General features: G+C 47.2%; 49 protein-coding genes, 2 rRNA genes and 3 pseudogenes (2 of these 54 only partly in view). 16 read left to right on the top strand and 38 right to left on the bottom strand.

Annotated features, from left to right (window positions below):
• The 3 genes from H7F26_RS10960 to H7F26_RS10950 form a co-directional block, all read right to left on the bottom strand.
• Window positions 1-301: ribosomal RNA gene (locus H7F26_RS10960) — 23S ribosomal RNA — on the bottom strand; it reaches 2,630 nt to the left of the window's first position.
• Window positions 302-475: 174 nt separating this feature from the next.
• Window positions 476-2,025 (bottom strand): 16S ribosomal RNA (locus H7F26_RS10955).
• The 16S and 23S rRNA genes sit together here, the layout of an rRNA operon.
• A 287-nt stretch (window positions 2,026-2,312) precedes the next feature.
• On the bottom strand, window positions 2,313-3,197 hold the full coding sequence (locus H7F26_RS10950; RefSeq protein ID WP_003179964.1) for a nucleotidyltransferase-like protein: 885 nt from the start codon (window positions 3,195-3,197) through the stop codon (window positions 2,313-2,315).
• 217 nt (window positions 3,198-3,414) lie between these two features.
• Between H7F26_RS10950 and H7F26_RS10945 the strand changes: the two genes are divergently transcribed.
• Entirely contained in the window at window positions 3,415-3,762 is a 348-nt protein-coding gene (locus H7F26_RS10945) for a YgzB family protein (RefSeq protein ID WP_003179962.1), read from the top strand.
• 48 nt (window positions 3,763-3,810) lie between these two features.
• On the opposite strand, the gene perR is transcribed toward H7F26_RS10945, so the two are convergent.
• A complete protein-coding gene (gene perR / locus H7F26_RS10940; RefSeq protein ID WP_003179961.1) occupies window positions 3,811-4,248 on the bottom strand; it encodes a peroxide-responsive transcriptional repressor PerR in 438 nt (145 codons plus the stop codon).
• A gap of 212 nt (window positions 4,249-4,460) precedes the next feature.
• Complete coding sequence (gene bcp, locus H7F26_RS10935; RefSeq protein WP_003179960.1) at window positions 4,461-4,934, bottom strand: thioredoxin-dependent thiol peroxidase; 474 nt, start codon at window positions 4,932-4,934, stop codon at window positions 4,461-4,463.
• Window positions 4,935-5,097: 163 nt separating this feature from the next.
• Here bcp and H7F26_RS10930 point away from each other — a divergent pair, with 163 nt between their 5' ends.
• Entirely contained in the window at window positions 5,098-6,396 is a 1,299-nt protein-coding gene (locus H7F26_RS10930) for a glutamate-1-semialdehyde 2,1-aminomutase (protein ID WP_017474122.1), read from the top strand.
• A gap of 252 nt (window positions 6,397-6,648) precedes the next feature.
• Window positions 6,649-7,719 carry an FUSC family protein gene (locus H7F26_RS10925; RefSeq protein WP_003179957.1) on the top strand — a complete coding sequence of 357 codons (1,071 nt, stop codon included), beginning with the start codon at window positions 6,649-6,651 and terminating at the stop codon, window positions 7,717-7,719.
• Between the two features lie 29 nt (window positions 7,720-7,748).
• Here H7F26_RS10925 and H7F26_RS10920 read toward each other — a convergent pair whose 3' ends face one another.
• From H7F26_RS10920 to fabL, 10 genes and pseudogenes are all read right to left on the bottom strand, one after another.
• Complete coding sequence (locus tag H7F26_RS10920) at window positions 7,749-8,639, bottom strand: ABC transporter permease (RefSeq protein ID WP_003179955.1); 891 nt, start codon at window positions 8,637-8,639, stop codon at window positions 7,749-7,751.
• A 12-nt stretch (window positions 8,640-8,651) separates the two neighbouring features.
• On the bottom strand, window positions 8,652-9,653 hold the full coding sequence (locus H7F26_RS10915) for an ABC transporter permease (protein WP_003179953.1): 1,002 nt from the start codon (window positions 9,651-9,653) through the stop codon (window positions 8,652-8,654).
• A gap of 13 nt (window positions 9,654-9,666) precedes the next feature.
• Window positions 9,667-11,265 carry an ABC transporter substrate-binding protein gene (locus tag H7F26_RS10910; protein ID WP_017474121.1) on the bottom strand — a complete coding sequence of 533 codons (1,599 nt, stop codon included), beginning with the start codon at window positions 11,263-11,265 and terminating at the stop codon, window positions 9,667-9,669.
• Entirely contained in the window at window positions 11,262-12,218 is a 957-nt protein-coding gene (locus tag H7F26_RS10905) for an ABC transporter ATP-binding protein (RefSeq protein WP_003179948.1), read from the bottom strand. The genes H7F26_RS10910 and H7F26_RS10905 overlap by 4 nt, the downstream gene beginning before the upstream one ends.
• Entirely contained in the window at window positions 12,215-13,195 is a 981-nt protein-coding gene (locus H7F26_RS10900; protein ID WP_003179945.1) for an ABC transporter ATP-binding protein, read from the bottom strand. The genes H7F26_RS10905 and H7F26_RS10900 overlap by 4 nt, the downstream gene beginning before the upstream one ends.
• A gap of 130 nt (window positions 13,196-13,325) precedes the next feature.
• Window positions 13,326-15,068, bottom strand: a complete 1,743-nt coding sequence (locus H7F26_RS10895; RefSeq protein WP_003179944.1) for an ABC transporter ATP-binding protein — start codon at window positions 15,066-15,068, stop codon at window positions 13,326-13,328.
• Window positions 15,069-15,143: 75 nt separating this feature from the next.
• Window positions 15,144-15,674 (bottom strand): nucleoside tri-diphosphate phosphatase, encoded by a 531-nt coding sequence (locus H7F26_RS10890; protein WP_003179942.1) that lies wholly within the window; start codon window positions 15,672-15,674, stop codon window positions 15,144-15,146.
• 163 nt (window positions 15,675-15,837) lie between these two features.
• Window positions 15,838-16,083 carry a YgaB family protein gene (locus tag H7F26_RS10885; protein ID WP_003179940.1) on the bottom strand — a complete coding sequence of 82 codons (246 nt, stop codon included), beginning with the start codon at window positions 16,081-16,083 and terminating at the stop codon, window positions 15,838-15,840.
• A gap of 167 nt (window positions 16,084-16,250) precedes the next feature.
• Window positions 16,251-16,400: pseudogene (locus H7F26_RS10880) on the bottom strand (gamma-type small acid-soluble spore protein); the annotation flags it as partial.
• A gap of 83 nt (window positions 16,401-16,483) precedes the next feature.
• Window positions 16,484-17,236 carry an enoyl-[acyl-carrier-protein] reductase FabL gene (fabL, locus tag H7F26_RS10875; RefSeq protein ID WP_003179938.1) on the bottom strand — a complete coding sequence of 251 codons (753 nt, stop codon included), beginning with the start codon at window positions 17,234-17,236 and terminating at the stop codon, window positions 16,484-16,486.
• A gap of 82 nt (window positions 17,237-17,318) precedes the next feature.
• On the opposite strand from fabL, the gene H7F26_RS10870 reads away from it, so the two are divergent.
• A complete protein-coding gene (locus H7F26_RS10870) occupies window positions 17,319-17,543 on the top strand; it encodes a hypothetical protein (protein ID WP_003179936.1) in 225 nt (74 codons plus the stop codon).
• A gap of 25 nt (window positions 17,544-17,568) precedes the next feature.
• Here the strand turns inward: H7F26_RS10870 and mutY are convergent, their stop codons facing one another.
• Window positions 17,569-18,654: an A/G-specific adenine glycosylase gene (gene mutY, locus H7F26_RS10865; protein ID WP_003179934.1), complete on the bottom strand. Its 1,086-nt coding sequence runs from the start codon at window positions 18,652-18,654 to the stop codon at window positions 17,569-17,571.
• A gap of 207 nt (window positions 18,655-18,861) precedes the next feature.
• Between mutY and H7F26_RS10860 the strand changes: the two genes are divergently transcribed.
• On the top strand, window positions 18,862-19,845 hold the full coding sequence (locus H7F26_RS10860; protein ID WP_003179931.1) for a metal-dependent hydrolase: 984 nt from the start codon (window positions 18,862-18,864) through the stop codon (window positions 19,843-19,845).
• Here H7F26_RS10860 and H7F26_RS10855 read toward each other — a convergent pair.
• The 4 genes from H7F26_RS10855 to H7F26_RS10840 all read right to left on the bottom strand — a co-directional run bounded on the left by H7F26_RS10855 (window position 19,842) and on the right by H7F26_RS10840 (window position 24,727).
• Window positions 19,842-22,427: a YfhO family protein gene (locus tag H7F26_RS10855; protein WP_009329017.1), complete on the bottom strand. Its 2,586-nt coding sequence runs from the start codon at window positions 22,425-22,427 to the stop codon at window positions 19,842-19,844. The two genes, H7F26_RS10860 and H7F26_RS10855, sit on opposite strands and share 4 nt — an antisense overlap.
• Entirely contained in the window at window positions 22,424-22,825 is a 402-nt protein-coding gene (locus H7F26_RS10850) for a GtrA family protein (protein WP_003179929.1), read from the bottom strand. The genes H7F26_RS10855 and H7F26_RS10850 overlap by 4 nt, the downstream gene beginning before the upstream one ends.
• Entirely contained in the window at window positions 22,794-23,753 is a 960-nt protein-coding gene (locus H7F26_RS10845; protein ID WP_009329019.1) for a glycosyltransferase family 2 protein, read from the bottom strand. The genes H7F26_RS10850 and H7F26_RS10845 overlap by 32 nt, the downstream gene beginning before the upstream one ends.
• A 704-nt stretch (window positions 23,754-24,457) precedes the next feature.
• Window positions 24,458-24,727, bottom strand: a complete 270-nt coding sequence (locus tag H7F26_RS10840) for a YfhJ family protein (protein ID WP_003179927.1) — start codon at window positions 24,725-24,727, stop codon at window positions 24,458-24,460.
• 131 nt (window positions 24,728-24,858) lie between these two features.
• Between H7F26_RS10840 and H7F26_RS10835 the strand changes: the two genes are divergently transcribed.
• Together H7F26_RS10835 and H7F26_RS10830 are read left to right on the top strand one after the other, a co-directional pair.
• Window positions 24,859-25,008: a small, acid-soluble spore protein K gene (locus tag H7F26_RS10835; protein ID WP_003179924.1), complete on the top strand. Its 150-nt coding sequence runs from the start codon at window positions 24,859-24,861 to the stop codon at window positions 25,006-25,008.
• Window positions 25,009-25,076: 68 nt separating this feature from the next.
• Window positions 25,077-25,205 (top strand): YpzG family protein, encoded by a 129-nt coding sequence (locus tag H7F26_RS10830; protein WP_369878957.1) that lies wholly within the window; start codon window positions 25,077-25,079, stop codon window positions 25,203-25,205.
• A 30-nt stretch (window positions 25,206-25,235) separates the two neighbouring features.
• Here H7F26_RS10830 and H7F26_RS10825 read toward each other — a convergent pair whose 3' ends face one another.
• Entirely contained in the window at window positions 25,236-25,550 is a 315-nt protein-coding gene (locus tag H7F26_RS10825; RefSeq protein WP_003179919.1) for a YfhH family protein, read from the bottom strand.
• Between the two features lie 4 nt (window positions 25,551-25,554).
• Window positions 25,555-26,346, bottom strand: coding sequence for a recombination regulator RecX (recX, locus tag H7F26_RS10820; protein ID WP_003179917.1), 792 nt, complete (start codon window positions 26,344-26,346; stop codon window positions 25,555-25,557).
• Between the two features lie 68 nt (window positions 26,347-26,414).
• On the opposite strand from recX, the gene H7F26_RS10815 reads away from it, so the two are divergent.
• From H7F26_RS10815 to H7F26_RS10800, 4 genes are all read left to right on the top strand, one after another.
• On the top strand, window positions 26,415-27,314 hold the full coding sequence (locus H7F26_RS10815) for a TIGR01777 family oxidoreductase (protein ID WP_026080788.1): 900 nt from the start codon (window positions 26,415-26,417) through the stop codon (window positions 27,312-27,314).
• Window positions 27,315-27,580: 266 nt separating this feature from the next.
• Window positions 27,581-28,111, top strand: a complete 531-nt coding sequence (locus H7F26_RS10810) for a GNAT family N-acetyltransferase (protein WP_003179913.1) — start codon at window positions 27,581-27,583, stop codon at window positions 28,109-28,111.
• A 66-nt stretch (window positions 28,112-28,177) separates the two neighbouring features.
• A complete protein-coding gene (locus tag H7F26_RS10805) occupies window positions 28,178-28,291 on the top strand; it encodes a YfhE family protein (RefSeq protein WP_017474118.1) in 114 nt (37 codons plus the stop codon).
• A gap of 68 nt (window positions 28,292-28,359) precedes the next feature.
• A complete protein-coding gene (locus H7F26_RS10800; protein ID WP_003179908.1) occupies window positions 28,360-28,554 on the top strand; it encodes a YfhD family protein in 195 nt (64 codons plus the stop codon).
• Between the two features lie 39 nt (window positions 28,555-28,593).
• Here H7F26_RS10800 and H7F26_RS10795 read toward each other — a convergent pair whose 3' ends face one another.
• The 7 genes and pseudogenes from H7F26_RS10795 to H7F26_RS10765 all read right to left on the bottom strand — a co-directional run bounded on the left by H7F26_RS10795 (window position 28,594) and on the right by H7F26_RS10765 (window position 36,370).
• Complete coding sequence (locus tag H7F26_RS10795) at window positions 28,594-29,172, bottom strand: nitroreductase family protein (protein WP_003179905.1); 579 nt, start codon at window positions 29,170-29,172, stop codon at window positions 28,594-28,596.
• Window positions 29,173-29,271: 99 nt separating this feature from the next.
• Window positions 29,272-30,168, bottom strand: coding sequence for a PhzF family phenazine biosynthesis isomerase (locus tag H7F26_RS10790; protein ID WP_003179904.1), 897 nt, complete (start codon window positions 30,166-30,168; stop codon window positions 29,272-29,274).
• A gap of 114 nt (window positions 30,169-30,282) precedes the next feature.
• Window positions 30,283-32,835 carry a bifunctional lysylphosphatidylglycerol flippase/synthetase MprF gene (gene mprF / locus H7F26_RS10785; protein ID WP_003179900.1) on the bottom strand — a complete coding sequence of 851 codons (2,553 nt, stop codon included), beginning with the start codon at window positions 32,833-32,835 and terminating at the stop codon, window positions 30,283-30,285.
• A gap of 187 nt (window positions 32,836-33,022) precedes the next feature.
• Window positions 33,023-33,554, bottom strand: a pseudogene (locus tag H7F26_RS10780) (YfiT family bacillithiol transferase).
• Window positions 33,555-33,568: 14 nt separating this feature from the next.
• Entirely contained in the window at window positions 33,569-34,180 is a 612-nt protein-coding gene (locus H7F26_RS10775; protein ID WP_016886242.1) for an NUDIX hydrolase, read from the bottom strand.
• Window positions 34,177-34,770, bottom strand: coding sequence for an NAD(P)H-dependent oxidoreductase (locus H7F26_RS10770; RefSeq protein WP_016886243.1), 594 nt, complete (start codon window positions 34,768-34,770; stop codon window positions 34,177-34,179). The genes H7F26_RS10775 and H7F26_RS10770 overlap by 4 nt, the downstream gene beginning before the upstream one ends.
• Window positions 34,771-34,898: 128 nt before the next feature.
• Window positions 34,899-36,370: pseudogene (locus H7F26_RS10765) on the bottom strand (extracellular solute-binding protein).
• Window positions 36,371-36,420: 50 nt separating this feature from the next.
• On the opposite strand from H7F26_RS10765, the gene H7F26_RS10760 reads away from it, so the two are divergent.
• Window positions 36,421-37,266: an AraC family transcriptional regulator gene (locus H7F26_RS10760; RefSeq protein WP_003179889.1), complete on the top strand. Its 846-nt coding sequence runs from the start codon at window positions 36,421-36,423 to the stop codon at window positions 37,264-37,266.
• On the opposite strand, the gene H7F26_RS10755 is transcribed toward H7F26_RS10760, so the two are convergent.
• The 4 genes from H7F26_RS10755 to H7F26_RS10740 all read right to left on the bottom strand — a co-directional run bounded on the left by H7F26_RS10755 (window position 37,263) and on the right by H7F26_RS10740 (window position 41,835).
• Entirely contained in the window at window positions 37,263-38,810 is a 1,548-nt protein-coding gene (locus tag H7F26_RS10755; RefSeq protein ID WP_017474116.1) for a glycoside hydrolase family 43 protein, read from the bottom strand. The two genes, H7F26_RS10760 and H7F26_RS10755, sit on opposite strands and share 4 nt — an antisense overlap.
• On the bottom strand, window positions 38,800-40,404 hold the full coding sequence (locus H7F26_RS10750) for a glycoside hydrolase family 43 protein (protein ID WP_003179886.1): 1,605 nt from the start codon (window positions 40,402-40,404) through the stop codon (window positions 38,800-38,802). Before H7F26_RS10750 ends, H7F26_RS10755 begins: the two co-directional genes overlap by 11 nt.
• Before the next feature lie 155 nt (window positions 40,405-40,559).
• Complete coding sequence (locus H7F26_RS10745; protein ID WP_003179883.1) at window positions 40,560-41,420, bottom strand: VOC family protein; 861 nt, start codon at window positions 41,418-41,420, stop codon at window positions 40,560-40,562.
• Window positions 41,392-41,835 carry a DoxX family protein gene (locus H7F26_RS10740; protein ID WP_003179881.1) on the bottom strand — a complete coding sequence of 148 codons (444 nt, stop codon included), beginning with the start codon at window positions 41,833-41,835 and terminating at the stop codon, window positions 41,392-41,394. The genes H7F26_RS10745 and H7F26_RS10740 overlap by 29 nt, the downstream gene beginning before the upstream one ends.
• 228 nt (window positions 41,836-42,063) lie before the next feature.
• Between H7F26_RS10740 and H7F26_RS10735 the strand changes: the two genes are divergently transcribed.
• The 3 genes from H7F26_RS10735 (at window position 42,064) to H7F26_RS10725 (ending at window position 44,233) form a co-directional block, all read left to right on the top strand.
• Window positions 42,064-42,402, top strand: a complete 339-nt coding sequence (locus H7F26_RS10735; protein ID WP_003179879.1) for a winged helix-turn-helix transcriptional regulator — start codon at window positions 42,064-42,066, stop codon at window positions 42,400-42,402.
• A gap of 169 nt (window positions 42,403-42,571) precedes the next feature.
• A complete protein-coding gene (locus H7F26_RS10730) occupies window positions 42,572-43,549 on the top strand; it encodes a glycosyltransferase family protein (protein ID WP_003179877.1) in 978 nt (325 codons plus the stop codon).
• Between the two features lie 105 nt (window positions 43,550-43,654).
• Window positions 43,655-44,233, top strand: coding sequence for a class I SAM-dependent methyltransferase (locus H7F26_RS10725; protein WP_003179875.1), 579 nt, complete (start codon window positions 43,655-43,657; stop codon window positions 44,231-44,233).
• A 142-nt stretch (window positions 44,234-44,375) separates the two neighbouring features.
• On the opposite strand, the gene H7F26_RS10720 is transcribed toward H7F26_RS10725, so the two are convergent.
• The 3 genes from H7F26_RS10720 to glvA form a co-directional block, all read right to left on the bottom strand.
• Window positions 44,376-45,968 carry an alpha-glucoside-specific PTS transporter subunit IIBC gene (locus H7F26_RS10720; protein WP_011197669.1) on the bottom strand — a complete coding sequence of 531 codons (1,593 nt, stop codon included), beginning with the start codon at window positions 45,966-45,968 and terminating at the stop codon, window positions 44,376-44,378.
• A gap of 15 nt (window positions 45,969-45,983) precedes the next feature.
• Complete coding sequence (locus tag H7F26_RS10715) at window positions 45,984-46,754, bottom strand: MurR/RpiR family transcriptional regulator (protein ID WP_003179870.1); 771 nt, start codon at window positions 46,752-46,754, stop codon at window positions 45,984-45,986.
• A gap of 108 nt (window positions 46,755-46,862) precedes the next feature.
• Window positions 46,863-48,212, bottom strand: a complete 1,350-nt coding sequence (gene glvA / locus H7F26_RS10710) for a maltose-6'-phosphate glucosidase (RefSeq protein WP_009329028.1) — start codon at window positions 48,210-48,212, stop codon at window positions 46,863-46,865.
• A gap of 183 nt (window positions 48,213-48,395) precedes the next feature.
• On the opposite strand from glvA, the gene H7F26_RS10705 reads away from it, so the two are divergent.
• On the top strand, window positions 48,396-48,725 hold the full coding sequence (locus tag H7F26_RS10705; protein WP_161621015.1) for a YnfA family protein: 330 nt from the start codon (window positions 48,396-48,398) through the stop codon (window positions 48,723-48,725).
• Here the strand turns inward: H7F26_RS10705 and H7F26_RS10700 are convergent.
• Both H7F26_RS10700 and lpdA read right to left on the bottom strand, forming a co-directional pair.
• Window positions 48,722-50,557, bottom strand: a complete 1,836-nt coding sequence (locus tag H7F26_RS10700; protein ID WP_011197668.1) for a sigma-54-dependent Fis family transcriptional regulator — start codon at window positions 50,555-50,557, stop codon at window positions 48,722-48,724. The two genes, H7F26_RS10705 and H7F26_RS10700, sit on opposite strands and share 4 nt — an antisense overlap.
• 102 nt (window positions 50,558-50,659) lie before the next feature.
• On the bottom strand, window positions 50,660-51,005 hold the final stretch of the coding sequence (gene lpdA / locus H7F26_RS10695) for a dihydrolipoyl dehydrogenase (protein ID WP_003179861.1). The gene runs 1,031 nt beyond the window's last position; only the last 346 of its 1,377 coding nucleotides appear in the window; its start codon lies off the right edge, out of view; the stop codon is at window positions 50,660-50,662.

Here is a 51,005-nt window from a genome sequence, read left to right as displayed (position 1 = left end):
ACAACCCCAAGAGGCAAGCCTCTTGGTTTGGGCTGTTCCCGTTTCGCTCGCCGCTACTCAGGGAATCGCATTTGCTTTCTCTTCCTCCGGGTACTTAGATGTTTCAGTTCCCCGGGTCTGCCTTCTCATATCCTATGAATTCAGATATGGATACTGCTCCATTACGAGCAGTGGGTTTCCCCATTCGGAAATCTCCGGATCAAAGCTTGCTTACAGCTCCCCGAAGCATATCGGTGTTCGTCCCGTCCTTCATCGGCTCCTAGTGCCAAGGCATCCACCGTGCGCCCTTTCTAACTTAACCGTTAAAAAGAATCACTACGTGATATCTTGCATTACAATTGAATGTGAATGTCTACTTTCGTTATCTAGTTTTCAAAGAACACGCTTTGAAGGAATGATCCTTCAAAACTAAACAAGATCCAAACGCACCTGTCTATAAGACCGCAAGGTCTTATATTCCGTATAATATCCTTAGAAAGGAGGTGATCCAGCCGCACCTTCCGATACGGCTACCTTGTTACGACTTCACCCCAATCATCTGTCCCACCTTCGGCGGCTGGCTCCAAAAGGTTACCTCACCGACTTCGGGTGTTACAAACTCTCGTGGTGTGACGGGCGGTGTGTACAAGGCCCGGGAACGTATTCACCGCGGCATGCTGATCCGCGATTACTAGCGATTCCAGCTTCACGCAGTCGAGTTGCAGACTGCGATCCGAACTGAGAACAGATTTGTGGGATTGGCTTAGCCTCGCGGCTTCGCTGCCCTTTGTTCTGCCCATTGTAGCACGTGTGTAGCCCAGGTCATAAGGGGCATGATGATTTGACGTCATCCCCACCTTCCTCCGGTTTGTCACCGGCAGTCACCTTAGAGTGCCCAACTGAATGCTGGCAACTAAGATCAAGGGTTGCGCTCGTTGCGGGACTTAACCCAACATCTCACGACACGAGCTGACGACAACCATGCACCACCTGTCACTCTGCCCCCGAAGGGGAAGCCCTATCTCTAGGGTTGTCAGAGGATGTCAAGACCTGGTAAGGTTCTTCGCGTTGCTTCGAATTAAACCACATGCTCCACCGCTTGTGCGGGCCCCCGTCAATTCCTTTGAGTTTCAGTCTTGCGACCGTACTCCCCAGGCGGAGTGCTTAATGCGTTTGCTGCAGCACTAAAGGGCGGAAACCCTCTAACACTTAGCACTCATCGTTTACGGCGTGGACTACCAGGGTATCTAATCCTGTTCGCTCCCCACGCTTTCGCGCCTCAGCGTCAGTTACAGACCAGAGAGTCGCCTTCGCCACTGGTGTTCCTCCACATCTCTACGCATTTCACCGCTACACGTGGAATTCCACTCTCCTCTTCTGCACTCAAGTTCCCCAGTTTCCAATGACCCTCCCCGGTTGAGCCGGGGGCTTTCACATCAGACTTAAGAAACCGCCTGCGCGCGCTTTACGCCCAATAATTCCGGACAACGCTTGCCACCTACGTATTACCGCGGCTGCTGGCACGTAGTTAGCCGTGGCTTTCTGGTTAGGTACCGTCAAGGTGCCGCCCTATTCGAACGGTACTTGTTCTTCCCTAACAACAGAGTTTTACGATCCGAAAACCTTCATCACTCACGCGGCGTTGCTCCGTCAGACTTTCGTCCATTGCGGAAGATTCCCTACTGCTGCCTCCCGTAGGAGTCTGGGCCGTGTCTCAGTCCCAGTGTGGCCGATCACCCTCTCAGGTCGGCTACGCATCGTCGCCTTGGTGAGCCGTTACCTCACCAACTAGCTAATGCGCCGCGGGTCCATCTGTAAGTGGTAGCTAAAAGCCACCTTTTATGATTGAACCATGCGGTTCAATCAAGCATCCGGTATTAGCCCCGGTTTCCCGGAGTTATCCCAGTCTTACAGGCAGGTTACCCACGTGTTACTCACCCGTCCGCCGCTGACCTAAGGGAGCAAGCTCCCGTCGGTCCGCTCGACTTGCATGTATTAGGCACGCCGCCAGCGTTCGTCCTGAGCCAGGATCAAACTCTCCATGAAGTAATGGAGAGCAGATTAAGTTCGTCACATTCTGTGACAACATCTGCATGGCCTGCATCGTGCAGGCCCCTGACTACGCACATTCGCATGTGCGATTTATTTAATGAATTAACAGGTGCGTTTTGTCTTGTTTAGTTTTCAAAGATCATTTCCGCTTCTGTCCGAAGCGACTTTATTAGTATAACATTTTCAACGAGAAGTGTCAAATGTTTTTTTGATTTTTCGTCGCTGCTGCTTTCTGTTCAAAAACCGTTCCGCTAACAGCGACGCTTAATAATATATCACCGTTATAAATTAGTGTCAACACTTTTTTTAATAAAATATCCTCGGTGAAAAATCTTTTGGCCCTTTGTCTCTATCGGCTTTACTCCGACTAAATCCTTTTCAGCCAAGAACTCCAGTATAACTCCCAGGTCTGTCGTGAAATACTTGAGATCCGGATGTTTAAGAAGTTCGGCAAATTGCCAAACCGATTTTTCATCCATGACATTGAGAATATAGGCAGCCCCTATTTCGGCTTTTGAATGAATGAGAAAATCGCTTGCGAGGAATAATAACTCCAGCCGTTTTTGCAAGCTTTCATTGCTTTCAATTAATTCCTTATACAATTTATAAACCTGAGGTTCCATGTGGCGGACTTGGTTCCATACCGTAACTTCAGGGTGAAAACCCTTATCGATCACTTCGATTCTGGCCAAATGGTGGAGGGCGTGTACGATGGAATTGTAGGCATCCAAAAATTGACCGTCCTCAAAAAACGATTTTCCTTCTATATATCTTCTGATTAATTTCCCGTATTCAAGTCCGATTTTTAGTTTTCTTTCTGAAAACGGAAATGTATTGAGCTGCTCAATCAGCTTGGCGATAAATTCGTTTCGGTCGAAAAGCACCTTTCCATTGAGAACCCAGTCTATGATTCTCCTGTTTGTTCCAAGCAGAATCCATTCCTGAAGCTGTTCAACAGAAATAATATGAAGAGAAGCCGTTTTTCCGTCGAACTCATAATGCTTCACGAATACAGGGTCTTCAGCCTTATTAACGATAATCAACAATGCCGCATCAAAATTATCTGTTGCAGATGAAGTTTGATTTCTCCTCTCAATCAGCATGACAGCGAGTGTGTCAGGGCGGCTTGCTCTTTCTTGGTAAATCGGACGGAGAAGATTTTCCATCACCATTCCTCCAATACGATGTAAATACGTTGCATAAAAGCTTCTCTCTTGTTTCTACCTATTTCTACGAGCCAATAAAAACTCCTTTATTTTGAAAACACATTGAATTATTATAATCAATTTCCCCAAAACTCTCTATAGAAATTTTCCAATTGATTCGTTTTAATTAAAGAATAACACATCTTTGATATGCTATATTAGAGACAGGGGGATGGATATGGCCAAATACTCTAGTAAAATCAACAAAATCAGAACGTTTGCGTTGAGCCTTGTATTTATAGGCTTCATTATTATGTATGTCGGGGTCTTTTTTAGGTCCTCGGTCCTCTTGATGTCGGTGTTTATGATCTTGGGGGTATTGTCTATCTTGTTGAGCACAGCGGTTTATTTTTGGATCGGCATGCTTTCAACGAAAGCGGTTCAAGTCGTCTGTCCAAACTGTGAAAAACCGACCAAGATTTTAGGCCGGGTTGATATGTGCATGCATTGCAGGGAGCCTTTGACATTGGACAAAAACCTCGAAGGAAAAGAGTTTAACGAATCGTATAATCGAAAGTCTCAGTAAATGCTGCAACAAAAATAAGCTGACCGTTAAAAAAGCGGCCAGCTCTTTTTAATGGCTTTCTTTTTTGTCGCATTCCTGACATAAACCGTATATCTCCAGTCTATGGTGACTGACTTTAAATCCTGTCACATGTGAAGCAAGCTGCTCCACTTCGTCGAGGCCGGGATAATGAAAGTCGACGATTTTCCCGCAGCGTTCGCAAATTGCGTGATAATGCTCGGAAGTCACGAAGTCAAACCGGCTGGAGGAATCTCCGTACGTTAATTCCTTAACGAGCCCTGATTCCTTAAAAACCCGCAAATTGTTGTAGACCGTTGCTACGCTCATGTTTGGAAATTTCCCTTCCAGAGCTTTATATATATCATCTGCAGTTGGATGAGACATAGAATTCACGAGAAATTCCAGAATGGCATGACGTTGAGGAGTAATTCGCACCCCGGTTTCCTTCAACGCTTCCAACGCTTCTTTCAGGTTATGTTCAGCCATCGTCATGCACCTCTCTTCTAAAAAAAATTCTTACATTATAACGTTTATAATTAGTGTAACTCCTGATCAGAATCTTTGTCAATTCCAATCCCTGTGAAAAAGCTATTTTTAAGGCGAAAAATGCCGCTATGATCAGCATGGCCGATCAGACAGGCGAATATGAGCGTAAAAAGAGACCAAACTAAAATACAGTCCGGCCTCCCCAGCGAGCTTTATGCTTCCGCGATTTCTTTTACTGCTTGAAGCGCTTCTGCGACATGGTCTTTTACCTTTACTTTCCGCCACTCTTTCACAAGGCGGCCTTCTTTATCAATCAGGAATGTCGACCGTTCGACACCCATGTATTCCTTGCCGAAATTCTTCTTCAGCTTCCATACGTCAAAGCTTTCAGCGAGCTTGTGTTCATCATCGACGAGCAGCAGAAACGGCAGATCGTGTTTTTGCTTGAATTTTTCATGCCTTGCCTGATCGTCGGGGCTGACTCCGATAATGACGGCATCAAGTTCCGCAAAGCTTTCATGACGGTCTCTGAAATCGCACGCTTCCGTTGTGCATCCCGGCGTCATATCTTTCGGGTAAAAATAGAGCACGACATACTTTCCTTCAAAATCCGACAGCTTTACTTTTTCTCCGTGATCGCCCAGCAGTTCAATATCAGGCACCTTTTGTCCAATTTCAACAGTCATTGTTTTGCCTCCTGTTATGTTTAATCGCTTGCTTTCCCCTATTATAAAAAACAGCGCCCTCTTGTTCAAATGTTCGGCGGCTTCTTTTTTGCGCTCTGTCCGCCTCGTGTTACAATATAGAAAATATAGAAATAGATAAAGGTGCAAAAATGAGGAGGATATTATGCAGCATACTCAATCTGAAAAGCTTCATGAAGAAGCTCTTCAACATATAGTCGGAGGCGTCAACAGCCCCTCAAGGTCTTACAAAGCGGTCGGCGGAGGTTCTCCCGTCGCGATGGAAAGGGGAAGCGGCGCTTATTTTTGGGATGTGGACGGCAACAAATACATAGACTACCTTGCCGCGTACGGACCGATTATTACGGGCCACGCCCACCCGCATATCACGAAAGCGATTCAAACAGCTGCTGAGAACGGGGTGCTTTACGGTACGCCGACAAAGCATGAAGTGACATTTGCCAAGATGCTTAAGGAAGCGATTCCTGCCTTGGATAAAGTGAGATTCGTCAATTCGGGAACGGAAGCTGTGATGACGACGATTCGCGTCGCCCGGGCCTATACAGGCAGAACGAAAATCATCAAGTTCGCCGGCTGCTACCACGGCCATTCCGATCTTGTGCTGGTGGCGGCCGGTTCAGGACCGTCAACGCTCGGCACGCCTGATTCCGCCGGGGTTCCAAAAAGCATCGCCAACGAGGTGATTACCGTTCCTTTCAATGATATCGACAGCTATAAAGAAGCGCTCGATAAATGGGGGAACGATATTGCGGCAGTCCTCGTTGAACCGATTGTCGGAAACTTCGGGATCGTCAAACCGAAGAGCGGATTCCTCGAGCAGGTCAATGAACTTACGCATAACGCGGGAGCCCTGGTCATCTACGATGAAGTCATTACCGCTTTCCGCTTTATGTACGGCGGCGCCCAGGATCTTCTTGGCGTCAAACCTGATTTGACGGCGCTCGGCAAAATCATCGGCGGCGGCCTGCCGATAGGCGCCTACGGAGGCAGAAAAGAGATTATGGAACAAGTCGCACCGCTCGGACCTGCTTATCAAGCGGGCACGATGGCGGGGAATCCGGCTTCCATCCTCTCTGGCATCGCCTGCCTTGAAGTGCTGAAAGAAAAAGGCACATACGAAAAACTTGACCGCCTCGGCGCCATGCTTGAAGAAGGCATCCTGGCACATGCCGAGACCCACGGCATCGACATCACTGTCAACCGTCTAAAAGGCGCGCTCACCGTATACTTCACGAACGAAAAAGTCGAAAACTATGAGCAAGCCGAAAATACGGACGGAGACATGTTCGCGGCCTTTTTCAAACTGATGCTTGAGCGCGGAATCAATCTTGCGCCTTCAAAATATGAAGCATGGTTTATCACCACCGCGCACACGGAAGAGGACATTAAAGATACGCTCAAAGCCGTGGATGACTCATTTAAACAATTGAAACAGCGCATGTAAAAAGAGAGCGGATCCGCTCTCTTTTTTATCAAATGCGGAGCACTTTGAAAGCGCGGTGAACAGGCACTTTCCGCCGGCTTGTCTTTCTTTTTTGTCAATGATTTGTTTTTTCTTAAAAATGGGTTGAATATTTCGGAAGATCGCTGTATATTACTTTATTGTTTGGCAAATTAACAGAGAGGGAATGTTCACTACAATTCATTTTCTGTAAAGAACGAATTTTATTATAGAAAGGGATGCAAGTACAGCCTAATGAAACTTGGTGCCCGTATTTTCAAAACAGGCATTGCCATTACGCTTGCGCTTTACCTCGCGTCTTGGCTCGGCCTTCCGACTCCTGTCTTCGCGGGAATCGCGGCTATCTTCGCGATCCAGCCTTCGATCTATCGTTCATTTTTGACGATTGTCGATCAAGTGCAGGCGAACATTATCGGAGCAGCCACAGCCATTATTTTTGGACTTATTTTTGAACCCAGTCCGATCATCATCGGATTGACGGCGGTAATCGTCATTACGATCAACTTGAAGCTGAAGATCGAGAACACGATTTCGATCGCTCTTGTCACCGTTATTGCCATACTGGAGAGCTCCGGCGACAACTTTTTATGGTTTGCTTTGGTGAGAACCGGAACGGTTATTTTGGGCGTGTTGTCTGCGTTCTTGGTCAACCTGATTTTTCTGCCGCCTAAATATGAAACGAAGCTCGTCAGCCATATTGTTGAAAATACAGATGAAGTCATTAAATGGATCAGATTGTTGACGCGGAAGACAACGGAACATTCCATGCTGAAAGAAGACATTGAAAAACTGAAAGAAAAAATGATGAAGGTTGACCACCTTTACTTGCTCTACAAAGAAGAAAGAAGCTATTTAAAACGTTCCACATATGTAAAACAGCGAAAGCTCGTGCTGTTCAGACAGGCGATCATTGCATCCAACCGTGCGCTTGATGCCCTGAAAAAGCTGCACCGGCTTGAAAACGAGTTTTATCACATGCCTGAAGAATTTCAAGAAACGCTGGTCGAAGAGCTCGATTATCTCCTCCATTGGCACGAACGAATTTTAATGAGATTCGTCGGCAGGATCAAAACGCAGGATCACGTCGACCTGCACGAAGAAGGAGACGTGTACAAACAGCACTTGACCGAATCATTCCTGAAAAACCAGGACAAATTAAAAGAAGAACTGTTGGACTACAATATGCTGACCATTATGGCGAGCACTGTAGAATACCGAGAACAGCTTGAGCATTTGGAAACCTTGCTCTCAAGCTTTCAGACGTACCACAAAAAAGACAGCGAGCTTGAAGTTGAGGAAGAATAAACCGGTTAAAGAATATGTTAACCGGTTTTTTATTTTCCTTCCTTCATTTTCGGATCAAGGGTGTCGCGCAGGCCGTCTCCCATCAGATTAAAGCCGAGAACGGTCAGCATGATCGCAAATCCCGGAAAAAACAATGTCCATGGAGCCTGCGCCAAGTAAGGCCTGGCATCCGCAAGCATTTTTCCCCACTCGGGGTTCGGCGCCTGCGCCCCCAACCCTAAAAATCCGAGCGCGGCCGCTTCTATAATCGCGGTTCCAATATTCAGCGTCGCTTGAACGATAACCGGGGCCATGCTGTTGGGGAGAATGTGTTTAAACATCAGCCTTATATTGGACATCCCGACAGCACGCGCTGATAAGATATACTCCTCCTGCCTGATGCTGAGCACTTTTGAACGAACGAGCCTGCCAAACGTCGGAACGTTGATGATGGCGATGGCAATTAGGGCATTTTCAAGAGAAGGCCCCAGAATCGCTACAATGGCGATCGCCAGCAGAATGCTCGGAAACGCGAGCATGATATCAAACAGCCGTGAAATCAATGCATCAGCCCATCTGCCGTAAAAACCGGCGATCAGCCCTAGCAGCGTCCCCGCCAAGGCCGATGCCAAACAGGAGAAAAAGCCGACCCATAAAGACAGCCTTGCGCCGTAAAGCACCCTAGAGAAAATATCCCTGCCAAAGTCATCCGTGCCAAAAAGGTGTTCCGCAGACGGAGCGGCGAGCCTGTCTGACAGTGACTGGTCGTTTATTCCGTATGGTGCGATGAGCGGCGCGAAGATGGCTAGCAGGATAAACAGCGCGACTAGAATCGTGCCGGCGGCAGCCAATTTATGCTCAAAAAACCGCCGAATATGTTCCGCCAAAGGCGAACGCACCTTCACGTCCTCCCTCTGCTGTTCATTTTGAAGCACAACCATGTTTCCCGCCTCCTAATATTTAATTCTCGGATCGATGACGGCGTACAGCAGATCAACGATGAAGTTAATCATGACGAAGATGAAGGCGATCACGAGGATGCCCGATTGGATAACCGGGTAGTCGCGGTAGCTGATCGCATCATAAATGTACCGGCCGATGCCGGGCCAGGCAAAAATAGTCTCTGTTAAAATTGCGCCGCCCAGTAACAGTCCGGTTTGCAGGCCGATGACGGTCAATACCGGAATGAATGCATTTTTTAAACCGTGCTTATAGATGACGAAAAACATATGCACGCCTTTTGCTTTTGCCGTGCGGATATAATCGGACTGCAGCACCTCTATCATGCTGGCTCTCGTAATTCTCGCAATGATCGCTGCGGGAATGGTGGCAAGAGCCGTTCCCGGCAGAATTAAATGGCGGATGGCTTCTGCAAACTGATCAAATCTTCCGTGCAAAAGGGTGTCCAATGTATGAATGTACGTAATGGCTTCGACCGGATTTCTGACATTCTCCCTTCCTGTTGTCGGCAGCCAGCCGAGCTCGATCGAAAAAAACAACTGGCCCATCAAACCGAGCCAAAAAATCGGCATCGACACGCCGATTAAAGCCACCAGCATCGCGATATAGTCGAATACCGAGTTCTTAAACCACGCGCTGATGATTCCGGCATTCACGCCGACAAACACTGCGATCAGCATCGCGAAAAAGGCAAGTTCGAGAGTGGCGAACAAATATGGCTTTATTTCTTGCGTAATCGCCGCTCCCGTGCGGATTGATGTCCCGAGATCCCCTTTCAGCAAATCCCCTATATATCTGGCATATTGCATATACCACGGCTGATCAAGGCCGAGCTGGACGGTCAGCTGCTGCACCGCTTCCTTTGTCGCCCTCTGGCCGAGAATAACCTGGGCGGGGTTGCCGGGAATAAAGCGGATGATCGAAAAAACGACCAATGTCATGCCGATGAGAACGGGGATCAGCATGGCCGTCCGTTTTAAACAGTACGCAAGCAATGGCTGTCACCACCTATTTAAACTCTACGCCGGACAATACTTCACTCCCTGTCGGGTGCGGAACATATCCGTCGATATCTTTTGAACCGGCCAAAATCGGCGTGGAATGGACAAGCGGAACCCAAGGCGATTCTTCATGGAGGAGCTCCTGCGCATCTTGATACAGTTTATTTCTTTTCTTTTGATCAGGGTCTGACTGCGCCTCGATTAAGATGTCATGAAGCTCATCATTGCTGAAGTACGTATAGTTGTTACCGCCGATATTATCTTTATCAAGCAGCGTATAAATGAAGTTGTCCGGATCTCCGTTGTCGCCGGTCCAGCCCATTAAAAACGCATCAGCTTCCCCTTTGCTCACCTTATCCAAGTACGTCGCCCAGTCGTAAGTGACGATTTCCGCTTTGACTCCGATTTTTTCAAAGCTTGATTGAATCACTTCGGCTATTTTCATACCGTCCGGCATATACGGCCGCGGTACCGGCATTGCCCAAAGCTTCATTTTAAACCCGTCCGGGTAGCCGGCTTCTTTTAAGAGTTCTTTTGCCTTTTTTAAATCATACGGATATTCCTTAACCTGGTCGTTGTACCCTTCGAGCGACGGAGGAAGCGGGTTTTTTGCAGATTCAGCGAGACCTCCGTAGAAGGAGTTGATAATCGCCTGTTTATCGACAGCATGGTTCAGCGCCTGGCGGACCAGCTTATTGTCAAATGGCTTTCTCGTCGTTGTCATTCCGAGATACCCGACGTTCATTGAAGGCCTTTCAAATATTTTCAGATTGCAGTCTGCTTTGATGCTTTCGATATCAGACGGATTGACGCCATCCATTAGGTCGATTTCGCCCGTCTTCAATGCATTTAAGCGGGCTGAGTTTTCAGGAATGGCTCTGAAAATGATCTTCTGCAATTTCGGTTTGCCTTGATCCCAATAGTCTTCATTTTTCTCAAGGACGATCCGGTCGTTCGGCTTCCATTCGACAAATTTGTAAGGGCCAGTGCCGACGGGGTGCTCCCTGAATTTTTCGCCGTATTTTTCAATGGCGGCAGGACTTGCAATCCCGAAAGAAGTCATGGCAAGGTTCTTTAAAAACGGCGCTTGCGGGCGTTTTAAAATGAACTGAATCTTATGGTCGTCGAGAACTTTTATGTCTTTGATGACGTGCCCCTCATCTTTCTTATAGCCTCCGAACATGCCGTAGTAAGGAAATTTTTCTTCATCCCCGTTCATCCACCGCTCAAAATTGTATTTGACGGCTTCTGCATTAAAATCCGTTCCATCATGGAATTTCACGCCTTTTCTCAGCTCCAATGTGTAGGTCAAACCGTCATCTGAAGCGTCCCATTTCACCGCGAGGCCTTCCTTCAGCGTTGTGTCTTGTTCCCCGTAATTCAGCAAGGTCTCAAACATATTGATCGTCACTTTAAACGCTTCGCCTTCTGTCGTTGTGATCGGATCAAGCGATGTCGAATCACCTCCTCTGCCGATGATCAGCGTATCTTTTCCGCCGTTCGTCCCTCCGTCGTTCTTTCCGCTTTCGTTACCGGAGCATCCCATTAAAAAAGCGGAAACAGACAGAATCATTCCCAAACAGATCAGCCAGCTTTTCTTTTTCATCGTACAGCCTCCTTATTGGTAAAATGGCATGCAGCATAATGCCCGTCCGCAGTCTCTTCAAGAAGCGGCTCCGCTTCAAGGCAGACGTCCGCCCGCTTCATGCATCGGCTGTAAAAAGGACAGCCCTTTTCACTCATGCGGGGCGCGGCAATATCCGGCGCCGTATGAACCGCCTCTCCTTTGCCGATGACGGGTACTGCCGCTAACAGTGTTTCTGTATAGGGGTGTTTCGGTTCTCTAAATAAAGAGTCGGCGTCCGCCATCTCGACAATCTTTCCGAAATACATCACGGCTACCCTGTCGCTGATATAGCGGACGACCCCGAGATCATGCGAAATAAACAGAAACGTTAAATTGAATGCCTCCTGCAGATCAGACAGCAGATTTAAGATCTGCGCCTGAACGGATACATCAAGCGCGGAAACAGGCTCATCGGCAATGATTAATTTCGGCTTTGTGATCAGCGCTTTTGCAATACCGATCCTTTGCCTCTGGCCGCCGCTGAATTGGTGTGCATATCGGTCGCCGTATGAAGCATCAAGACCGACAATTTCAAGCATCGAGCGAACGACTTCTCTCCTTTCCGCCTTCGTTCCGAGTTTATGAACGATCAGCGGTTCCTCCAAAATATCTTTTATTTTCATGCGCGGATTCAATGAAGCGTACGGATCTTGAAAAATCATTTGTATATGCCTTCTCATGTTGCGAAGCTGTTTTGCATCAAGGCCGGTCATCTCCCGCCCGAGAAACGTCACCTTTCCAGAAGTCGGTTCGGTCAGCCGCAGTATCGATTTTCCCAAGGTTGATTTTCCGCAGCCGGATTCCCCGACGATCCCTACGATTTCGCCTTTTTTGACTGACAGTGTAACATCATCGACCGCTTTGACGATTTTCTTGCGGGACACGCGGTAATACGTTTTCAGCTCTTGGACGTTCAGCAGTTCATGATTCATGTGAAAGCACCTTCCTCTTCGTAGAGAAAGCAGCTTACAGCATGGTCATCCGCCAGCCTGTTCAATCCGGGCTCCTCCTCTACGCAGCGTTCGCGTTTATGAGGGCACCTCGGCGCAAACATACAGCCTTTTTTTATCGACCCCGGTTTCGGCACCTGCCCCTCAATCGAAGACAGACGCTCGGATTTGCCTGTGAATGCCGGAATAGAGGCGAACAAGCCTTTTGTATAGGGGTGTTTCGGGCTGTCAAAAACAGCGGTGACACCGCCTTCTTCAACGATCCGCCCGGCATACATGATCATCACGCGTTCACATGTATTGTGAACGACGCCAAGGTCATGGGTAATAAGGAGAATGGCTGTGTTAAATTCGGCATTCATTTTTTTCAAAAGGGACAGAATCTGAGCCTGGATGGTGACGTCGAGAGCTGTTGTCGGTTCATCGGCAATCAGCAGTTTCGGTTCGCAAATTAATGCCATTGCGATCATGACCCGCTGCCTCATGCCTCCCGACAGTTCGTGGGGATATTGCTTCATCAGCTGGTCCGTCCTCGGCAGGCCGACGGTATCCAGCATTTGAACGGCTTTTCTTCTTGCTTCTTTTTTATGAATATTGGTATGGCTGGAGAGTGCTTCTGTTAGTTGATCGCCAATTGTAAAAAGGGGATTGAGGGAGGTCATCGGCTCTTGAAAAACCATCGCGATGTCATTGCCGCGCATCTGTCTCCATTCTTTTTCAGACTGCATGAGAAGGTCTTTGTTTTGAAACTTGATCCGGCCCGTCGTCCGGGTGTTTGCGTTCAGCCCCATTAAAGCCAAAGAGGTGACGCTTTTGCCGCAGCCGGACTCTCCGACGACTCCCATGATTTCTCCGGGATGGAGATCGAAAGAAACGCCTTGCACAATCGGGGTTTCGGACTTTTTCTTTTGAAACGAAATCGATAAATCCGATACTTCAAGCAATTTTTCTTTTGTCACTTATACACCTCCGGAGCTTGTATTTTTTAAATTGTATTTAAACGAGATAGGAAATATGTACGAAATTTGCGGGGAAAGAAAAAGCCTGACATCCGTTCAGCTTCAAACGAAAGTCAGGCTTTTTGCGGTTTTAGTTTAATTTTTGAATGGTGAATAAATGCTTATAGTGCCCGTCGCGGCTCATTAGTTCGTCATGTGTGCCGATTTCCGCGACACGTCCGTTTTCGATGACAACGATTTTGTCAGCGTGGGTTATCGTCGACAGTCTGTGAGCAACGATAAAGGTCGTCCGGTCTTTCGCGAGCTTTTCCATCGCTTCCTGGATATAGTGCTCGCTTTCAAGGTCAAGCGCTGACGTCGCTTCATCCAAAATTAAGAGCGGCGGGTTCTTCAGGAACACCCTGGCGATTGATATCCGCTGTTTTTGGCCTCCGGACAGCTTGACTCCCCTTTCTCCGACCTTTGTATCATAGCCTTGCGGCAGCTCCATAATAAAATCATGGGCATTCGCAGCTTTTGCCGCTTCAATGATGTCTTCCATCGAAGCTTCGGGATTCCCGATCGATATGTTTTCGCGTACCGATTCGCTGAATAAAAACGTATCCTGGAGAACCATGCCGATTTGGTTTCTAAGGCTTCGCGCCTCATAATCGCGCACATCGATGCCGTCGATCTCCAGGCTTCCGGCTGAGACATCGTAGAATCTCGGAATGAGGCTGACAAGCGTCGATTTGCCGCCTCCGCTCATCCCGACGAGCGCAACCGTTTCGCCCCGTTCGGCTTTCAAAGAAAGATCCTGCAAAATCATTTCCTCCGATTTTTCGTATTGAAAGGAAACGTTTTTAAATTCAACAATCCCTTTTAATCGCTCTGCTTTTACAGCATTGGGCTTATCTTTTAAATCATACGGTTCATCAATAAATTCAAACAGCCTGTCCATTGATGCGATCGACTGCGTCAATGTTGTCGAGGAATTGATCAGGCGGCGCAGCGGGTTGTAGAGGCGTTCGATATATCCGAAAAACGCCACCATCGTTCCTACAGTAAGGTTCCCGTGAATCACATGATAACCTGCAACCGTAATGATGATCAGCGGAGCGAGGTCTGTAACCGTATTGACGACGGCAAAGGTTTTGGCATTCCAGGCCGTATGGCGGATTGCTTTACCGAGAAAATTCCCGTTCTCGTGATCAAATTGCTTTTGTTCATAATCCTCGATCGCAAAACTCCTGATGACAGGCATTCCCTGAACCCTTTCATGAAGATGGCCCTGCACTTCGGCCAGCGCTTGGGAACGTTCTCTCGTCAGCTTTCTGAGCCTGCCGTAGAAGAATTTAACAGACAGTCCGTAAAGCGGAAACAGCACGATCGAAATAAGCGTCAGCTTCACGTCCATCGTCATCATAATGGCGATGGCGATAAAAATCGTCATCACGTCAAGCCATACATTCATCAATCCGATGATGACGAATTCCTTCGTCTGCTCGACATCATTGATGACCCTTGAAATAATTTCTCCTGCGCGGGTGTTCGCATAATACCTGAGGCTCAGCTTTTGTATATGCGCAAAAAGCTTGTCCCTGATATCATAAAGCACCTTGCTTGCCGTCCACTGCGCGAAATACTGACGGTAATATTCGACAGGCGGCCGAAGCACCAAAAAAATGGCGAACATAACCGCCATTACCATGAATAATGTGGATGTTTTTTCCTCAGCAGTCCCGCTCCCCTGGATGATGTCGTCCACGACGTATTTCAGCAGAAGCGGGATGACCAGCGGAATAGAAAATTTAATAATACCGATTAAAACCGTCAAAACGATTTTCCATTTATACGGCTTCACAAATTCCATGTACCTTCTGATTACCCCCACACGTCTTCCCCCCTCTATATCTTGATGTGTGAGTACACCGCAAAAAACCTGTTGGCCTCAACAGGTTTTTTAGGATTATTTTGTATAATGCAAATACCGTTCATACCAAATATCAATAAATTCAGATGCAAACGGGCCTTTTCTTTGGTGTATCCAATGCAGCAGCGTATTTAAGTGGTACCTTAAAATGCCGTCGATTTCCTTCGGATAATTCATCGCCTTTTTATGATCCGCGTACTCATCTTCATCAAGAATATGATACGTCATATCCGGGAAGACCTTTACATCTAAATCATAGTCGATGTATTTGATGGCTTCATCGTCCAAAGCAAACGGCGAGCTGATGTTGCAATAGTAATAAATCCCGTCTTCACGAAGCATGCCGATGACGTTAAACCACTGCTTTGCATGGAAATAACAAATGGCGGGCTCTCGCGTCACCCATGTCCGGCCGTCAGATTCCGTGACCATTGTCCGGTCATTGGCGCCGATGATGCACAATTCCGTTGCTTTTAAAATCGTTGTTTCGTTCCAAATCCGATGAATCTGCCCATTGTGCTTATAGCTATGAATTTGAATGGTTTCTCCTTCCTTGGGAAAGCCCATGTTTTCTCCCCTACTTTCTTTGCAAAAGCCTTACAAGTCAGTGTGTCACATCGCCTGTCCGACAGTTCTTTTATTTATTATAACGTTTGAAAATAAAAAATGAAAATAAAAGAGCCACTCCCGAACAGGAATGGCTCTTTTCTAAAAAACGATAAAGAGAGGCTCATGCCTCGATTCTTTGATAAGCCTGAATCACCTGCTCCGTCTGCTTTTGGAACAAATCCTGAATCTGAGCAAGATCTTTCCGCTTCTGGGATATATCTTCCCGGATCGATAAAAGCTGGGCTTTCTTTTCAAGGGCAGCCAGTTCTTTTTCAATTTTCTGGCATCTTTCAATCTCCGCTTGCAGATACAACAGCTTATCCATAATCTCCATCTGCCCCTGAACCAAATTTTCAAATTCCGGCATTCGGGATCCTCCATTCTATGCTCTACTCCATTTATTGCCTAAGTATCATTTCTCTATACATGCCGGATGTCCTTTGACTGATTCTGGCTAAGATTCGGAAGTTTTGTCGGAACAAAAAGAAAAAAGCACCTCATCCGATGGTGAAGTGCTTTTTCCTGTTTCAGTGATTAGCTGTTTTGCTGTTTTTTTTGCTCAGCTTGTTGGTTATTTTGTCTTACTTGCTGCGCGTCAGTTTCGCTGGCAAATTCAGTGCCGAACTGACCACCTTGTGCAGAAGCTTGGTTTTGTTGTCTTACTTTTTGTGCGTTTGTTTTGGATTGTTGGTTAGCCATTGTATATCACCTCCACGACCATTAGATTGTGCAGGAGGGTGATATCCTATTCATTGAACGCGAAAAATTTATACGAGCAGTGAACGGCCGCCGTCAATAATGATCGTCTGTCCGCGGATCATGTCCGCTTTCCCTGACGTTAAAAATTCCACCGCATCGACCATGTCGCTGATCTCTACCATGCGGCCGGCAGGCGTATTTTGCCGGGCATCTTCCAGAAGCTCTTCGCGGTTCGGAAAATGCTTCAGGGCGTCTGTATCAATCGCGCCTCCCGAAACCGCATTAACGATGATGTTTTTCTGCGCAAGCTCTACGGCAAGATATCTCGTCAATGATTCAAGCGCAGCTTTTGAAACGCCTACTGTCGTATAGTTTTCCAAATAACGGATTGAACCGAGCGAGCTGATGCTGACAATGTGGCCGCCTCCCGTTTTCTCCATCAGCTTTGCCGCTTCCTGCGCGCAGAATAGCAGAGCTTTCGCATTGATGTTCATCGTCCAGTCCCAATGGCTTTCCTCAAGCTCCATGACAGGGCGCAATACGCCGGATGCAGCATTGTTGACGAACACGTCCAGTCTGCCGAACGCCTCCTCGATTTGCTGAAACATATCTTTTATTTTCGCCGGCTGTCCGACATTCGCCTTGACGACCAATGCTTTGACACCGAGCTTTTCGATTTCTTCAGCCGTCTCAAGGGCCGCTTTTTTGCTTCTAGCATAGTTGATGACGATATTGTAGCCGTTTTCGGCAAACCTCAGCGCTGCTGCTTTGCCGACGCCGCGGCTGCTTCCTGTAATAAGGGCACATTTTCTTTGTTCCATCTGTCATTCATCTCCTAGTATAGTGATTGAAAATCTGATAAAAAATAGCTCATAACACGATCAAAAAGGAGGCATTCGCCTTATGTACGTAGGACGCGATATGAGCGAGCTCGACCACACGCCGAAAAACGAGTGGAAAGATGCGGAGCTTCTCTATTTTCACCGCGCCTTCCAGCAAATCATGCCATTTCTCAATGAAGAAGGGCATGCCGAGTACCTGGAGGTTGTGAAAGAAATTCAAGCAAGAGGCGGACTGTGCCGCCAGGAAGCCGATTATACGCACGGCACCACCATCCAGTACGACTAACGGGCAGCATGCACAGTCAAGCTGCCTATTTCATATACATATTCCATATTTTCTGATGCGAAACCGGGAAGGCGTATTCAGCAAGCTCTTCTTTCGTGACCTTTTTAAAGTATGAATCATCCGGTTGATCGAGAGTTTTCCCGAAAAAGACAGAAATGTTCCAGACAAGGTGTGTAAACACATGCTCTACGACTCCTTCGAGCGGACCGATTTCAGCTTCTATTCCGGCCTCTTCTTTCAAAAACGCCGCAAGCTGCTCGCGCTCGTACTTCAGGCCTTTCTGCGTTTCTGTGTTTGGGAATTCCCAAAGGTTTGCCAAAAGACCTGATGCCGGTCTTTTATGGATATAGATGTATCCTTCTTCATCAGTCAGGACGACAGCTGCAAGGGTTTTTACCGAAGGTTTTTTCTTTTTGCTTTTAACCGGAAGCTCTTTTTCACAGCCTTCTGCAAAAGCAGAACAGTGCTCTCGGACCGGGCAGAGAAGGCATGATGGCGATTTCGGCGTACAGATGACAGCGCCCAGCTCCATCAGCCCCTGGTTAAACTCGGACGGTTTTTCCTCAGAAATAAACGCTTCGACAATTTTTTCAAACAGGGTTTTGGTTTTAGGCTTTGCAATATCATCCCATACGGAAAGAATCCGTGACATGACCCGCATGACATTTCCGTCTACCGCGGGGACCGGCTGATTGTAGGCGATGCTCAGCACCGCGCCTCTTGTATAAGGGCCGACGCCTTTTAAGCTGCCGAATTCCTCTTTTGAAGGAGGGACCACACCCCCGTATCGTTCGTGAACTTCCCTGACAGCGCTCTGCAAGTTCCGAACCCTTGAATAGTATCCCAGTCCTTCCCAGGCTTTAAGCACTTTTTCTTCGTCGGCTTCAGCGAGCGCTTCCACGGTCGGAAACTTTTCGATAAAGTTGTTGAAGTAAGGAATCACCGTGTCCACTCTCGTCTGCTGAAGCATTACTTCCGACACCCACACCTTATAAGGGTCGCTGTCTGAGCGCCAAGGCAGATCCCGTTTTTCTTGCTCATACCAAGAAATTAAATCTTCTTGAAATTGTTTGATGTTTTTTTGCTCTAATTTCTTTTGCAGATCCATCATGAAACTTCTCCTTGCCTGTGCACGTCACATTTGCATACCGATCTTTTGTTACTTCGGCTTTTTGTTGTAAACTATATGCATATACGATAACATGTTACATTAAAAGTGAAGAAAGCAAAAGCGTTAAATATTTCAGGCAAGGTCCATCGTTCGTTCTGTTTTTGGAAAATAAAAATGATTTTCTAGCACCATTAGGGGAGGTCACCAATGGATACTGGCACACATGTTGTCATGGGCGTTGCACTCGGAGGCATCGCGACGCTTGATCCAGTTGTCGGAATGGACCCATCAATGGCTCAAGCCGTGATGATTGCGACAATCGCCGGATCTCAGGCTCCGGATATCGATACCGTTTTGAAATTGAAAAACAACGCTGTTTATATTAGGCACCACAGGGGATTCACCCACTCCATCCCCGCTGTTCTCGCCTGGTCGCTGATGATTCCGGGCATTCTCATGCTGTTTTATCCCGAAGCCAATCTGCTTCACCTGTGGCTTTGGACCCTTGCCGCGGTCGCGCTTCATGTGTTCGTGGATATTTTTAACGCATACGGGACACAGGCGGTCAGACCGTTTTCAAGGAAATGGGTAGCGCTCGGCTTGATTAATACATTTGATCCGTTTATTTTCGTCAGCCATCTCATAGCCATCGCCTTTTGGCTGGCAGGCGCGCATCAAGGCTATACATTTTTGGCTCTTTACATCGTCTTGGCCGGTTATTATCTGGTGAGGTATTTCATGCAGAGGAAAATCAAGCATGAGCTCCGTGAAAAAATCGATGATATTGAAGAAATCATTATTTCGCCTACGATGAAATTCAGGCAATGGCGAATCGCCGTCAAAGCAAAATCGGCTTTTTACGTCGGACGGAGCATGGATGGAAACGTCGTGATCGTCGACACATTCAACAGGGTGCCTTTACCGGATACGGATGTGATGAAAGCGGCGAAACAGGATAAGAACATTTCGGCGTTTCTTTCGTTCTCACCGGTTTACAAATGGGAGATCGATACGTATAAGGATCATTACGAAGTCCGCTTTATCGATCTGCGATACCGCAGCAAAGGACACTACCCTTTCGTGGCGATCGCACACATCGACAGGGACACGCTCGAATTAATCACCTCCTATACCGGATGGATTTTCAGCGAGGAAAAACTTCAAAAAAAATTAAAGCTTGGCTCTGTTTAAGAGCCAAGCTTTTTTCTCCTTCTGCTGTACCAGATTCCGATGATGAGGCTGATGACTGTAACCGCCAAGGTAGCTTTGAAGTACGGCGGGTAATAAACGAGACGGATGTTGTTCTTCCCTTTTTCGATGGGGATTCCAATAAACGCGTAATTTGCCTTTTGAACGGTTTGCGTTTTTCCGTTTACAGTGACTTCCCAGCCTTTTTCGTACGGAACCGGCAGCACCATGTAGCGGTCTCCGTTTTGATTGTCAAAGCTGATGGACACTTGATTGTTCCGCCAGTTCAAGTCGGCGGCCGGCGTTTTTTTGGCGGCGGCTTTTTTCAGCAATTGATAGTCTTCCTGGTGCAGCCTCAAATGGTCCAATTGATATTTCCCTTTTGGCAGCCTGATTGAAATTTTATCTGTTTTCGGCACCCTGATCGTTAAATCGTAAACACCTGTTTTGTAAATCGACTGGTTTGACTTTCTTGATGTTACATAATCATTGACCCGCAAGTTGAAGAACTGGTCTTTTGCAAGGCTTTTTAAATAAAATCCGACATAATAGTCGCCTTCTTTTGGAACCCCGCCTTCGGGAATGAGATCGATGCCTCCGTTTTCAGCGGTGACGTCGAGGAAGCCGTTATGATAGCTCGCCCCCTCGGTTTTCAGCTTCGTCTGCTTCATCAAATCAGGAACGCTCGGCGGCTGCTCTTTTCCGTTACCGCCATTCTCAAGCACGATTCCTTCAAGCATCGCATGCTCCCGCGCTAAAACTGGCGCATCTGCTAAAGCTTTTTCCGTAAACAACGTTCGCGCCGTCCGGATAAACGGCAAGGTGTATTTGTTTTTATAAACTGTGTAGTGCTCTGATTCATCCGTTTGAATAAACCCGTACGGAACATTGGCGGCATTGTCTTTTTCCGTCATGTAATACTTGCCGTACAGCAGACTGTACAAGTTGGCCCGGTCGCCCATCGATGCGTAGCGGCTGACGCTTTCCCTTCCCATATCGATTTGAAGGTCTTCCCAATAAAACAGAAGAAGATCGCGATTGAGAATGCTTGAGTAGGCGCTGAAGCCGTTAAAATCCTGCATCAGCGGAGTATTGTTGCGGACGCCGTTCATCCAGTCGATCCTTGTATAGGGGTCACCCTTATCGTCTTTTCGAATGTTGTTCAGGAGGCGGCGCTGTTCTTCGCCATTGTACTCATTGCTGGTCAAATAGCTTTTCGTGACGTTTTTAATGCCGCTTGACTCAGACAGAACATACTTTTGATACGTGTTCGCCACGAGGACGGACGATAATAAAATGCAGACGTGCAAAAAAAGCTGCGATTTCTTATATTGAAACCCCGCCGCCGTAAATATGGCGATTGTCAGGAACAGAAGCACAATAATGCTCCAATTTTGCATAAGTGATAAATCCAAGTCTTTCCGCCAAATGACCGCGATATAAACCAGAAGGACAAGCAGGATAGACCATATCATCTCTTTCCGCCTGATGTTTTTCAGTTCGGTCATTCCTGCGGCCGCCGCTCCCCCGATCGTAAAAGCGAGCAGGTATTCAAAGCGGTTCTGCGGAGCGGAGAAACCGTTGAATGCGCTTGCCGCAAGCGGGCTGTAATGCAGAAGCACAAGCAGCACACTGATTGAGGCAAACAGCCTGAACGTTTTATTTTTATAGAAGGAAAATGCGAACAAGAACAGCATAAAGACAGCCGGCAGCAAGACAATGCGGCTGGAAAACAGAATGTTGTCCGTCAGATCGTATACAGCGACAGCCTGGTCATACGGCGGCCGCAAATTGTTTAAAAAGCCGTAAACTGCAGGCACAAAGGAAATCGCGCTGATTCCGAAAGAAATCAGGCCTGAAGCGGCGAACATTCTGAATTGTTTCCACCTCGGCGCCTCCTTTTCCGGGTCAAGCCTGATCAGCCAGCGGAAGATGATATAGATCGCAATGAAAATCAAGTTGATATAGGCAAAATAAAAGTTATTGATCAGCGTCAAAGAACAAGCGGTAATAAACAGTGCTGTCCGCTTTTCTCTGATGACTTTCTCGGCTCCGGCGACAAGCAGCGGCAGCCACAGCATGGCGTCGCTGAAAAATTCCCAGAACACCGTGTGCCTGAAATAGATTACCGATGTGCCATACAAAACCGCACCCGTAAAGGCGGCAAGCTTGTTTTTCACCATACCGTTTAACGCATACGCTGCCGCTAAAATGATCAGGCTGAGCTTGATGACACTGATGAATACGGCGGCCTGCGCCCAAAACAAAGGATCCGCATCCCCGGCCAAATGCAAAAGCTGCATCAGAAAAACGGCCGCGAATGAAGCGATGAAGACAAAAGAAGTCGTGAAATAATAGCCGAGCTGGCTGTAGATGCCGCCCCCGAGACCGAAAGAATACGAATAAAAGAAGTTCCCTTGTTTGTATTGCTCAAAAAGAAACGACTTAAAAATGATCATTTGTGCAAGTCCGTCGCCGTTCCCCGTCATATAGCGGTCATGCGCCCATTCATACAGAAAAAAAGAATGGGCGGCCACGGAAACTGCAATGCTTGCGATCACAAATAGAAAAACTGTTTTCTTCATACTCTTCCCCTGTCTTTTTTCAAAATCTTCCCTGTCACTAAAAATGTCAGAGGAACGGTTAAAAACATGGAGGCAAGCGGAGCTGCCTCACTGTTCATCTTGAAAAAATTCACAAACGTGTAGACGAACAAAGAAGATACCGTCAAATTAAAGAGCTGTGTCAGCGGAAATTGCAAAAACTTTGCCAGCGTCGGCTTGATTTTAAAAGTAAAATAGCAGTTCAGAAAAAAGGAAATCACAAGGCTGACGAAAAAAGCTGCAATATGCGAAACCATATAATTCAACTGAAGCAAAACATGCAGCAGCAAATAAACCGCATAGTAATTCAAAGTATTCACTACACCGACAACGGCAAAGCGAATAAATTCAGGATTCACGATTTTCATGAGTTTCTCCATGAGCGATGTTTGCCTCCTGTATCAAGTAATGAGGCCGCTTTTTCGTCTCATAATAAATGCGCCCGATGTATTCGCCGATAATTCCGAGGCTGAGAAGCTGAACGCCGCCGAGAAACAGGACGGCGGAAATAATCGTAAAATAGCCGGGAACAATCACACCGTATTTTAAGATCCTGATGAATGTGGCCGCGATATAAATAAGCGATAGAAAAAGGATAAAAATACCGGCGTAAAAACACATTCTCAGCGGTCTGTTGTTGAACGACACAATCCCGTCGATTCCATAGTTCAACAAGTGGCGGAACGACCACTTGGATTTTCCGTTTTTCCTTTCGACGTTCTCGTAATAAACAATCTTTTGGTCAAAACCGATCCAGCAAAACAGCCCTTTTGAGAACCTGTTGCCTTCGCTCAGCTTCAGCATCGCATTAACGGCTTTTCTGCTTAAAAGACGAAAATCGCCGACGCCGTCCCTTAAATCAACCTCTACCGCATTGTTGATAAAGCGGTAATAAAGGGATGACAAATAGGAGCGCACGGGGTTGTCTCCCTTTCTGTTGCGCTGGGCTACCACTTGATCATAGCCTTCCTCATACCCTTTAATAAAATCGTGCAGGAGGTATGTCGGGTGCTGCAAATCCGCATCCATCACCACAACAGCATCGCCGCGGGCATGCTGAAAACCGGCAAGGATGGCTGCCTCCTTGCCGAAATTCCGTGAAAACGAAATATATTTCACATGCTCGCTTTTTTCGGCTAGTTTTTTAATTTCCTCCAATGTTCGATCAGTGCTTCCATCATTTATGTAATAAATTTCATAATCATAATCAATGGATTGAAATTCGTTCCTTAACGATTCATAAATCAATTTAATATTGCTTGCTTCATTGTATGAAGGAATAATGATTGAAACGAATCCTTTCTTCACTTAAAGGCACCTCTTTTGGACATAATAAAATTGCATCCGGCATCCGCTTGGCAGGATACTTGCATCTAGCCGCTTCCCACACAACAAAAGGAAAACTGTGGGCACGCTGTACTATTTTCTACAAGATTATTTTGTCATTATATCAGACATCTATGAACAAGTGGTAAAAAAATGATATTCCTTTAGCTTCAATCAGGGCAACATAACAATTTTTCCTTTTGCGACATTTTTCACATAAGTTCAATCTTCCCCGAAACCAAAGCAGCCGCAAGAGAACTTGCATCAGGACTGATTGTTAGGGGCCAAACCCCGCCGCCGCAATCAAATCCGTTTCCTTGATATGTTCGGGCAAAAGGGAGCAAGTCTTTGTCATCGGGCGAAAACCGGATCTGGCTCCGCCGCCGGCCGTTTTCGCATGACAGCTTCACTTTCCCATTCCGCAAAACGGCAACATGTTTTCTGCCGCCCGAAGGAGAGCTTTTCGGCTCTTGCTCGGCTCTCTCTGCAAGCGGAGGAAAAAGCTTTCTTCTTTCACAGTTCGTTAACCGGACGATTTGACCTCGCGGCGCGAAAGCCGCTTCATTTTCTTTATATTTGCTGACGCGGAGCGCACCTGTTTTAGTGTACCCTTACCGTCCTCATCCAGTAAGGCCAGTGCCAGGCGGCACAGTCAGACAATGCATCATTTCCTTCTAAAGCAATGCTCAATGAAGCAGCCCGCGGGCTCCGGAGAACAGATCCTGGTAAGAAGGCTTGTCATTTTGAAATAAATGCAACTGGCTGCCGTAGTGCTCAATCCACTCTTTGACGACTCGCTCTGTCAGCTCTTTTCCTCTGTACGGGTGGCCGGCCTTTGCAAATGTCGCCTCGAAATCCCCCCACAGCAGTTCAACCCATGTTCTGGCTTGTGCGTAGCTCAGCATATGATTTTTTTCAAGAAGCGCATTTGTCAGTTTTTCAAAGTACTCTTCCACTTGGCTTTTCCCCCTTTCCCTAAGGAAAAAACTTTCTTTTTGAAAACGTCGTCCTTTTCATATACTAACCTTACGTCTTCCGAACCGAAGACGCAAATATTTTGGACTTGATTGGAGGAGCCTAAAAAGAGATGCGAAATAAATCAAGAGGCTTTCCGAACATGAACAACAATAAATTTGAAGGCGAGCCCCGGGCCAAAGATGATTTTGCTTCAAAGCGCCCTGACGGAAGCACAAATACTCATCCTCAAGAAAGAATGAGGGCTTCCGGCAAACGCTAAACTTTTCTGGGATGGAGTGATTTCTGTTGTGTGCAAATCGCAAACCGTATACAAACGATTTTAACCAGATGAAAACGCAAAACTATCCGCAGCCATGGGCAAACACAAAGCATGCGCGCGCGCAGGTGAACGGAGAAACGCAGCAGACTCAGGATCTCATCATTCTCCAGCGCAACACGCGCATCCGGACAAGATAGCAGTTATGAAAAGGGTTTAGGCTTTTTGTCTTAGCCCTTTTCTTTTAATAAAGAAATTGGCAGAGCCTCTTCATGATCCGGTGACGAAAGACGGTATCCCCAGGCGAATACGCCGTTTAAATAGCGGATATGGAAATCGTCGCCCCCATCTTCGATTTCGTATACGTTGCCGGCTTTAAAATCGGCCGGATCAAGAAGGTAGGCTTTCGCCATCGCGATTTTCCGTTCGTGAACGGCCAGTTCATTCACAATCCCCATTTGTTCCGCTTTTCTTGCCTTTTCGGTCAGACCCGCAATTTCCTGGTGCAGTTCGTGTGCAGTCATTTCACTGTATCTTTTCTCCATCTTCTCATCCCTTTTCATCTAAAAATTGGTCAATCAAGTCAATTGAAAATCCTTTTCTAAACAGATACTGTTTGACCTTCATTTTCGTTTCGTATGATCCGTCATAACCGTACCTCTTCATTGCTTTTTCTCCTTGCTTCTCAAGCGCTTCTCTCTCAGCGCCATCGTCGTTTTCGTAATCGGTTTCCTGAAGCGCGGCCGAAATGACATCGAAGGAGAAACCCTTTCTGACAAGGTGCTGTTCGATGGCCTGCTTCGTCTCTTTGGAGGACAGCTTTTTTTCTTTTTTCAGTACTTTTTCCGCATGCTTGACCGCGGCCTCGACCTGATCGGAAAACGAAAACGAACTGAGCGCTTCATGAATCAGTTCATCATCGATCCCTTTCAATTTAAGCTCTCTGAATAAGACATCAGGGCCTTTGCCGCTCGTTTTTCTGTGGGTGCTGACATATGCAGCCGCAAATTCGCGGTCGTCCAAATATTTATAACCTTTAAGCATATGCAGAATTTCTGTGATCGCGGAGTCTGCGACGCCTTTTTTCTTAAGATGGTCTTGAACTTCCTTTGTCGAGCGCATCCGGTATGACAAATAATCGAGCGCTTTTTTGAACCCTTTTTTAACGTCGTCTCCGTATTGAATCTCAATGATATCAAGCTCATCAAGCTCTTTGCCTTTTCGCAGGTCAAACTTGACGAGCACGTCCAGGTCGACGCTGAACGCATATTTTTCATCCAGAAAAATATTGACCCGCTCTTCATTGTTTTTCTGGGCAGAAATCTTTGTAATATATGGCATAAATAACTCCCTTCTTTTGTTTTCTTCTTTTACAATAAGGTTAATGATCATGAAAGGGAGGAATCATGATGAAGATTGCGATTGCCGGGGGGACAGGTTTTATCGGCAGACATTTGACAAACGCCTTAACCGCCCGAAGACATCACGTCTATATTTTAACAAGAAAACCGGCCGAAACCGAACAAAAAAACACTTCTTTCGTTCTCTGGCAAAAAAACGGCGCCCGTCCTGAAAAAGATCTGACCGATATCGATGTTTGGATCAATTTAGCCGGAAAATCGCTTTTCGGCCGTTGGAATGAAAAAACGAAGGCGGAGATCGCGACAAGCCGCCTCCGCTCTGTGGAGGAGTCGGCCCGCATCATACAAAGTCTTCAGAAGAAGCCGAACACCCTCATTCAGGCGAGCGCAGTCGGAATTTACGGAACCAGTCTTGAACAGACATTCACGGAGGAATCTCCAGTTTCGGCTGAGGATTTTTTAAGCAGAACGACAGCTTTGTGGGAACAGGCAGCCGAACCAATCGAAGCGCTTGGCATCCGCACCGTCTGGATGCGTTTTGGCCTTGTGCTTGGAAAAGACGGAGGCGCGCTCCCGAAAATGGCGCTCCCCTATCAATTGTTTGCAGGCGGACGCATCGGCTCGGGGCGGCAATGGGTGCCATGGATTCATATCGAAGACGCCGTCGGCATGATTTTATCTGCGATTGAACAGACGCTGATGTCCGGCCCCGTCAATGTCACGGCACCGAATCCCGTTCAGATGGATACATTCGGGCAAACCGTCGCGAAAGTAGAAAAACGCCCACACTGGCTCCCGGTTCCCGAATTTGCGATAAAAGGCGTACTTGGAGAAATGAGCATGCTCGTGCTGAAAGGACAGCGCGTCCTCCCGAAAAAAGCGCTTCAGAACGGCTATCATTTCTTATATCCCGATCTGGAAGATGCCCTGCACAACCTTCTGGCATAAAAGGCGTTTTCCGGCAAAATCCTTGTAGCTTTTCCTTTCCCAGCTGCGTAAAATGTAAGTATCTTTTTAGCAGCATACACGTACAGGGAAGGCAAATGGTGCGCCACCAGATCTCTGGTTTTAGTGGGTTCGATTCCCACCCCGAATTTTTTAATGGATGTGCAAGATACGCGGACAACTGCTTCCGCTAATTAAAAAATTCCGAGGGTGGATTCACGCGTCCCGTTCTGCTGTAAAAGCCGCCCTCAAACTAAGGAGGGGCTGCCATGCTGAAGAAACGGGAACTGACCGACTGCTATGCACTTTTTGAACTGATGATTCATCCGGATGTCTTCCCTTTTGTCAGAAATAAAGCGGAGACGATTGAAGAGTATATGTTTCATGTCAAAAACATGATTGAAGAGGAAGAACAGGGAAAGCTGATATCGCGAACAATACTCGATGAATGGGAAAACCCGATCGGCTGCATCAGCTTGTATGAAATCGAAGAGCAAAAAGGCTTCCTCGGCACATGGCTCGGCAAGCCTTACCATGGAAAAGGCTATAACCAGCGGGCGAAAGACGCGTTTTTTTGCGAGCTTTTTTATGAAAAGCAAATTGAAGCCGTTTTTATGAAAATCAGAAAAACAAATATGCGCTCCCTCAAAGCCGCGGAAAAGCTCCCATATGCCGTCAAGACTGATCTTGACTGGGCCGGCAGCGATACATTTCACCTGTATGAAATCCCGAAAGATTTGTACACGCTGTACAGCATGAGAACATTCGAGGAGGAAAACAGCCGGTTAAAAGAAGCTTAAAACTTGTATAAATGCCGCGGAAACGGACAGCCTGTGAATAACTTAGGTTTTTAGGAGGCTTAAAAGATGGCTGACAAGAAAAAACGCGAACGTTTTAAATCCACTCTGAACAAGACGCAGGAAGTCAGATATTCGCGCGTATTTAAAATGGCAGAACGCGCCGCAAGGGAAAAATCGTAATGCATAGCGGGAGCCTGATCAGCGAACAATAAGGCTTGACCGGCCGATTATTGATGAGGAGTGATCATATGGGCAGAAATGCAATCCACAAAAACCGGGATAAAAACAAGCAAAAACTCCCTCAAGTTCCTGATCAGTATAAGCGAGAAGCTGACGGAGTGTATGAGGAATATTCAGCAGAACTCGCCGATCAGGATGACCGCGAAGCACAAGCCCGCATGCAGGCAGCTGATAAGCGCGCGAAAAAGCGGCAGTCAAAATAATAATCGAGGCCCGGGATTCGACGTTCCGGGCCTCATTCTTTAAGTTAATTCGGTAAAAAGCTGTGCGGCCGGCGTCCTGTGCTTCGCTTCAGGAATTTCCGCAGGATATCCGATCTGCAAGAGAGCTGCTACCTGCTCATCGCGCTTCAGTCCCATTAACCTGTGCAGTGTTTCATGAGAGAGAACTTCCCCGCTTTTCCATACCATGCCGATGCCTTTTTCCCAAGCGAGCAGCTGCAGATTTTGGATTAAACAGCTGACGGCTGCAAAATCATCCCGTCTGACCCGTTCGTTTTCGTCTTCTTTCATAATAACGAAGAGAAAAGCCGGAACGCTGAGAATATGCTCCCTGAACTTATTGATTTGTTCTTCCTGCATATTCGGCTTGAGCTCTTTAAACGCCGCTTTTAAATTGTCGGCATGCTTCTTTTTCCCGTTTTCCGTCCCGATATAAATGAATCGCCACGGTTCTGTCAGCTTGTGGTTCGGAGCATAAATCGCATCTTCCAAGAGTTCCAGCACCACTTCCTTTGGCACCGGATCCTGTTTAAACTTTCGAATCGTTCTTCTATTTCTGACGCAATCGCGAATACTTTGGATTTCTAGCGTGTCGTTCATGTGGCCGCCCCCTTAATGAAAATGATTATCATTGTTGATTATAATGTTAACTGCTGGCGTTTGCAATGATCTCCACTCGCTAAAAAAGGCGGTGTTTGTTTACACTTCAAAGCTTTGCTTTTCAGCAAATACAGCGGTTCCTGTCATGCGCACTTTCATGATGCCGTTTTGTTCCGCAACTTCGATTTTCACTTTTCCGTCTTTCCCCATTTCCTGGCCCTGTTCGATCTGAAAATCAGTCTGGCCCTCTTCACAGAATTCCTTTCCGAACGTTTTCATATAAGCGCCCATCACTCCTGATGCCGTTCCTGTGACAGGATCTTCGCTCGTTCCGGAATAAGGCGATGAAAAATGCCTGCCGTGAAGCTGGCAATCCCGATGGATCGTCTCCAGGCAAAACGGGTGGACAGATGCTCGCGGCATCTCGGTTAAAACGTTCGGAAATTCAGCTTGAACGGGCTTCATCCTGCGGATTGCGGCCAAATCTCTCACCGGCACAAGCAATGTCCATATACCTGTGCTTCCATAAACAACGGGCAATGCTTCATGAAAGTCCGCTTCGCTGATCCCCAGCGCTTCCGCCAATTGGCTTCTGCTTCCTGTGAAAGACTGAAAACACGGGGGCGCCTGCTCCAGCGTCACCAAAAAACGCCGATTGCCGTCTGAGGCGGTATACACAGAAAGGACGCCCGCTTTTGTTTCGACCTTCAGCTCCGCGCCAGCTTCAATCGCGCCTTTTTCCAAAAGCGCATAAAGAGAAGCAACAGTCGCATGTCCGCATAAATTCATTTCATGGCCCGGCGTAAAGTAGCGGATCCTTATGTCGGCCGACTCGCTCGGCAGCAGGAAAGCCGTTTCATTATAGCCTGCCTGTTCAGCGATCTTCTGCATCTCCCAATCGGTCAACCCGTCTGCTTCAAGCACGATGCCCGCCGGATTTCCTTGACCCGCAGTCTTTGAAAATGCGTCATATCTTAATACTTCAATTGGCTTCATTTTGATCCCCCATTTGTCGATTCGATCCTTCCCTTCCAATCATTTGCAGTATACCGCCTTTTGAGTGCTTCTTACAATGGCAATATAAAAAAAAGGCCGTTTTAATAAACGGCCTCATTTCGTTCTCCTTCCGATCAGCCTTGTCACAAGGATCATCGTTACCGGGAGAGATCGGTTTTTCCGATAGGCTAAATATTTCCCCCGCCAAACCGGCTTATATTTTTCTTTAAAAGACCGCAGTCCGCTGAAACTGTACATGTAGCTGACATTGTTGAAAATCACGGCGGCCAGCCGCTCCGTCCAGAATGACTGAAACGTTGTCCCTACATTCGATAAAGGGGCCATTCCCATATTGAAGGCCGTGTAGCCCTGTTCTTTTCCCCATTGAAATAAATAGATGAACAGCGCATCCATGATTCCTTTCGGCGCCTTTTTCGAATAGCGCATCAGATCGATGGATATTTCCCCTTCGCGGTACATCGGCATGATATTCATAAACGCGACGATCTCGCCTTCTTCGCTTTTTAAAACGGCAATTGGCGCCTTTTGCAAATAATCTTCTTGAAAAAACCCGAGCGAAAAGCCTTTTTCTTTTTTGCGGCCGAGCCATTCATCAGACACCTGCCTCAGCTCGTTGAGGAATTCTCTCGAAAACGGCGGCTGTTCGACATGGAACGTATACCCTTCCCGTTCAAAACGGTTGTAGATCGCCCTTAGTCCGGCCCGCTTTTTTCCGCTGATTGTAAAGGTGTCAAGGTCGACAATCGCCTCTTCTCCAAGCTTGAAAAAGCGGTATCCGAAGTCATGATAGAGCGCCATGTCTTCGCGTTCGATCTGATAGAAAATGACAAGATACCCTTTTTGGTCAGCCGCATGAAGGAATTCTTTGATCACGAGCGGAAACGAGTCTTCCCGGCCGGACGGGTCGCCGAGCACAACGAGGCGCTGGCCGACTTTGGCGAATTGAATCAGCGCATTCCCGTCGCTTGAATAAAAAAACCGCTTGTCCCCTAAAAAGCCTAAATGGCTCAAAGCGTTGCCGCCTTTTTCTTCTAAGAATGCCTCCAGTTTCTCCGGATCAGGCTCTTCACCGATCTCTTTCGTTTTCCTGTTAAACGCCCAGATGAAAACAGCGAAATACAGCGGAACGAAAAATAACGCAAAAAACGTCGCGAAGTCGACATGGCGTTCACTGTGAATGAAATAATCTTTCACAAGAAGATGGCCGAGCGCCTCCCAAATGTGTGAAGCGATAATATTGTAATTCAATAAAGTAAAGAGGAAGATAAAAGCTCCCCATGCGATTTGCCCGAATGTGTAGACAGCCCGCTCCCTTGTAAACTGCCCCCTCAGCAATACAAACAGGGCAAACACCACAGGAATCATGAAGACGGCGCTAATATTAAAGCCTTTAAAAAGCGTGAACAGAAAGGCAAGCGCCAAAGCGGTCAGCGTCATATAATAAGATCTCTTTGTCCTCCGATAAAGTTCAAGCGGCAGAATCAGCAAAATCAAGCCGAAACTGAGGGACAAACCGTTAAAAAACACCAGCATGAACTTCGAAATATTCGGTATCAATGTAATCCTGTCAATCGGCAGCGCCACAGATGCGATCACAATCGCTCCGCTGCAAAATGCGATGACTGAAAGCGAACCGTTCAGCAGTCTGAATAGGAGCGCTCTGTGTAAAATCAACAGAATATTGGTCGTTTCTATTGCCGGGGCAATAATCGGTTTTTCTTCGAGCCTCTTCATCGTATTTCCAGTCAAATCGGCTGCTGCAAAAATAAGACCGAACACAAAAGGGATAAACGAATAGGCGATCCGGTAGAGCACAATCGCCGTCAGAGTGATTTCCTGATCAACCCCCAGCTGGCTCATTCCGACCAAAAAAAGCAGGTCGAACGAACCGAATCCGCCGGGAACGAGACTGATCATTCCGGCCACCGAAGCAATCGTAAAAACGCCGATGACGGTTTTTAAGTCCAATTCGACGCCCATCGTTGCAAGGGAATAATACATGACCGCTGCTGCGGCAACCCACTCGATCACCGATGCACCCAGATAAGAAAAGAAGACCGAAAGCCGCATGCCCTTTTCGGCTCCTCTGCTTCTCTTCTTTTTGATCATTAAAATGACGGCCGCACCGGGAGCGATCATCGCCGTACCGGCAACAGCCAGCAGCACCCACGTTTTTTCTGTAAACAGATCCCCGGCAGGCAGAATTCCGGCAAGGACGAGAAGGCTGAGGACAGACAGCCCGAGAAGAACCGAAGACGCAAGCCAAGCGATCCCCCTGATCAGCTTCTTCACATCATCAACATGCTCTTTGTAAAGGATCGTTCTCAATCCTGCACCGGACAATCCGCCGAACCCGAGAACATTGTTAAGTGAGTTGGCGATCCATGATACTTTGATCGTTTTCCATTTCGAAACCTTCATTCCGAGGGAGCGGACCAGAACAAAATCGTATAATGTCATCGCCAAAATGGCGGCAAGTCCGAGAAAAACAAGGATGAATAGGTCAATCCGATTAATTTGATCGATAATCAAAAATGTTTCTTTAAAAGACAGCCCGGCCAGTTCTTTTTTCGCTTGAAAAAAGACAAACAAAAGAACAGCCGCCGGAATCACGATCCTTAAAATCGCCAGCGCATTTTTTTTCATGAAAAACCACTTCTCTCTAATCTAATCGCAAGATAAATCCATCACGTTTTGGGTGATAACTCATATATCTTACCTTAATTTACCGGCTAGAAAAAGCAATAACCAACGATTCCGCTGTTATGTTATTGTTAACAATCCCCTCTGAAAACAAACGGCAAACAAAAAACGCGCCCGCGGCGCGTTTTTTTCAATTCCAGCCCATTCTTTTTCGATGCGCTTTAATATGGGCAATATGGTGTTGTGAGTGCCACACATAGAGAGCAAGCGCTTGATACAGCTTCATCTCCTCACCTGTGCCAGGATAAATGTACGCTTTTTCAAAATCCGCTTCTGTCAAAGATTCAAAAAAGAGCAGCCCAGCGCAGATGCAGCGTGTCTAAAAGCGCCAGCGACAAATCCGGATCCAGCGTTCTGGCATCGGTAAGCCCGGCCCAATTCTGTTCGTCAAACGTGCGGATCAAAGGCGTCTCTTCTGTCAGCGCCAATTTGCTTCGAATATACCCGTTCATATGGCTGTCGGCAAGATGGTGAACGACTTGGAGGACAGCCCAGCCTCCGGTCCGGTACGGCGTATCAAGCTGTTCTTCATTTAGTCCCGCCGCCGCGCTTCTCAGGAGATCCGGCGCTTGCTTCAGATCCCCGATCCATTTTTCCAGTTCCCTTTCGTCCGCTTCAAGCGGTTTAGAAAAGGTGCCGATCGGATATTTCAACTGATCCATTGTCTGTTCCTCCCTTAGTCGCAATACACTTCATCATGTTTTTCAAAAAGATATTCGATCTGTTCATAGGTATTCCTTGCTGCCGATAATTCAGGCAGATTCTCCAATGAGAAAAAAACAAGGTTTTGTGTTTCAGTCCCCGCTTCCGCCTTGCCTCCGACAATTTGACAGGAGATAAACAGCTTATAGATGTGGAAGGCAGAAGGGGGGTGGTTGTGGCGCTTTTTATCCATGACCGCCAGAAGTTTATGCGCCTTGACTTTCAAACCTGTCTCTTCAAGCGTTTCTTTAACCGCGATTTCTTTCGGCGTAAAGCCGATGTCTGCCCATCCGCCTGGCAGCGCCCATTTGCCGTCTGCTTTTTCCTGGACAAGGAGGAGCTTATGATCTTTAAAAATTACGGCTCTCACATCGACTTTAGGCGTTTGATAGCCCGATTCCCCGGCAAAAAGCTCTTTCACTTTAGAGAAGTCCGTTTCCGTATAATCGGCGATGATTTCGCAGCTCAGCTCGCGAAGCTGCTCAAAACGTTCACGATCAAAGTCATCTTTTGTATAGGCAAGCCCCGCCTGGGCGATAGCTTGAATTTCCTTTGCCCAATCCAGCCACTTCATCTCCTTTGTCATTTGCTGATCCCCCGATCTGCAGGAGCTATAGACCGGTAGACACGGTCAAGCCATTGCGTGCGTTTTTCTTCAGAGCTGTCTTTCACGCCGGCAAACAGCAGGCGCTTTACCCGCCGTACGCCGCAAAACTTCAACATCACATCTTTAACCGTCACCCAGTCGGCATCCCGCTGCCAAAACCGCAAATACCAAGACGGAGCGTCAGCCGTGTAGTAAACTGATGCCGTGCGCGCCTTCAGCAGGCCTTTTGGCAGCTTTCCTTGATATGTATAGGCTTCTCCGGCGGCAAAAACGCGGTCAATAAAGCCTTTCATGATCGCTGGCATTCCGCCCCACCAAAGCGGATAAATGAAAATCAGATGGTCGGCGTTTTTGACAATTCTTCGATATTCGGCAGTTTCCGGATCGCGTTTCATATCTGAGCGCCTTTTCTTTTCATCAAATAATAGAACGGGATCAAACCGGTCTCTATACAAATCAATGACGTCATAAAAATGCTTACCGTCCTCAAGCGCCTTTATGACTTGATTTAAAATGGCTCCGTTGAAACTGTTTGGATTTGGGTGTGCATATATAACGGCAGTCTGCATATCGCTTCCTCCTTTTCGTCCTATGATGGAATTATATTGTTTATTTTGCAGAATTTAAAGAAAATGAACTTGGAGCGAATACGATGAAAAACCCTTTCCTTTTCAAAAAAATGGAAAGGGTTTTCTGTTTAGTTTGCTTTTTTCAGATCTTCATTCAGTTCTTTCATGATCTTTCCGCCGCCATGCTTCTCCCATTTCAGGACTGCCTGGTCAAAGCTTTTTCATTGATTTCCCCGAGAATAAATTGAAATGTGGCGTCATCAATGATTTTCTTCAATTCTGTTCCCCTGTCCATCTGTGCGGCAGAATACAGCGGTTCGGCCGGATTCTGGACTGCGATTGCCCGGTTGTCCTCCTCAAGCTTTTCATTTTTGGCGCGGAGCGGATCTTCAGCGCTTTTTAAAGCTTGTTTATTGACGCCAATCAGCTGGTTTAACGGCTGAATTTCCGCTTCCCACAGATGGTAGTTTTCCTGCTTTCGAAAATAGCCGCTCCCCCCTTTCTTTTCATAGTGTACGCCTTCTATTCCATACAACATCAAATTGTTGAGGTCTTCTTCAGCGATTCTGTCAAAAAATGCGAGGATTTTTCTGACCTCTTTTTCAGTCTTGACGCTTGATTTCGAAATGGCGAACATCCCGCCATGCCCGCCGAGCGCCCATGTGCGCTCCTTGCCGTCGGGGCCCTTGATCCGGTTTGCGATATCAAGCTGAAAGCCGGGGTTCAAAGCGAGTCCCTGATCACGCAAGTTCATGGCATCGCTCATCGCGCCGATATAGATTCCCGCTTTCCCCTGAATCACTAAATCCTGCTGCTGCGTTTTGCTTGTCACCGCAAAGTCCCTGTTCATCAGGCCTTCTTCATAAAGCTTTTTCATGTATGCCATTGCGTCTTTATAGGCCTCATGCTTAAAATAGGGGAAGAGATTTCCGTCTTCGTCCGTTCCCCATTCGTTCGGCGCGCCAAAGTACGAAGCCAGGGTTTTAAACGCTCCGAAGGTGAGATCATTGCGGTCGGCGAGACCGAACGTGTCGTCTTTTCCGTTTTGATCGGGGTCCTGTTCTGTAAATGCTTTCGCTATTTTATAAAGGTCATCAACGGTTTCCGGCATTTCCAATCCGAGATTGTCGAGCCAGTCTTTCCGAATCACGACTCCCTGCCTGGCCATCGGCCTTTCTCTATAAATCCCGTAAACTTTGCCATCAACCGAAATATTTTTCAATATAGTTTTATCAAGTTTTCTTAAATTCGGATAGTCTTTGAAATACGGTCCGATTTCCCAGAACATTCCCGAGCGCAGCGCGCTGACAACCGCTGAATCTTCAAGATCAGGCAATGTCATTACTTTAGGCATGTTTCCGCTTGCAAGGGTTGTATTGATCCGCTCTTCTTTTGTTGAATCCGGAACCCAGATGAGCTTCAGCTTTGTATTCGTTTTGTCTTCAATGATGTCAAGCGCCTTCTCTTTCGGAGGCTGCGGTGTGTGGAGCGGTACGAGCCAATTGATTTCAAGCGCCCCGTCCTCTTCCGTTGATGCCTTTTGCTGAGTACAGCCCGCGGAAAAAACCAAGACCAAGATCAGGCAACATAACTTTTTCATACGATCCCTCCCGTTTGTTAAGAAAACGCTCTCAAGGAGGAATGCCCGACATGCTCCATCCTAAATATTTCATAGCCGAGCATTCTTTTTCGATTCAATATATGCAGAGAAAAGGATTTACCGAGATGAACGCGCCGCATGTTCATGAAGGCTATGAACTGTATTATCTGCTGAGCGGAGAACGCACGTATTTTATTAACCAAAGCGTCTATACCGCGGAAAAAGGCACGATGATCATCATCAATCCCCACGACCTCCACCGAACGTCAAGCACGGAAGTTCAAGAGTTCGAACGCATCCTGATTAATTTCTCGCACGATTTCATAGAACCATTGCTGAAGTGCAGCCATTATCGGCTTCTTCCGTTTCCGGAAAATCAAAACTTCATCGCATTTTCCCTGCGTGAACAGGCCGCAGTCGAACATATGCTGATGGAGATGAAAAAGGAGTGCAAGCTGAAAAAAGAAGGACACGAGGATGTCGTCAGGGCGCTGCTGTTTCAGCTGCTTTTCACCATTTACCGGAGCCTTGCGGGCGGCGGCCGCAATCAAACACGGCCGCTTCACCCGATGGATGAAAAAATCTCGGAAATCGCTTCATATATCAATTGCAGCTTTCAAGAAACGATGACGTTAGACGGATTGGCCGGACAATTTTATATCAGCCCATCCTATTTAAGCAGAGTGTTTAAAAAAGTGACCGGCTTTCATCTTCAGGAGTATATCCGGCACATCAGGATCCGCGAAGCGAAAAAACGGCTTCGTGATACAGACGAGAAAATATTGGACATCGCTGCGGATACCGGTTTTAAGCATATCAGCCATTTCAATAAAGTGTTTAAAGAGATCGTCGGCATCCCGCCGCTTCAATACAGGAAAAAAAGCAGAGACATTTAATATGCAATATAGCGGAACCAGTCAAAATCAGCGGCAGCCTTTCTGCCGCTTCCGCCGTTATTGGCGAATATCCCGACCATCGTTCCCGTATGTCCCTTTGCGTCACGCGAACCCTCATCGCTTAAAAAACTGGCGTCCTCTGTACCGCCCGCGTGGTGCCAATGCTTCCCTTCATAACTGTAGTAAAAATCCCTCTTTTGCTTATTGATGACAGCTTTCAGAAACAGCGGGCCGGCCTCGGCATGTTTTTTCCCCAGCGTTTTTTGGCAACCGGAGCGATTTTCCACGACCTTGATCTTCAATCCTTCTTCATAGATCAAGCAGCATTTCAAATAATTATTCGTGCTGTAGTAGCAGACGATCCCCGCTTGCTCTCCGGAGGCCGAAGGTGAAAAGTCGAGTTTCACGCCGGCGCTGTATAGGTGGTGCTTTTCCCTTCTGACGACCGTATTTTTTGCACGGATGTCATGTAAATCCCAATCACCTGTCCACAGCCTGAGATATCCCGGTCTCTCGGTCAAAGACCAGCTGGAATGATCGGGATTCCTGACAAACTGCCAGTCAAGACCGAGCGTATCCTCGTCAAAATCGTCGAAATTCTTTTCATCCCATTTGACTTGGGGGAGGTTTGGAGCGCGCTGAACAAGACTCGGGCCCTTCAAGTTGTTGATGACAAACCAGCCGTCATCCGTCCATTCGACGGGATCCAAAGCGGTCTCCCTCCCAACCGTTGTATAGCTACCTTGATTGGGCCGTCCGCATAGATACACCGCCCACCATTCTCCATTCTGGGTTTCAACGAGCTTGCCGTGTCCTGCTCTTTGAATCGGAGCATCCGGGTCTGTCTGCGTTAAAATCGGATTATACGGGCAGGGCTCATAAGGACCGTACAAATGCGTTGAGCGGGCTGTCGTAATCGAGTGGGAATATCCGGTTCCTCCTTCTGCCAATATCGCGTAGTAATAACCGTCTTTTTTCAGCAAATGCGGCCCTTCAGGCGCCCTTCTCCCAGTCCCTTCCCATATCTGAACCGGCTCGCCGGAGATGTCTGTGCATTCTTCATTTAGAGGAAAGAGCGTGCAGGCAGGACTGAGCAGCATATAGTGTTTCCCGTCGCCGTCAACGAAGTGAGAAGGATCGATGCCGCTGCCTTCATCAATGAAAACGGGCTTTGAATAAGGCCCTTCGGGGCGGCTGGACTTGATCATAATCTGTCTGCGGATCAGCTTTCGGCCGTTGATGACAGTCGGTCCGTTCAGCCTGTGCGTCGCGAAGATGTAGAAGGTTCCGTTATGATACGAAATATCAGGCGCCCAAATGCCGTGCGAATCATTGATATCCGACAGGTCCAATCCTTCATTTTCCGTGATTCCGTGGCCGATGATCTTCCAATGGACTAAATCTTTAGAGTGGGAAATAACGATTGCCGGGAAATACTGGAACGTTGAGTTCACCATGTAATAATCTTCCCCGACTCTGATAATTGAAGGGTCCGGATGAAAACCGGTCAACACCGGGTTCGTATATGTGTGTTCACCGCTCATGGCATTCCCCTCCTGCCGGTTCGACACTGAACCATTCGATATCGCACCATCCGTCCTGTCCGTCTTCTCCGCCGGTATCGGCGCAATATACACCTGCTTTGGCACCCGTCCACAGTCCGGGAACAGCCTGAAACGAATTCCCAATCTGTGTGAAATGACGCCGGTCCATGCTGCAGCTGAAACGGCAGACCGCCTGTTCATCAACAGTCACGCGCAAATAGACCATTTCCGCATGTACGCCGCGCTCTTCTGTTTTGACATCTTCCTGATCACCTTCTATACGGCCTTCGTATACAGAAAGCCGATAACCGTTTTCTGATTTCGAGAAGCCGAGATAGGCGTATTCCCTTCCCATGACAGCCAAGCCGGCCATCATAGTTTCCGACAAGGCGTTTAGCGACAATTTGACCGTTGCTGTGAAGCTTGGCCCCGAAAATTTCTGCATCAGAAGGTTCGGCAGGCGGCTCAGTTTGAACGGATGAGCGATGCCGCGGCTGTATAAGCGAAGCCGGCCGGGACTGGCGCTGAGAGAGTACCATTCTTGCTTCGGATTCGCTTCCCATTGCCAATGAAGCGCAAGGCGGTCTGAAGAAGAAAAATCATCATTGCCATGATCAAAGGGCAGTTTCACTTCTTTGGCGCCCGTCTTCGGCTTTTCCCAATGCAAAACCGGTTCTCCGATCCCGTCGCCGTTTATGTCTTCACCCATCAGCGGCCAGCCGTCGAACCAGCGGACAGGTTGAAGTTGCACAACTCTGCCGAATGCTCCGCGATCTTGAAAGTGGATAAACCATGACTCTCCGGAATCAAGTTCAACCCAGCCTCCCTGGTGCGGACCGTTAATGACCGTATTTCCTTGGTGAAGGACAACCTTGTCTTCATAGGGACCGTAAATCTGCTTGCTCCGCAAAACCGTCTGCCAGCCTGTCTTCACCCCTCCCGCCGGAGCAAAGATATAATAATAGCCGTCTTTTTTATACAATTTCGGTCCTTCAATCGTAGGGTGGTTCAGCGTGCCGTCAAAGACGATTTCTCCATCGTCTTCCAAAGCCGTTCCGTCTTTTTTCATTCGGCAAAGATTCAGCTTGCTCTTGATCCCGATTCTGCTGTTTGCGTAAGCATGGATCAGATAGGCATTTCCATCGTCATCCCAAAATGGACAAGGATCAATCCAGCCCTTTGTCTTTTTGACCTGTATGAGAGGCTCCCATCCTTTAAACGGATCTGATGTTTTGCTCATGAAGATTCCTTCATCAGGCGTTGCGAAATACACCCAGAATTCTCCGTTATGGTATCGAATGCTCGGCGCCCACGCTCCTTTGCCATGAGCAGGGGCCTCATATTCGCCGAAGGGGAGCTCGTCAAACACATGGCTGATCAATGACCAGTTCACCAAATCTGTCGAGTGCAAAATGGGAATTCCGGGAAAACAGGAAAAACTTGAAGCCGCCATAAAAAAGTCGCTGCCTTTCCGAATGACATCCGGATCTGAGTAGTCCATGAAAAGAACGGGATTGCAAAACCGCCCGCCGTCAATGTTCGGATTCCAGACAGGCGGATGATGTTTCGCCTTGCCAGTCAGGCTTTTTGCCATCAACCTTCACCCCTCATTTCCAGATTTTCAAATTCATGTTAGCATAGCTGCTGCCCCTGAATCTTTGTTATTAATGTCTGTTTCTTCTCATTCTTTGCTTTTGTTGTCCTTTGATTGAATGGCATAAAAAAAGGCGAAACTGGAGTTTCACCTTTTCAAACGGTCAATCTGATATCAATACCTGATGCCGGGTCTTTAACAAACCATGCGTTTTCTTGATGCTCAACGGCATAACCCGAGCTTTTCAGTTTTTTTGCAATTCGGTCAAGTTCCGCTCGATTCGGTAAAAGAACCGTGTAATACGCCATGCCTGCCGCATCAAGCGGGGCAAATGGCGCATGCTGTCCGGCCCAGATGTTTAAGCCGATATGATGATGGTAGCCTCCGGCAGAGACAAAAAGCGCTGACATGTGTTGATAATCTCCTGTGATATCAAATCCCAGTACAGAGTGGTAAAATTCTTTCGCCTGCTTCAAATCCCGGACGTGAAAATGGACGTGTCCGATTTTTGTTTCCGGGGGAAGACCTTGCCATTCGTGGCCATCGGCTTCTTCCAGAAGTCCTTGGACATCAACCGGCTCCGTACCCATCACGTAGTTCCCCTGCTCATCGCGCTTCCATCCCTCTCGCGGACGGTCGCGGTAGATTTCGATTCCATTTTGATCAGGATCTGACAAGTAAAACGCCTCGCTGACAAGGTGATCTCCCTGGCCGAGTTCAATGCCGGCGCGGATCAAATGCTTCACAGCCATGCCGAGCTGCTTTCGGTTTGGAAGCAAAATGGCAAAATGATAAAGGCCTGCTGCCGATCGTTCAGGAAGAACAACAGCATTTGGAATCTCCTCAATGATCAAAAGCGGATTTTTTCCGTCAACTGTGAACTCCGCCGTTTTGCCGTCCTGTTTTAATACTTGAAAACCGATCACATCCCTGTAAAAAGAAACCGATCTTTCAAGACGGCTCACCTTCAGCTTGACATATCCGAGCTCAGTGCCCGGGTGGATTTGCTGCGTCATCTGTTTTTCCTTCTTTCCTTGATTTCAGGATCATTTCCCCAAGGGACAGCATGCTGCTTCCGCTCAAGGCCAAGTATACAGACATTGCAAGAAGCGTAACGTCAAATTCATAGCCTGCGCCTCCATCCGTTCCCATGAAACCGGCGGAGAGCTTAACAGTGAAAATGGCCCCCAGCATGACAATCGCAAATAAAAGGCCAATCACACGTGTACCGAGCCCGAGAATCATCAAAGCCCCTCCGGCCAATTCGATAATCGCTACGATATAGGCGAGAAAGCCCGGAATTCCGACACTGCTGAAGAATCCTACAGTATTTTCAATCCCGCCTTGAAATTTTGAAAGCCCGTGAAGCAAAAATGTAAGACCTGTAACCAAACGTAAAATTAATGCACCTAATTCGTATTTGTTGCTCATTATTTTCTCCTCTTGTTCAATTTTTATTTTAAAGACCAATGACGAACGCCAACTTTATCCATCTATCAACATATCCCCTTGAATAAGTCTGCAGTGTCCTCCTTTTTTCGTTCGTTACTTACTTTGTGTAAGTTAGTATATATAAATAACAAACTTACGTCAAGACATTTTATGAGCTTTGCTCATTCATTGATATACCGTTATAATAGACCTAGAGAGGTGAGGAACATGAGCCTATCATCTTTATGTCCGAAATTTGAAAAAGGAATGAAAATGATAAGTCAGCGCTGGAACGGATTCATCATTCACCAGCTTCTTAACGGCCCGCAGCGGTTTTGCCATATAGAATCTTCCCTTCCCATCAGCGGAAGGCTGTTATCCGAAAGATTAAAAGAACTCGAACACGAGGGCATCATCCACCGGCATGTGTATCCAGAAACTCCGGTGCGGATCGAATACTCCCTGACTGAAAAAGGGCAGGCGCTCGAACCGGTCCTTAAAGGAATGGAAAAATGGTCGCAGGAATGGATCGATCTGGACGAAGCCAATGAACGGGAAAATCATTAAAAAAGGCGTGCATCTCAGGTGCATCGCCTTTTTGTTTTGCTGATTAATTCCGCATATTTTCAAGCTGCCCCCAGCCCCCCGTCTTTTTAACGCTTGCCTGAACATCAATTTTTAATCCTCATATATTAAATAGGGAAAGATGACGAAGATGTCTTGAGAGGAGAAAGAAATGCGGAGATGCTTGAAAATATTAGTTCTGATTAAAACGTTTTGGAAGACCATGCCCAAACATGAAGTAAAGTATAAAATGATGAAATCTCTTGAGGAGTTTGCCGAAGTCATGTACTGGCATACGGACGGCTATCTTCCGGATATATTGGACAAAATCCAATTTCGTCCTGATTTCATTTTCCACTACGACATTGCCTACGGCTTCTCATTGTCCCCAAACATTAGGGGGCTCAAAGATACAAACATCCCCACCGGCGCGTTTGTGATCGATTCTCATTTTAATAAACAGATCAGAAGCAGCTATTTCGAAGACAACCAAATTGATTTAATTTTTTCAGTGACAAAAGAGCATTTTTTAAATGAATACCCCCAGTACAAAGACAAATTCAGATGGGTTCCATGGGCAGTTGATCCAGAAATATTCAAGGACTGGAAGTTGAAGAAAACGATAGACTATTTGCTCATGGGGCTTGTACATGAAGGAAACAAAAGATATCCCCCAAAAGGAAAATACCTTTTTAGGGAGGCTGTATTGCAGACCATGAAGCATGAAGAAGGGTTTGTTCACCACCCCCATCCCGGCAATGTCATAACTGACGAAGAAGAAATCAAGCAGGCTTTTTTGAATGAAAAATATGCCCAGGAATTGAACAGAGCAAAGATATTTTTCACATGCGGAAGCGCCCTCCGCTACCCGTTGTTAAAATTTTATGAAGCCCCTGCCTGCAGAACGCTGTTGCTGGCGGAGCCAAATCAAGATATTTTCGATCTTGGCTTTAAAGACGGCACCCATTTCATTGCTTGTGAAGTTGAAGACTTTTATGACAAAGCAAAATACTATCTTCAAAATAAAAAAGAAAGGCAGCGTATCACAGACAACGGCTACCGTCTCGTTCATTCACAGCATACCTATCATGCGCGTGCACAAGAAATAGTAGACACAATAATAGATTTTTTAGAGCAGCAGGAACAATGATGAATAGATCTATTTTTCTTATCGGCTGGATTCTTCCCGCACGCATTTTCTTTCCGGACATATATTTCTATTACTGATGATTTAAAAGATTTCGAGGTGAAAAACATGGGAACGGAAATGCCAGCTGAATTTTATGATCAATTTATTGACCGACATCTGATTCCGCTTGAAAAAAGCCCGTGGAGAAAGGTGTATGAAGAAGCTGCACGTTTATTGCCGGAGTCCAAAGATGAAACGATTGTCGATATCGGCTGCGGCACTGGGAGATTCGCAAAGCTTTTATATGACAAAGGATACAGAAAATATTTAGGCATCGATTTTTCCAAAGGAATGCTTGAAGAAGCCAAAAGGTATAATCCCTCGTTTACTTTCATCGAAGGAAATGTATATGACGAGGCGATCGTCCGGATGCTGCAAAAATATCATGTTTTTGTTTTGCTGGAAGTGTTAGAGCATATAGAGAAAGACAAAGCGTTTTTATCGAGTCTTCCTCAAGGGAGCGACATGGTGATTTCTGTGCCTAACTATGATTCACGCGCCCACGTCCGCCACTTCAAACATATTGACGAAGTCATCGAAAGATACGACGGCATTTTGGATTTTCAGGGCACCGAAAAAGTTGTCATTAAAACATCTGAACGGCTGAAGAATGAAATTTACGTGCTGAATTGTAAAAAAAGGTAAACATCGGCATAGAGCGAGCTAATGTGGATAACCTGTGAAGCGTTAGCTTGTCTTTGCATTAAAAGAGCATCCCCCAATCGCACATGCAAGTCTCTGCAGCTTGCATGTGTCATTTCAGGAGATGCCATTTGCACCGGCGCAATTATGATTGGTTCAGCAGCTTCTCGACCCTTTCACGGACTTGCGGAACCGAAAGACCGATAATAATTTGCAAGGCTTTTCCGTTTCTGACGACACCGTGAACGCCAAAGGACTTAAACGTACTGTCCGGCTCCACTTTTGACTCGTCATACACGCTGACTCTCAGTCTTGTCGCGCAGTTTGTCACCTCCGCAATGTTTTCTTTTCCGCCGAGCGCTTTGATGCAAAGAACCGCCTGATCGGTCTCAGCAATTTCCTGCGCCGCAGAAACCTCTTTTTCGGATTCTTTTTTCGCCTTGTAATCTTTTTTCGAATAAAATTTTGTCTCCTGCTGCTGGTCTTTTTCACGCCCCGGCGTGGCAATATCCAATTTTAAAATCAAGAACCTGAATACGAAGAAGTAAATGGCGGTGAAAGACAAGCCGATCAAAATTTGAAAAACATAAGTGCTGCCGTGCTGATGAAACAGAGGGATCCAGTTGAGCGTTAAAATCTCGATTAAACCGCCGCCCATATTTCCGACCACCCCTGCAGCATACATCAAGGTTGCCATCGTCGCGGCCAAGAGGCTGTGTACGAAAAACAGCAGCGGCGAAATGAACAAAAACGTAAATTCAATCGGCTCCGTGATCCCCGCAATTACCGCTGTCAGCGTGATCGGAATCAGCAGACCGGCAACGATTTTTTTCTTTTCTTTTTTGGCTGTTACATAGATGGCTAGTGCGATCCCCAGAATTCCGAAGATTTTGGAGTTTCCGTGGAGCGCGAATCCGCCTTGAGGAAAGAGCTCTTTCAACGGTTCAGAGCTTGCTGAAAACTCGCTGAGATGCTGCGCCCAATAGGTGACAATCCCGCCTTCAACTACGGCCGGGCCGAAAACAAATGGCGTGTATATGAAGTGATGCAGGCCCGTAGGGATCAAAATTCTTTCTAAAAATGTGTAAACCCATACACCGAAAGCACCTGAGGCGACAAGGAAGCTTTGCAGCGACGCAATGCCGTCCTGCACCATCGGCCAAATCCACGCGGTTGCCAGTGCTACCGGAAGCATAATCGCAAATGAAATAATGACGACGAATGAAGAGCCTTGAAAAATCCCTAAAAAATCGGGCAGCTTCTTATCAAAATAGCGGTTGTGGATATAAACGACAATCGATGAAATCAGAATCGCCCCGATAATGTTCGTATCAAGGGTTTTGATGCCGGCAATTTCTGCAAGCCCGCTTGTTCCTCCTGCTTCCTGAGTCATATCAACTCCGAAAAAGTCGCCCCATACAGTCAAAATAGCGCTGACAAAATAATTGAAGGTCAAATAAGTAGTAAGCGCTTCCAAACATGCCCGCGCTTGCGCTTTTTTTGCCAGTGCGATCGGAATTCCGACCGCAAACAACAGCGGCATTTGCCTGAAAACGGTCCAGCCGCCTTCCTCAAGGATATACCAGAATTGATACCAAAAGGTATCCTGACTGGCAAGCGATCCCATCAGCTGCTCATTCTTAAATAATGTGCTGAGGCCCACGACGATCCCGGCAAAAGCAAATAGCAAAACCGGCACAAACATGGCGCTTCCGAACCGCTGTACTTTTTGCATCAATGCGAATCCCCCCTGTTACTCCTGATTTTTCTTTTCTTCAGCATAGTCGACATAGCTGCGAAACAGCGCTTCCCCAACGAGAAAAAAGGGTGCAAAAGCGGTCAGCTCTGTTTTTGGATAAACCGTCACCGTCTGGCTCGGCGCATAGAGATTGTAAGGAGTGAGCTGGGCGAGCAGATTATTTTTCAAATTCGTCAAAGAGATAAAAGGAATGCCTTTAGCCGACAAAGACTGTGCCTGCGGAATCAGCGACGGGGTTTCTCCTGACAGCGAAATGATGATGATCAGATCGGCCGTGCTAAAATCAGGAAACATGAGGTCGAAATCGATTTGATCTTTGATCACCGTCAAATAACGGTGCTGAGAAACAAACATTCGCTGCAGCTCATAAGCGCACGTCGTCTGAGCCGTGCCTGAACCATAGACAAAAATCCGGTCCGCTTCGTCAATGAGCTGGCACATCTTTCGCAAATCCGTATTTTTCAAATATTTCATGCTCGCTTCCATATCCCTCATGAGGCTTTCAAAGGAACGGCAATCTTCCCGCTCTTCTTCCCGCTTCTCGGCCTCCCACTTCAGAAACACCCTGAACTCGCTGTACCCGCTGAAATCCAGTTTTTGAGAAAGTCTTAAAATCGATGTGCGGGATACATTGCACTTCTTTGCTAATTCGTTGATGCCCAGCTTGTAGCAAGTGTCTTGATGGTTCAAAATATATTTCAAAACATGAAAATCGTTTTCGTTCAATTTTTTATAATGCTTGTTCATTAATTCTTCCAACTGCATCATTTTCACCCCATTTATTCTCTGTCTCTATTATATAAAATACGAGAATAAATGGGGGGATATGCCTGGGCTGGCGGTCTGGCTCAGGAGCCCCAGGCGCTTTCATCCTTAAAGCGACGGCTGAAGATTTTCCGCGGAGAGCTCCGGCCAATAGCCTTTGTTCGCTTCAATCAGATCATCGAGAATCAGTTTGGCTGTTCGTGCATTCGGCACAGTCCGCGACAAAATCAGAGCCTGCCAAAGCTTTTGATACGATTTTTCAATCCAGGCTTCAACGACAAGCTTTTCAACCGACACCTGCTGTTCCATCAGCCCTTTTTGGAACTGCGGTATTTTGCCGATTGTGATCGGCTCCGGACCGTTCTTGCCGACAATGCAAGGCACCTCTACCATCGCCGATGAATCGAAGTTTTGGATCGCTCCGTTATTTTCAACGATTAAAAGCATCCGTTCACCGGTATTGAATGCAAGGGCGCGCGCAAGGTCGACAATATATGAAGCATGATCATCAATTTCGATTTTGCTGCCGGCGCTCGATTGGGCTTTTGCGATTTTTTCACACTCGCCGAAAATGAATTTCTCCCGCCCTTCCATTACTTCGTTCGCCCGGGTAAATTCAGGGTTTGATTTTTTCACCATATCATCAGGATAAAAATAATATTGCAAATACGTATTTGGAAGCGTCTCAGGATCGAGTTCAAATACTTCCCGCGCTTTTTTGAACGTGTCATTCCAGCTCGCCTCAGCCTTTTCATGCTCCTGTTCCGGAATATAGCCGAACCTCCTGACATGCTCTTTGATCGCCGGCATCAGATCGTTGCCGTCTTTATCACAAATTGACGTCCACCAGCCAAAATGATTAAGGCCGTAATAGCGGACAACCATCTCCTTCCGCGAAGACAGTCCGAGAATCTGAGCCATCCTGTCTTCGATACCGATCGGCATATCGCAAATGTTCAGCACTTTTGATGTCGGCCGCAGCCTTCTTGTCGCTTCGGCGACGATTGCAGCCGGGTTTGAATAGTTCAGCATCCACGCGTCAGGCGAATAGGTTTCCATATAATCAATGATTTCAAGCACGCCGCCAATCGACCTCATTCCGTACGCAATCCCTCCGGGTCCGCACGTCTCCTGGCCGACGACTCCGTATTTCAGAGGGATCTTTTCATCGAGCTCACGCATTGCATATTTACCGACTCTGATATGAGCCATGACGAAATCAACATCGGAAAACGCCTCTTCCGGATCGGTCGTCGCTAAAAATTGAATATGCGGAGCTCTTTCTTTAACCAACACTTCACAGGCGCCGGCTATTTTGTCTTGCCGCTCTCCATCATTGTCATACAATTTCAGCTGTCGGATCGGGAAATCATCCAGATTGTCCAAGAGCATCAATACAATCCCCGGGGTAAATGTGCTTCCTCCGCCTGCAATGACAATTGAATACGTTTTATCCATTTTTAAAGCCCCCTTATAAGCGTTTACAATTTACTTATATCATGCTGAAGGAGCCGTTCCAACAGGTTCGGGGGAGACAGTTCCTATACTCGCGTTCTGTTTATTTTCCCGAAAAACGGGAACTTTCCCGGCCGTTTTATGTCGTGTAGAATAGAGACAATTCACGTGAATTGGAGTGTGTTGTTGATGATGATCGCAATCGGTTTATTTTTACTGGCGGGTTTGGCTGAAATCGCGGGCGGCTATCTCGTATGGCTGTGGCTGAGGGAATCCAAACCATTGTGGTACGGGTTGGCCGGAGGGCTGACTTTAATCATTTACGGCGTCATCCCGGCTTTTCAGGCATTTCCATCGTTCGGGCGCGTCTATGCCGCGTACGGGGGCGTATTTATTATTCTGGCTGTGCTTTGGGGGTGGCTGGTCGACAAAAAAACCCCCGACCTCTATGATTGGGCCGGGGCTGTGATCTGTTTAGCCGGCGTCAGCGTCATGCTTTGGGCGCCGAGAGGCTAAAGGTTATATTTTCGAAGCCGCTTGTAAAATGTGCTTCTTGGAATTCCGGCCAGCTTGGCCGCTTCGGACACATTTCCTTTCGTTTTTTGCAAAGCTTCCATCATCGTTTGTTTTTGAACACGTTCTCTGAATGTGAGCCGGTCTTCTTCAGAAGGTGCGCCGCTGTTCCAATCGAGTCCGTCCAGCACCGCGCTGTATTGGGACGGATCGATCAGTCCGCCTTCCGGAAATAAAACCCTGAGCCTTTCAAATGTATTAAAGAGCTCACGGATGTTACCAGGCCAATGATATTCCTGAAGCCGCTTGAAAAAATTCGGCGGAAACTCGGCCTTCCACTCGTGTTGTTGTTGATAGTGGCGGAACAAATCAGGTATGTCCTCTTTGCGCTCTCTGAGCGGCGGTATTTTTACGGGGTAAACATGAAGGCGGTAATACAGATCTTCACGTATCTTTCCTTTTTGGAGAAGGTCTTTCAGATCACGGTGTGTTGCTGTGATGATTCTGATGTCGAGGGGAACTTCACGGGTTCCGCCGATCGGAGTGACCTTCCGCTCTTCGATGATCCTTAAGAGCGCCACTTGCATCTGATAAGGGATCTCACCGATTTCATCGAGAAAAATCGTACCGCGGTGAGCCTGTTCAAACTTCCCTTTTGAACCGCGGCGCTTTGCTCCTGTAAATGCGCCTTCGGCATAGCCGAACAATTCGCTCTCCATCAAGCTTTCAGGAATGGCGCCGCAGTTGACGGCGATAAAAGGGCCGTTTCTCCGTGCGCTCGCCTGATGAATGGCCCTCGCGGCAAGTTCCTTTCCGGAGCCTGTTTCCCCCCATATGTATACATTCGCATCCGTCTTAGCCGCAAGCCTCATGTGGTGAAGCGCCTGCTGAAACGCCCGGCTTGTTCCTGTTTCACCCGGATAGATGAAACGGGATACGAGTGATGGAGCTGTTTTATTGCGGGACACTTCAGCCAGTGCAATCGACTTACCGAGGGGCCTCCCGTCTTTGGCGGAGAAAATTGTCTGCTTGTGCCCCCCGGCAAACCCGCGCTCATACAGATCATTGACATCCATTCTCCTCCAGTCGGAAAAACGTTCCCGCACCGGTCTGCTCGCGGCTACGATTTTGTCTTTTTCATTGCAGACGATAAACGGCTGATCCGAATCGATTTTTTCAAGACAATGGCTGATGAGCTCGGCTTCGTTTTTTTTCGTATGTGCGCTGATCTCGCGTTCGATGGCGTGTGCGGCAGTGGCAGCCATCCCAAGCATAAAGGGATGCCTTCTATCCGTGAGGCAGGAAATATCGATTAAACCCATAACGGTGCCGTCTTCATCGCGAATCGGTGCAGCAGAACAGCTCCAATGGTGGGAAGCGACCGAAAAATGCTCGGTCCCGTGAATGGTGACAGCTTCGCCGATTTCAAGTGCGGTTCCGATGGCGTTCGTGCCGACTTCTGTTTCCGTCCAGCGCACGCCCTCGACAAAATTGATTTTTTTCGCCTCTTCAAGCGTCCTCCGGCAGCCGGCCAAGCTTAATACGTACCCGTCGGCATCGATCAGGAGCGCCATCATTTCCGACTCTTTTAATTCACGGCTGATATTGTGTAGATAAGGCAGGGCGATATCGAGGAATAACGAGTGTTTCTTTTTTTGAGCGTCGAATAAATCCTTTTTTAAAATTGACTGTCCTTTATCTAAATACGGATTGACATTTCGATTTTTGCAGCGGTACCATGATTCCATGACTCTTTTGTTCAAGCGGGCCTGATCAAGAAGCCCTTCCTGAACAAAGCGTTTCCACGTATTTAAATAGCAGGGCGTCGGATTCATTCCATCCTCTCCTCATGCTTTTTCCTCATTATATTATAAAAGCGCTTTCAATATCGATAAAAAAAACTCCGCACTCTCACGCTGTGCGAAGTTCTCCCTTATTCAGCAGTGAATGGCCCGACCTGCGGCTTGCAGCAAAGCTTCGTGAATCGTTTCCGAAAGAGTCGGATGGGCCGCGATGAAGTGCTCCATTGCGTCTGCCGTCAGCTCTGCATGCAACATTACGGCTGCCTGGCCGATCAGTTCGGTTGCTCCCGGACCCACGATCGAAACCCCGACAATTTCCTGATACTCCGGCTCTATGATGATTTTGACCTTGCCGGCAGTTTCATTCAAAATAAGCGCTTTTCCGTTTGAAGAAAACGGAAACTCTCCGATACGAACATCCCTGTAGCGCTCCCTCGCCTTTTTTTCATTTAAGCCGACGCTTGCGATTTCAGGCGAAGTA

This window comes from Bacillus sp. PAMC28748, from assembly GCF_014250415.1.
Taxonomy (GTDB): Bacteria; Bacillota; Bacilli; order Bacillales; family Bacillaceae; genus Bacillus; species Bacillus licheniformis.
This window is presented reverse-complemented; position numbering and strand designations above follow the sequence as displayed.

What these genes read in the sequence shown, in the direction of transcription:
- H7F26_RS10950 (WP_003179964.1), bottom strand. Translation starts at nt 3,197, where the DNA reads ATGGAAAATCTTCTCCGTCCGATTTACCAAGAAAGAGCAAGCCGCCCT.
- H7F26_RS10945 (WP_003179962.1), top strand. Translation starts at nt 3,415, where the DNA reads ATGGCCAAATACTCTAGTAAAATCAACAAAATCAGAACGTTTGCGTTG.
- perR (WP_003179961.1), bottom strand. Translation starts at nt 4,248, where the DNA reads ATGGCTGAACATAACCTGAAAGAAGCGTTGGAAGCGTTGAAGGAAACC.
- bcp (WP_003179960.1), bottom strand. Translation starts at nt 4,934, where the DNA reads ATGACTGTTGAAATTGGACAAAAGGTGCCTGATATTGAACTGCTGGGC.
- H7F26_RS10930 (WP_017474122.1), top strand. Translation starts at nt 5,098, where the DNA reads ATGCAGCATACTCAATCTGAAAAGCTTCATGAAGAAGCTCTTCAACAT.
- H7F26_RS10925 (WP_003179957.1), top strand. Translation starts at nt 6,649, where the DNA reads ATGAAACTTGGTGCCCGTATTTTCAAAACAGGCATTGCCATTACGCTT.
- H7F26_RS10920 (WP_003179955.1), bottom strand. Translation starts at nt 8,639, where the DNA reads ATGGTTGTGCTTCAAAATGAACAGCAGAGGGAGGACGTGAAGGTGCGT.
- H7F26_RS10910 (WP_017474121.1), bottom strand. Translation starts at nt 11,265, where the DNA reads ATGAAAAAGAAAAGCTGGCTGATCTGTTTGGGAATGATTCTGTCTGTT.
- H7F26_RS10905 (WP_003179948.1), bottom strand. Translation starts at nt 12,218, where the DNA reads ATGAATCATGAACTGCTGAACGTCCAAGAGCTGAAAACGTATTACCGC.
- H7F26_RS10890 (WP_003179942.1), bottom strand. Translation starts at nt 15,674, where the DNA reads ATGGGCTTTCCCAAGGAAGGAGAAACCATTCAAATTCATAGCTATAAG.
- H7F26_RS10885 (WP_003179940.1), bottom strand. Translation starts at nt 16,083, where the DNA reads ATGCCGGAATTTGAAAATTTGGTTCAGGGGCAGATGGAGATTATGGAT.
- fabL (WP_003179938.1), bottom strand. Translation starts at nt 17,236, where the DNA reads ATGGAACAAAGAAAATGTGCCCTTATTACAGGAAGCAGCCGCGGCGTC.
- H7F26_RS10870 (WP_003179936.1), top strand. Translation starts at nt 17,319, where the DNA reads ATGTACGTAGGACGCGATATGAGCGAGCTCGACCACACGCCGAAAAAC.
- mutY (WP_003179934.1), bottom strand. Translation starts at nt 18,654, where the DNA reads ATGATGGATCTGCAAAAGAAATTAGAGCAAAAAAACATCAAACAATTT.
- H7F26_RS10860 (WP_003179931.1), top strand. Translation starts at nt 18,862, where the DNA reads ATGGATACTGGCACACATGTTGTCATGGGCGTTGCACTCGGAGGCATC.
- H7F26_RS10855 (WP_009329017.1), bottom strand. Translation starts at nt 22,427, where the DNA reads ATGAAGAAAACAGTTTTTCTATTTGTGATCGCAAGCATTGCAGTTTCC.
- H7F26_RS10850 (WP_003179929.1), bottom strand. Translation starts at nt 22,825, where the DNA reads ATGGAGAAACTCATGAAAATCGTGAATCCTGAATTTATTCGCTTTGCC.
- H7F26_RS10835 (WP_003179924.1), top strand. Translation starts at nt 24,859, where the DNA reads ATGCGAAATAAATCAAGAGGCTTTCCGAACATGAACAACAATAAATTT.
- H7F26_RS10830 (WP_369878957.1), top strand. Translation starts at nt 25,077, where the DNA reads ATGAAAACGCAAAACTATCCGCAGCCATGGGCAAACACAAAGCATGCG.
- H7F26_RS10825 (WP_003179919.1), bottom strand. Translation starts at nt 25,550, where the DNA reads ATGGAGAAAAGATACAGTGAAATGACTGCACACGAACTGCACCAGGAA.
- recX (WP_003179917.1), bottom strand. Translation starts at nt 26,346, where the DNA reads ATGCCATATATTACAAAGATTTCTGCCCAGAAAAACAATGAAGAGCGG.
- H7F26_RS10815 (WP_026080788.1), top strand. Translation starts at nt 26,415, where the DNA reads ATGAAGATTGCGATTGCCGGGGGGACAGGTTTTATCGGCAGACATTTG.
- H7F26_RS10810 (WP_003179913.1), top strand. Translation starts at nt 27,581, where the DNA reads ATGCTGAAGAAACGGGAACTGACCGACTGCTATGCACTTTTTGAACTG.
- H7F26_RS10805 (WP_017474118.1), top strand. Translation starts at nt 28,178, where the DNA reads ATGGCTGACAAGAAAAAACGCGAACGTTTTAAATCCACTCTGAACAAG.
- H7F26_RS10800 (WP_003179908.1), top strand. Translation starts at nt 28,360, where the DNA reads ATGGGCAGAAATGCAATCCACAAAAACCGGGATAAAAACAAGCAAAAA.
- H7F26_RS10795 (WP_003179905.1), bottom strand. Translation starts at nt 29,172, where the DNA reads ATGAACGACACGCTAGAAATCCAAAGTATTCGCGATTGCGTCAGAAAT.
- H7F26_RS10790 (WP_003179904.1), bottom strand. Translation starts at nt 30,168, where the DNA reads ATGAAGCCAATTGAAGTATTAAGATATGACGCATTTTCAAAGACTGCG.
- mprF (WP_003179900.1), bottom strand. Translation starts at nt 32,835, where the DNA reads ATGAAAAAAAATGCGCTGGCGATTTTAAGGATCGTGATTCCGGCGGCT.
- H7F26_RS10775 (WP_016886242.1), bottom strand. Translation starts at nt 34,180, where the DNA reads ATGACAAAGGAGATGAAGTGGCTGGATTGGGCAAAGGAAATTCAAGCT.
- H7F26_RS10770 (WP_016886243.1), bottom strand. Translation starts at nt 34,770, where the DNA reads ATGCAGACTGCCGTTATATATGCACACCCAAATCCAAACAGTTTCAAC.
- H7F26_RS10760 (WP_003179889.1), top strand. Translation starts at nt 36,421, where the DNA reads ATGCTCCATCCTAAATATTTCATAGCCGAGCATTCTTTTTCGATTCAA.
- H7F26_RS10755 (WP_017474116.1), bottom strand. Translation starts at nt 38,810, where the DNA reads ATGAGCGGTGAACACACATATACGAACCCGGTGTTGACCGGTTTTCAT.
- H7F26_RS10750 (WP_003179886.1), bottom strand. Translation starts at nt 40,404, where the DNA reads ATGGCAAAAAGCCTGACTGGCAAGGCGAAACATCATCCGCCTGTCTGG.
- H7F26_RS10745 (WP_003179883.1), bottom strand. Translation starts at nt 41,420, where the DNA reads ATGACGCAGCAAATCCACCCGGGCACTGAGCTCGGATATGTCAAGCTG.
- H7F26_RS10740 (WP_003179881.1), bottom strand. Translation starts at nt 41,835, where the DNA reads ATGAGCAACAAATACGAATTAGGTGCATTAATTTTACGTTTGGTTACA.
- H7F26_RS10735 (WP_003179879.1), top strand. Translation starts at nt 42,064, where the DNA reads ATGAGCCTATCATCTTTATGTCCGAAATTTGAAAAAGGAATGAAAATG.
- H7F26_RS10730 (WP_003179877.1), top strand. Translation starts at nt 42,572, where the DNA reads ATGCGGAGATGCTTGAAAATATTAGTTCTGATTAAAACGTTTTGGAAG.
- H7F26_RS10725 (WP_003179875.1), top strand. Translation starts at nt 43,655, where the DNA reads ATGGGAACGGAAATGCCAGCTGAATTTTATGATCAATTTATTGACCGA.
- H7F26_RS10715 (WP_003179870.1), bottom strand. Translation starts at nt 46,754, where the DNA reads ATGCAGTTGGAAGAATTAATGAACAAGCATTATAAAAAATTGAACGAA.
- glvA (WP_009329028.1), bottom strand. Translation starts at nt 48,212, where the DNA reads ATGGATAAAACGTATTCAATTGTCATTGCAGGCGGAGGAAGCACATTT.
- H7F26_RS10700 (WP_011197668.1), bottom strand. Translation starts at nt 50,557, where the DNA reads ATGAATCCGACGCCCTGCTATTTAAATACGTGGAAACGCTTTGTTCAG.